Source organism: Nocardia sp. NPDC049220, assembly GCF_040647855.1.
Lineage (GTDB): Bacteria > Actinomycetota > Actinomycetes > Mycobacteriales > Mycobacteriaceae > Nocardia.
Genome location: NZ_JBEZDA010000007.1, coordinates 57,672 through 115,342 on the forward strand (window position 1 = coordinate 57,672; position 57,671 = coordinate 115,342).

49 protein-coding genes and 2 pseudogenes (2 of these 51 cut by a window edge) are annotated in these 57,671 nt (G+C 66.9%); 18 read left to right on the forward strand and 33 right to left on the reverse strand.

Features of this window, described 5'->3' with window-relative positions; translation table 11 throughout:
• Positions 1-2,487 carry the 5' portion of a type VII secretion protein EccCa gene (gene eccCa, locus AB0C34_RS18455; protein WP_357073945.1) on the reverse strand. Its footprint begins 1,548 nt before the window's first position, so the window shows 2,487 of its 4,035 coding nt (coding positions 1-2,487); the start codon lies at positions 2,485-2,487; the stop codon falls past the left edge of the window.
• Between the two features lie 172 nt (positions 2,488-2,659).
• Here eccCa (AB0C34_RS18455) and eccD (AB0C34_RS18460) point away from each other — a divergent pair, with 172 nt between their 5' ends.
• Together eccD (AB0C34_RS18460) and mycP (AB0C34_RS18465) are read left to right on the forward strand one after the other, a co-directional pair.
• The gene (gene eccD / locus AB0C34_RS18460) at positions 2,660-4,126 is read left to right on the forward strand and encodes a type VII secretion integral membrane protein EccD (protein WP_357073948.1); all 1,467 of its coding nucleotides are present in this window, start codon (positions 2,660-2,662) and stop codon (positions 4,124-4,126) included.
• Positions 4,123-5,532, forward strand: a complete 1,410-nt coding sequence (gene mycP / locus AB0C34_RS18465) for a type VII secretion-associated serine protease mycosin (RefSeq protein ID WP_357073951.1) — start codon at positions 4,123-4,125, stop codon at positions 5,530-5,532. The genes eccD (AB0C34_RS18460) and mycP (AB0C34_RS18465) overlap by 4 nt, the downstream gene beginning before the upstream one ends.
• 115 nt (positions 5,533-5,647) lie before the next feature.
• Here the strand turns inward: mycP (AB0C34_RS18465) and eccB (AB0C34_RS18470) are convergent, their stop codons facing one another.
• Complete coding sequence (gene eccB, locus AB0C34_RS18470) at positions 5,648-7,138, reverse strand: type VII secretion protein EccB (RefSeq protein ID WP_357073954.1); 1,491 nt, start codon at positions 7,136-7,138, stop codon at positions 5,648-5,650.
• A gap of 112 nt (positions 7,139-7,250) precedes the next feature.
• Here eccB (AB0C34_RS18470) and eccE (AB0C34_RS18475) point away from each other — a divergent pair, with 112 nt between their 5' ends.
• The gene (eccE, locus tag AB0C34_RS18475) at positions 7,251-8,894 is read left to right on the forward strand and encodes a type VII secretion protein EccE (RefSeq protein WP_357073957.1); all 1,644 of its coding nucleotides are present in this window, start codon (positions 7,251-7,253) and stop codon (positions 8,892-8,894) included.
• Positions 8,895-8,901: 7 nt separating this feature from the next.
• Here the strand turns inward: eccE (AB0C34_RS18475) and AB0C34_RS18480 are convergent, their stop codons facing one another.
• The gene (locus AB0C34_RS18480) at positions 8,902-9,462 is read right to left on the reverse strand and encodes an NAD(P)H-dependent oxidoreductase (protein WP_357073960.1); all 561 of its coding nucleotides are present in this window, start codon (positions 9,460-9,462) and stop codon (positions 8,902-8,904) included.
• A gap of 215 nt (positions 9,463-9,677) precedes the next feature.
• Here AB0C34_RS18480 and AB0C34_RS18485 point away from each other — a divergent pair, with 215 nt between their 5' ends.
• The gene (locus AB0C34_RS18485) at positions 9,678-10,442 is read left to right on the forward strand and encodes an SDR family NAD(P)-dependent oxidoreductase (RefSeq protein ID WP_357073962.1); all 765 of its coding nucleotides are present in this window, start codon (positions 9,678-9,680) and stop codon (positions 10,440-10,442) included.
• A gap of 92 nt (positions 10,443-10,534) precedes the next feature.
• On the opposite strand, the gene AB0C34_RS18490 is transcribed toward AB0C34_RS18485, so the two are convergent.
• Positions 10,535-11,344: an S-methyl-5'-thioadenosine phosphorylase gene (locus AB0C34_RS18490; protein WP_357073965.1), complete on the reverse strand. Its 810-nt coding sequence runs from the start codon at positions 11,342-11,344 to the stop codon at positions 10,535-10,537.
• A gap of 255 nt (positions 11,345-11,599) precedes the next feature.
• Between AB0C34_RS18490 and AB0C34_RS18495 the strand changes: the two genes are divergently transcribed.
• The gene (locus AB0C34_RS18495; RefSeq protein ID WP_357073968.1) at positions 11,600-11,908 is read left to right on the forward strand and encodes a metal-sensitive transcriptional regulator; all 309 of its coding nucleotides are present in this window, start codon (positions 11,600-11,602) and stop codon (positions 11,906-11,908) included.
• Positions 11,909-11,964: 56 nt separating this feature from the next.
• Here AB0C34_RS18495 and AB0C34_RS18500 read toward each other — a convergent pair whose 3' ends face one another.
• From AB0C34_RS18500 to AB0C34_RS18520, 5 genes are all read right to left on the reverse strand, one after another.
• Positions 11,965-12,921: a TAXI family TRAP transporter solute-binding subunit gene (locus tag AB0C34_RS18500; RefSeq protein WP_357073970.1), complete on the reverse strand. Its 957-nt coding sequence runs from the start codon at positions 12,919-12,921 to the stop codon at positions 11,965-11,967.
• On the reverse strand, positions 12,918-14,333 hold the full coding sequence (locus tag AB0C34_RS18505; RefSeq protein ID WP_357073973.1) for a HAMP domain-containing sensor histidine kinase: 1,416 nt from the start codon (positions 14,331-14,333) through the stop codon (positions 12,918-12,920). Before AB0C34_RS18505 ends, AB0C34_RS18500 begins: the two co-directional genes overlap by 4 nt.
• 34 nt (positions 14,334-14,367) lie before the next feature.
• Positions 14,368-15,027, reverse strand: coding sequence for a response regulator transcription factor (locus AB0C34_RS18510; protein WP_357074115.1), 660 nt, complete (start codon positions 15,025-15,027; stop codon positions 14,368-14,370).
• Positions 15,028-15,073: 46 nt separating this feature from the next.
• Positions 15,074-16,492 (reverse strand): MFS transporter, encoded by a 1,419-nt coding sequence (locus AB0C34_RS18515; RefSeq protein WP_357073976.1) that lies wholly within the window; start codon positions 16,490-16,492, stop codon positions 15,074-15,076.
• Positions 16,493-16,677: 185 nt separating this feature from the next.
• Positions 16,678-17,511 carry an LLM class F420-dependent oxidoreductase gene (locus AB0C34_RS18520; protein ID WP_357073979.1) on the reverse strand — a complete coding sequence of 278 codons (834 nt, stop codon included), beginning with the start codon at positions 17,509-17,511 and terminating at the stop codon, positions 16,678-16,680.
• Between the two features lie 182 nt (positions 17,512-17,693).
• Between AB0C34_RS18520 and AB0C34_RS18525 the strand changes: the two genes are divergently transcribed.
• Positions 17,694-18,134 (forward strand): Hsp20/alpha crystallin family protein, encoded by a 441-nt coding sequence (locus AB0C34_RS18525; protein ID WP_357073981.1) that lies wholly within the window; start codon positions 17,694-17,696, stop codon positions 18,132-18,134.
• A gap of 93 nt (positions 18,135-18,227) precedes the next feature.
• Here the strand turns inward: AB0C34_RS18525 and truA are convergent, their stop codons facing one another.
• From truA to infA, 8 genes are all read right to left on the reverse strand, one after another.
• Entirely contained in the window at positions 18,228-19,079 is an 852-nt protein-coding gene (gene truA, locus AB0C34_RS18530; RefSeq protein WP_357074118.1) for a tRNA pseudouridine(38-40) synthase TruA, read from the reverse strand.
• Positions 19,080-19,213: 134 nt separating this feature from the next.
• Positions 19,214-19,735 (reverse strand): 50S ribosomal protein L17, encoded by a 522-nt coding sequence (gene rplQ / locus AB0C34_RS18535; RefSeq protein WP_357073984.1) that lies wholly within the window; start codon positions 19,733-19,735, stop codon positions 19,214-19,216.
• Positions 19,736-19,872: 137 nt separating this feature from the next.
• Positions 19,873-20,931, reverse strand: a complete 1,059-nt coding sequence (locus AB0C34_RS18540) for a DNA-directed RNA polymerase subunit alpha (protein WP_357073987.1) — start codon at positions 20,929-20,931, stop codon at positions 19,873-19,875.
• Between the two features lie 161 nt (positions 20,932-21,092).
• Complete coding sequence (gene rpsD, locus AB0C34_RS18545; RefSeq protein WP_357073990.1) at positions 21,093-21,698, reverse strand: 30S ribosomal protein S4; 606 nt, start codon at positions 21,696-21,698, stop codon at positions 21,093-21,095.
• Positions 21,699-21,718: 20 nt separating this feature from the next.
• Entirely contained in the window at positions 21,719-22,132 is a 414-nt protein-coding gene (gene rpsK / locus AB0C34_RS18550) for a 30S ribosomal protein S11 (RefSeq protein WP_014981768.1), read from the reverse strand.
• A gap of 9 nt (positions 22,133-22,141) precedes the next feature.
• Positions 22,142-22,513, reverse strand: a complete 372-nt coding sequence (gene rpsM, locus AB0C34_RS18555) for a 30S ribosomal protein S13 (RefSeq protein WP_357073993.1) — start codon at positions 22,511-22,513, stop codon at positions 22,142-22,144.
• Positions 22,514-22,759: 246 nt separating this feature from the next.
• Positions 22,760-22,873 carry a 50S ribosomal protein L36 gene (rpmJ, locus tag AB0C34_RS18560; protein WP_011207363.1) on the reverse strand — a complete coding sequence of 38 codons (114 nt, stop codon included), beginning with the start codon at positions 22,871-22,873 and terminating at the stop codon, positions 22,760-22,762.
• Positions 22,874-23,025: 152 nt separating this feature from the next.
• Positions 23,026-23,247 (reverse strand): translation initiation factor IF-1, encoded by a 222-nt coding sequence (infA, locus tag AB0C34_RS18565; RefSeq protein ID WP_003418601.1) that lies wholly within the window; start codon positions 23,245-23,247, stop codon positions 23,026-23,028.
• A gap of 2,023 nt (positions 23,248-25,270) precedes the next feature.
• Between infA and AB0C34_RS18570 the strand changes: the two are divergent.
• Positions 25,271-26,194: pseudogene (locus AB0C34_RS18570) on the forward strand (MinD/ParA family protein); the annotation flags it as partial.
• A 119-nt stretch (positions 26,195-26,313) separates the two neighbouring features.
• Here AB0C34_RS18570 and AB0C34_RS18575 read toward each other — a convergent pair.
• On the reverse strand, positions 26,314-26,745 hold the full coding sequence (locus AB0C34_RS18575) for a DUF4254 domain-containing protein (protein ID WP_357073996.1): 432 nt from the start codon (positions 26,743-26,745) through the stop codon (positions 26,314-26,316).
• Between the two features lie 242 nt (positions 26,746-26,987).
• Here AB0C34_RS18575 and AB0C34_RS18580 point away from each other — a divergent pair, with 242 nt between their 5' ends.
• A complete protein-coding gene (locus AB0C34_RS18580) occupies positions 26,988-27,797 on the forward strand; it encodes a GntR family transcriptional regulator (protein ID WP_357073999.1) in 810 nt (269 codons plus the stop codon).
• 38 nt (positions 27,798-27,835) lie between these two features.
• Positions 27,836-28,231, forward strand: a pseudogene (locus tag AB0C34_RS18585) (GNAT family N-acetyltransferase); the annotation flags it as partial.
• Positions 28,232-28,331: 100 nt separating this feature from the next.
• Here AB0C34_RS18585 and eccCa (AB0C34_RS18590) read toward each other — a convergent pair.
• Genes eccCa (AB0C34_RS18590) through eccD (AB0C34_RS18600) form a run of 3 tightly spaced genes read right to left on the reverse strand, consistent with a single transcriptional unit; the run spans position 28,332 to position 35,314 of the window.
• The gene (gene eccCa, locus AB0C34_RS18590; RefSeq protein ID WP_357074002.1) at positions 28,332-32,408 is read right to left on the reverse strand and encodes a type VII secretion protein EccCa; all 4,077 of its coding nucleotides are present in this window, start codon (positions 32,406-32,408) and stop codon (positions 28,332-28,334) included.
• 3 nt (positions 32,409-32,411) lie between these two features.
• Positions 32,412-33,836 carry a type VII secretion-associated serine protease mycosin gene (gene mycP, locus AB0C34_RS18595; protein WP_357074005.1) on the reverse strand — a complete coding sequence of 475 codons (1,425 nt, stop codon included), beginning with the start codon at positions 33,834-33,836 and terminating at the stop codon, positions 32,412-32,414.
• A gap of 5 nt (positions 33,837-33,841) precedes the next feature.
• Complete coding sequence (eccD, locus tag AB0C34_RS18600) at positions 33,842-35,314, reverse strand: type VII secretion integral membrane protein EccD (RefSeq protein ID WP_357074008.1); 1,473 nt, start codon at positions 35,312-35,314, stop codon at positions 33,842-33,844.
• A 134-nt stretch (positions 35,315-35,448) separates the two neighbouring features.
• Between eccD (AB0C34_RS18600) and eccA the strand changes: the two genes are divergently transcribed.
• Positions 35,449-37,266 (forward strand): type VII secretion AAA-ATPase EccA, encoded by a 1,818-nt coding sequence (gene eccA / locus AB0C34_RS18605; RefSeq protein ID WP_357074011.1) that lies wholly within the window; start codon positions 35,449-35,451, stop codon positions 37,264-37,266.
• A 95-nt stretch (positions 37,267-37,361) separates the two neighbouring features.
• Here the strand turns inward: eccA and eccB (AB0C34_RS18610) are convergent, their stop codons facing one another.
• Positions 37,362-38,819: a type VII secretion protein EccB gene (eccB, locus tag AB0C34_RS18610; RefSeq protein ID WP_357074014.1), complete on the reverse strand. Its 1,458-nt coding sequence runs from the start codon at positions 38,817-38,819 to the stop codon at positions 37,362-37,364.
• A 260-nt stretch (positions 38,820-39,079) separates the two neighbouring features.
• On the opposite strand from eccB (AB0C34_RS18610), the gene eccE (AB0C34_RS18615) reads away from it, so the two are divergent.
• Positions 39,080-40,804 (forward strand): type VII secretion protein EccE, encoded by a 1,725-nt coding sequence (eccE, locus tag AB0C34_RS18615; RefSeq protein WP_357074017.1) that lies wholly within the window; start codon positions 39,080-39,082, stop codon positions 40,802-40,804.
• Between the two features lie 189 nt (positions 40,805-40,993).
• On the opposite strand, the gene AB0C34_RS18620 is transcribed toward eccE (AB0C34_RS18615), so the two are convergent.
• The 9 genes from AB0C34_RS18620 to AB0C34_RS18660 all read right to left on the reverse strand — a co-directional run bounded on the left by AB0C34_RS18620 (position 40,994) and on the right by AB0C34_RS18660 (position 46,359).
• Positions 40,994-41,290 carry a type VII secretion protein EsxR gene (locus AB0C34_RS18620; protein WP_357074020.1) on the reverse strand — a complete coding sequence of 99 codons (297 nt, stop codon included), beginning with the start codon at positions 41,288-41,290 and terminating at the stop codon, positions 40,994-40,996.
• 31 nt (positions 41,291-41,321) lie between these two features.
• Complete coding sequence (locus AB0C34_RS18625) at positions 41,322-41,696, reverse strand: WXG100 family type VII secretion target (RefSeq protein WP_357074023.1); 375 nt, start codon at positions 41,694-41,696, stop codon at positions 41,322-41,324.
• Positions 41,697-41,727: 31 nt separating this feature from the next.
• A complete protein-coding gene (locus AB0C34_RS18630; RefSeq protein ID WP_357074026.1) occupies positions 41,728-42,519 on the reverse strand; it encodes an ESX secretion-associated protein EspG in 792 nt (263 codons plus the stop codon).
• A gap of 25 nt (positions 42,520-42,544) precedes the next feature.
• The gene (locus AB0C34_RS18635; RefSeq protein ID WP_357074029.1) at positions 42,545-43,519 is read right to left on the reverse strand and encodes a PPE domain-containing protein; all 975 of its coding nucleotides are present in this window, start codon (positions 43,517-43,519) and stop codon (positions 42,545-42,547) included.
• A gap of 15 nt (positions 43,520-43,534) precedes the next feature.
• Positions 43,535-43,828, reverse strand: coding sequence for a PE domain-containing protein (locus AB0C34_RS18640; RefSeq protein ID WP_357074032.1), 294 nt, complete (start codon positions 43,826-43,828; stop codon positions 43,535-43,537).
• 12 nt (positions 43,829-43,840) lie between these two features.
• Entirely contained in the window at positions 43,841-45,106 is a 1,266-nt protein-coding gene (locus AB0C34_RS18645; protein WP_357074035.1) for a hypothetical protein, read from the reverse strand.
• Positions 45,103-45,420, reverse strand: a complete 318-nt coding sequence (locus tag AB0C34_RS18650; protein WP_357074038.1) for a type VII secretion target — start codon at positions 45,418-45,420, stop codon at positions 45,103-45,105. The genes AB0C34_RS18645 and AB0C34_RS18650 overlap by 4 nt, the downstream gene beginning before the upstream one ends.
• 115 nt (positions 45,421-45,535) lie before the next feature.
• Positions 45,536-45,844 carry a YbaB/EbfC family nucleoid-associated protein gene (locus AB0C34_RS18655; protein WP_357074041.1) on the reverse strand — a complete coding sequence of 103 codons (309 nt, stop codon included), beginning with the start codon at positions 45,842-45,844 and terminating at the stop codon, positions 45,536-45,538.
• Positions 45,841-46,359 (reverse strand): hypothetical protein, encoded by a 519-nt coding sequence (locus AB0C34_RS18660; RefSeq protein ID WP_357074044.1) that lies wholly within the window; start codon positions 46,357-46,359, stop codon positions 45,841-45,843. Before AB0C34_RS18660 ends, AB0C34_RS18655 begins: the two co-directional genes overlap by 4 nt.
• A gap of 188 nt (positions 46,360-46,547) precedes the next feature.
• Between AB0C34_RS18660 and AB0C34_RS18665 the strand changes: the two genes are divergently transcribed.
• The 6 genes from AB0C34_RS18665 to AB0C34_RS18690 all read left to right on the forward strand — a co-directional run bounded on the left by AB0C34_RS18665 (position 46,548) and on the right by AB0C34_RS18690 (position 54,568).
• Positions 46,548-48,596 carry a hypothetical protein gene (locus AB0C34_RS18665; RefSeq protein WP_357074048.1) on the forward strand — a complete coding sequence of 683 codons (2,049 nt, stop codon included), beginning with the start codon at positions 46,548-46,550 and terminating at the stop codon, positions 48,594-48,596.
• On the forward strand, positions 48,593-49,375 hold the full coding sequence (locus AB0C34_RS18670) for an ESX secretion-associated protein EspG (protein ID WP_357074051.1): 783 nt from the start codon (positions 48,593-48,595) through the stop codon (positions 49,373-49,375). The genes AB0C34_RS18665 and AB0C34_RS18670 overlap by 4 nt, the downstream gene beginning before the upstream one ends.
• A 590-nt stretch (positions 49,376-49,965) precedes the next feature.
• Positions 49,966-50,844, forward strand: a complete 879-nt coding sequence (locus AB0C34_RS18675) for a helix-turn-helix transcriptional regulator (RefSeq protein WP_357074054.1) — start codon at positions 49,966-49,968, stop codon at positions 50,842-50,844.
• Positions 50,841-51,050 carry a DUF397 domain-containing protein gene (locus AB0C34_RS18680; protein WP_357074057.1) on the forward strand — a complete coding sequence of 70 codons (210 nt, stop codon included), beginning with the start codon at positions 50,841-50,843 and terminating at the stop codon, positions 51,048-51,050. The genes AB0C34_RS18675 and AB0C34_RS18680 overlap by 4 nt, the downstream gene beginning before the upstream one ends.
• 918 nt (positions 51,051-51,968) lie before the next feature.
• Positions 51,969-53,783, forward strand: coding sequence for a hypothetical protein (locus AB0C34_RS18685; RefSeq protein WP_357074060.1), 1,815 nt, complete (start codon positions 51,969-51,971; stop codon positions 53,781-53,783).
• Positions 53,780-54,568 (forward strand): ESX secretion-associated protein EspG, encoded by a 789-nt coding sequence (locus AB0C34_RS18690; protein WP_357074063.1) that lies wholly within the window; start codon positions 53,780-53,782, stop codon positions 54,566-54,568. Before AB0C34_RS18685 ends, AB0C34_RS18690 begins: the two co-directional genes overlap by 4 nt.
• 475 nt (positions 54,569-55,043) lie before the next feature.
• Here the strand turns inward: AB0C34_RS18690 and AB0C34_RS18695 are convergent, their stop codons facing one another.
• Positions 55,044-55,613: a TIGR03086 family metal-binding protein gene (locus AB0C34_RS18695; RefSeq protein WP_357074066.1), complete on the reverse strand. Its 570-nt coding sequence runs from the start codon at positions 55,611-55,613 to the stop codon at positions 55,044-55,046.
• A 63-nt stretch (positions 55,614-55,676) separates the two neighbouring features.
• Here AB0C34_RS18695 and AB0C34_RS18700 point away from each other — a divergent pair, with 63 nt between their 5' ends.
• Positions 55,677-56,420, forward strand: coding sequence for a helix-turn-helix domain-containing protein (locus AB0C34_RS18700; RefSeq protein ID WP_357074069.1), 744 nt, complete (start codon positions 55,677-55,679; stop codon positions 56,418-56,420).
• Here AB0C34_RS18700 and AB0C34_RS18705 read toward each other — a convergent pair whose 3' ends face one another.
• A protein-coding gene (locus tag AB0C34_RS18705; RefSeq protein WP_357074072.1) for an alpha/beta hydrolase crosses the window boundary here: on the reverse strand, positions 56,421-57,671 show its 3' end. The gene runs 8,787 nt beyond the window's last position; 1,251 of the gene's 10,038 nt are visible here — the last part of the coding sequence; its start codon lies beyond the right edge, outside the window — the gene reads right to left on this strand; its stop codon occupies positions 56,421-56,423.

A 57,671-nucleotide genomic window follows, 5' to 3' on the forward strand; every position in this document is an offset into this window, starting at 1 on the left:
GTCGATCACCATCGGGTCACGACGCTGGTCGAAGGGGCGGTCCACGATGCCGATCGGGGCGCGCAGAGTGGCCGCTAGGGAGTAGTCACCGGTGAGGACCGACCGCGGGACGAGTTGATCGAGCGTGGGAGCCGCATCCAGCGGTGGCAGCCAGATCTCGTGCGCCGGGCGCCCATGACCACGGATCCGGGAGACCAACATTGCCACGTTGGACAGCTGCTCACCGTCCGCATCCTGCGGTGCGAGGTCCGTGCTCGGCTCGGGCGGCAGTGGAACACGGTCCGCTGGACGGTAGTCGATGTGCGTCGCGGTGAAGGGTCGCGCTTTGACATCGATCGCACCGGCCTGGGTGGCGACGGTGATGTCGCGCTGCGAGCCACCGCCGACATACGGACCGGACACATAGGACGCCTGGAAACGCTGAATCTCGCCCGAATTCGTCTTGAGGTAGCCGCCGCCGGGACTACTCGGGAGGTTGTACGCGTCGGGGACGCCGAGCACTTGACGAGATTCGTTGGCGGAGAACGTCTTCAGACCGATTCGGTAGGAGAGATGGGTCTCCAGACCCTTGAGTTTGCCCTCCTCCAGCCGCTGCGAGGCGAGCAACAGATGCACATGCAACGAGCGGCCGAGGCGACCGATCATGACGAACAGATCCGCGAAATGCGGATGCTGGGTGAGCAGTTCGGAGAACTCGTCGAGTACGACGAACAGGGCCGGCAGCGGATCGAGGTCGGCGCCCGCGGCTCGGGCCTTCTCGTAGTCGGACACGTTGGCGAAGTTGCCCGCCGCCCGCAGCACGCCCTGGCGGCGGTTCATCTCGCCTTCCAGCGCGTCCTTCATACGGTCGACGAGGTCGGCTTCTTCCTCCAGGTTGGTGATGACCGCGGCGACGTGCGGCACACTGTCGAGGCCGAGAAACGTCGCGCCACCCTTGAAGTCGACGAGCACCAGGTTCAGCTGTTCCGGCGAGTGGGTGGCGAGCAGGCTGAGCACGAGGGTGCGCAGGAACTCCGATTTACCGGAACCAGTGGCGCCGATGCACAATCCGTGCGGTCCGGTGCCGTTCTCGGCGGCCTCCTTGATGTCCAACTCGACCGGAAGACCGTCGGCGCCGACGCCGAACGGGACGCGCAATCGTTCCCGATCGTAGCGCGGGCGCCACGCATGCTCCGGGTTGAACGCGCCGATATCGCCGAGGCCCATCAACTGACTCCAGGTCGAGATCGCCTCGGATTCCTCGGTGTGCACGTCACTGCTGCGCTGGGTGGCCGCGCGGTACGGCGCGAGCCGACGTGCCACCTGCTGAGCCTGCTGTGGACTGATCCGGTCGATGAGCGCGAAACGTTCCTGGTTGCCGGTCGCGCCGCGGCCGAGGCACTCGCCGTCCTCCACGATCATCTTGATTCCGCGGGAAACCGCCAGGCGCGGCGCGTAGCCGCAGAGGTCGATGACCGTGACGCCCTCGTACCCCGATTCGCGCAGCTGGTCGTCTTCGGCCTCGAGCAAACCGCCGTCGACCACGATGACGACGTGCACCATGTTCGCGTTGGCAGGCTGATTTCGCGAGTATCGAACCCGGTTGCCGAGCAGCGGCTGTAGGCCCGTCATGGCTTCCCGAATGGAGCCGTAGACCATGCGTTCGGTGCCGATGCCGTCCTGCGCGTCGGGATGCTGAGTGTGCGGTAGCCATTTGGTCCACTCCCACTCCCGCGCGGTGTCCGGTCCGCAGACGATGGCGACGAGCACCTGGTCCGGCCCCTGGAACATGCACAGTTGCAGCAACATCGCACGCGTCATGTCGCGCGCCTCGACCCGGTCACCGTCCAGCGCGATGGTGGCGAAGCCCTTGACCGCGATCGCGGTCGGCAGATCGGGCACGGTCGAGTGGGCACGCACGAAACGGCGCAGCGAGACCGCGGCGATCGGTTCGAGCTCCTCGACGGGGCCGGTCTCCGGCGCGACCAACCTGGTCGCCAGCCGCTGGCCGCCGATACCGATGCGGGCGTGGCAGAAATCCTTGTCGCCCGCACGCCGCTCCCACATCCGGCTGGTGCCCGCGAGCATCCAGATCAACGTCGGCTCGGGATGGCTCCATCCGACCGAGGCGCGCTGCTGACGCGCGGTTTCGTCGACGTCCTTACGGACCTGGTCCAGATAGCGCAGATAGTCTTTGCGATCCTCGTTGGCCTCCGCGGCCTTCTGCCCCTTACCCCCGCCTTGGCCGGCGAACATGCCGACCATGGAGAACAACATCATGATCGGGAACATCATGCTCATCGGGTTCGACGCGATGCCGCCGCCCTGCGTGAAAAGCAGCGCCATCATGCCGACCATGCCGATCACCATCACGACCGGCATCAGTTTGAGCAGCAGATTTCCTGGCGTCACCCGGGGGATTTCGGGTGGCGGCTGCAGTGTGACCTCGCCGCCGGGCGACCGGGGCATCTCGCGGCGCGCACGGCGCTGAAAGCGGACAGTGCTCATCGACGAGATCCCCCTTATGGCAAGCCGTGATTCGGCCTCAGTGTAGAGGTGATCACCGACATGTCGTACAGTTCGACCAGCATTCTGCTGGCCGGACCGTGGGTTCGCAACCTCCTCCCTCGGCCGCTGGGGCTCGCGGAATAACGAGGTAGAAGACCGAGTTGGGGGAATCTTGACGCACGCGCGCCTTGACCACATCGACGATGAATCCTCACGCGGCATCGTCCGTGCACCCGATCTGGCCCGGGTGACGATTCTGGCCAAACACACCCAGGTCGACATGGCGATCCCGGTCGATGTGCCGGTCGCGCTGGTGATTCCGAGCGTGGTCGATATGGTCGCGCAGCACAGTCGGGCCAACGACTTCGACAACGACGGCGAGCGCTTCGAGCCCGCCGAATGGGTCCTCGCTCGCATCGGCCATCCACCGTTCTCCAACTCACTCAGCCTGGGCGAGCATGGCGTTCGCGACGGCGAACTGCTGATGTTGGAGAGCGCGTCGCACACGGCGCCGACGCCACTGTTCGACGACATCATGTACAACGTCGCGATCGCCGACATCAACCACTACCGCAGCTGGACACCGAAGCTCGCGCGGATCACCGGCTCGGTACTCGCGGCGGTCACCATGATCGTCGGCTGCCTTGGCCTGCTGTTGTCACCCGAGTCGCTGCCGATCGGGGTGGGCGGCTCGATCGCGCTCGCGGTCGCGATTCTGCTGGTGGTCGCCGCGATGGTGCTGAGCAGAATGTACGACGACACCGACACCGCGTTGGCGCTCGGGGGCTGCGCGCTGCCCGCCGCGTTCAGCGCGGGCATGCTCTACGTGCCCGATCATTACGGCTGGGCGCATATTCTGCTCGGGTCGGTCCTGGCGGGCGCGACCGCGGCCCTGGCGTGGCGTGTCACCGGTGTCGGCCTCGCGCTGTTCATCGGCGCGACCGCACTCGCGACCTATGCGGTCCCCGCGGCACTGATCGGTCTGCTCACCGACCAGCCGGAGCGGGCGATCGGCGCGGGCGCCGCGGCACTCGGGCTCGGCGGCCTCGCACTGGCGCCGCGGGTCTCCATGCTGCTCGCGAAACTGCCGCTGCCACCGGTCCCTTCGCCCGGCACGCCGATCGACCCGACCGAGGACGACCCGGACGACCACCGCGCGCTACCGACCATGGACGTGCTGCGGATGAAGTCCGAACGAGCCCGCAAGTACCTGGCCGGACTGGTCGCCGCGACGACGCTGGTCACCGCGATCGGTGCGCTGTCGGCCACCGAACCGACCGCCGCCGGCCCGCATTGGCCGGGCGTAGCGCTCGCCTCGGTCTGCGCGGTGGTGCTGATGTTCCGCAGCCGCACCTACGCGGGTGCGGAACAGGCCGTGGTGCTCATCGCGGGCGGGTCGGCCATAGCGCTGATCATGTTGGTGGGGGGCGGCTTCGTGCTCGCGCAGCCGCTCACGGTGTTCGGCGCGGCGATGGTCGGCCTGATCGCGGCGCTGATCCTCGGCATCGTCGTCCCGAACCAGTCGGCCACCCCACCAATGCGCCGCGGTGTCGAACTACTCGAGTACGGATTCGTCGCCGCCGTACTGCCACTGGCGTTCTGGGTCGCCGACCTCTACTCGCTCGTCCGCGGGCTGTGAACCAGATCCTGCGCACCAGCGCGGCCGTGGCCGTGCTGGTGCTGAGTATGTCGTTCGGGATGGGGGCGAGCCAAGGCGTCGCCTATGCCGATCGGCCACCGCCGGTCGACCCAGGAAGTCTGCCCGCGGGTGATCCAGCTCGGCCGCCCGACAAAACCGAGCACCCGGCCAACTCGCCGTGCTACGAAACCCAGCCGGGTGGCGACGGTCCTGCCGAGCCTGCTCCGCAGCGAGCACTCGACCTACACCGTGCCTGGGATTTCTCCCGCGGTGAAGGCCAACTCGTCGCGGTCATCGACACGGGCGTCGTCCGCCATCCTCGCCTGCCCGATCTGGAAGCGGGCGGTGACTTCGTGGCGGAGGGCGGCGACGGCACCAGCGAGGACTGTGATGCGCACGGCACCCTCGTCGCAGGCATCATCGCCGCGAAAGAGGTGGCGGGGCAAGGGTTTCACGGTGTCGCGCCGGAAGCGCGGATCCTCTCCATTCGCCAGACCAGCGCGCTGTACGAGGTCCCTGGTCGACAGGACAAGAGGCCGGAGGACCCGCCGAAGGGCTACGGCAGAGTCGAAGCGCTCGCATCCGCGATCCGACGGGCTGCTGACCGTGGCGCTTCGGTCATCAACATCTCTCTGGTCTTATGCGTACCCGCGGGCCAGAATTTGAACGATGGGATGCTCGGCGCCGCAGTGCGTTACGCCACTCTGGAGAGAGATGTCGTCGTAGTGGCCGCGGCAGGCAACAACACTGACAACTGCAAACCGAGCAACCCGGGAATCGACCCGCTGAATCCCATGGGCGACCCGTGGAACAACGTGACCACCAACGTCACTCCCGCCCGTTTCGACGATTACGTCCTCAGCGTCGGGTCGATCGACCAAAACGGGGCACCGTCGAAATTCACCGTTCCCGGACCATGGGTCGGCGTGGCCGCACCCGGCGAGGAGATCGTCTCGCTCGATCCGCGCCGAACCGGCACCATCAACGGCAAATCCGACAACCAGCAATCCGTGCCGCTCCAGGGTACGAGCTTCGCGGCACCCTATGTATCCGGGGTGGTCGCCCTGGTCCGCGCTCGATTCCCGGAACTCAGCGCCCTCCAGGTCGTCCAGCGCATGCAAGCCACCGCGCACTCCCCGGCCGAAGGCTGGAACCCGTATGTCGGCTACGGCGCCATCGATCCGATTGCCGCGTTGACCGCCGAAGTACCGGAAACTCTTGCCGCCAAGCGGCCGCTGGCCGCGGTGAGCATGCAATTGCCGGTTCCGGCGCCGGCGCCGCCGCCCGATCACCGTGCTCGTAATGTGGCATTGATCGGCAGCGGTAGCGTCATCGTGCTACTCATCCTGGGCATGCTCGCGTCATTCCCGATCCGACGCCGATTCGGCGTCCGCGAGGACGATTGACTGTATTTCAGCCACAGCACACGGCGGTCATCCGACGGGCGACCTCGGACCATCAGCGTTGCGCTGCGGCCGGGTACACACGACAGAACTCGCTGTCACGAACGGACACACTCACCTACTTCGCAGCGGCGATCGGCTGTTTGGCCGGCGACGGGTCAGCCGCGACGCCGTCGTGGGCGACCATCGCCTCCTCGCGACCCATGGTCGGTCCGCCCGCGAGCAAACCCACGATCGGCCACGGCGCGCGTTCCGGCGTGACCCCCGATTCTTTGCCCATACCGAGCACCTTGGCGGCTTCCTCGTTTTTGACGCCGAAACGCACACCCGTGTCGGCGATATAGAACATGCTGTCCTTGCGGCGGCTTTCCGGTTCGATGCCGGTGGTCTGGACGAAGGCGCCCGAGCCCGGTTTGAAATACACGGAGTCCACGTTGTCGCCCTTACCATCGGCCTGAGCGAGCGGAACCATTTTCGCGCTGGCGGGTATCGGCAGATCACTGCCGTCGACGACGGACACTTCCGCTCGCACCGCGACATCGGAATTGGTCTCGGCGCCCGGGATCGGCTTCCACGACAAGCAACTCACCGGTCGTGACTTGGGTTGGATGACCGTAGGAGCGATGTCGGGGTAGGTGGCGACGGGCAACGCTTTCGACTCCGGCGCGTTGGTCTTGTCGAACGACTCGATCGCGGTGCCATGATTCGGATTGCGCTGCGAACTGCGGATGACGTCGGCGGTGAATCGGCTGATGGGCTGTAGCCCGTCGTGTAGAAGGACGTAGTTCTGATCGGCTTTGCCATCGAGTTGGACCACCGTGCCGATACTCAGACCGTTGATCGAGTAGTTGATCGGCTGCCCGCCTGGATCGGTGATCGTCGGCGGCACAATGGCATTCACCTCGGGAATGGCGTTCAGCAGACCCTCGCTGATCGGGCGCGGCGTCATGCCCCGAATCTTCAGCGGGTCGGTGACCGCGGGGTCGTTCATGTCGACGCGGGCGCGCGTGCCGTGCCACACGAGGTAGGTCGCGTTCCTGCCTTGCACCAGCAGCGCCTGGTCCGCGCCCATCGTCGAGGCTCTGTCGCCCAATTCCAGGCCGCCGATCACCACGGAGGTGCTGCGATCATCGCTACCGTCGGTCTTCAACGAGTCGCATACCGTCCAGACGCGTCCCCTGCCCTCTTTGTCGAAGTGCAGCGAGCCGGGAGCGCCTGGAATACCGATCAATTGACCGCGCGGCTTCGTCCCCAGTTCCGATTCCTTCACGATGGCGGGCTCGGCCGCCTCCCCCGCGGCGAGACGTGCCGAGGCGAGGTTGAGTGCCGGGTGCACCACGTCGTCGAGCACCACGTAGACCGCACCGGAATCCTTCCCGATCAGGATCTTCTTGTCATCGATCTTGTCCTGCGGGCGCAGCAGCGCAAGCACGCCGCAGCCGGCGAGGGCGACACACGCCAGGACGAGACCAGCGGCATACGCGCGTGACTGGGAACGCATGGGGTCGTGCAGCATTCGCACATCCCGGCGCACCAAGGCGTGCTCCATTCGCCGGACCAGAAAGCGGTAGCCGCTGACCTGCCAGCGTGTAGTGGGCTTTGAAGGCATTATTCACTCCCCCGAACCGTGCTCACGTTCGCCGAACACAGTACAGTTCCCGAGGACTCTTGTTCACTCGGCCACTGCGCACCGGCCGACACCGGGTACTTGGGGGACGACGATGGCGGAATCGGCCGGAGCGGGGCCAAGTCCGCTCCTCGGGCGGATCTCGATGCGAAATCTGGTGCTGGCACAGATCATTGGGCTTATCGCCGGGTTGAGCGCGTTGTTCGTCGGTGTCCCGGCGGCGCCCGCGCTCGGCACGGCGGTGGTCGCGATGCTGATTCCGCTCGTGCCCGTCGCCAAACGCACACCACTGGACTGGCTCACGACCTGGTGGCGCTATGCCACTCAGCAGCAGTACGAGATCGGTGACACCGACAACTTCCGCGGCCCGGACGGACGGTCGCTCGGTCTGTTCCGGGACGGCGGCCGGGTGGTGACGGTGGTTGAGGTGCTCCCGCCACCCGGTGGACTGACCAGGATCGCCCGCAGCACGGTGCACGCCTCGCATCTGCTTCCACTGTCGGAACTGGCGAACTGCCTGAACCAGCACGACATCCTGCTCAGCGGCATCGACATCATCAGCCACGGGCATCGCAGCCGCTCCGGCACGCCCGCCGGCCAAATCTACGAATCTCTGCTCGGTCCGCTGCCCGCCACCGCGCACCGCACGGTATGGCTCGCGATCAGTTTCGACGCGGTGGCCTGTCCGGACGCCGCGGCGCGGCGCGGCGGCGGGGCCGAAGGCGCCGCGCGGGCGGTCACCATCGCGACCCAGCGCATCATGCGAACACTCGAGGACGCCGACTGCAATGCCCGCATACTGACCGAACCCGAGATCGAAAAGGCCGTCCTGCAGATCACCGATGGCTTCAGTGTGCGCACGCTCGCACATCGCTGGCGCTACGCCGAAATCGGCAACAGCGTGAACATCGGTAGTGCCGTCGACCCGAAACTGCTGCACTCCGACCTCCTCGCCCAACTGTGGGTGGCCCCATCCCGCGGCACCACGGTGGCGGTGCGGTTGCGCCCGGGCAGTTCCGCCGAGTCGGTGCGCATCGGCGCCGCTTGGCGACTCACCGCGCGTGAGCTTCCGGAGCGCAACAAGTTGGCGAACATGATCTCGATGAATGGCCGCCACCGCGCCGGTCTGCTCGCCCATCTGCCGATCTCCGTGCCCGGTCTGGACGAGACCATCCCGCTGGACGAGCGCCCGATCGACGTGATCGACGACATACACCTGCCCTCCTCCGGTTGCGGCCAGCTGATCGGCTCGGATGCCGAGGGGCACGGTGTCGCCGTGCGCATCGTCGGTGCGGGCATTTCGACGGTGTACGTCGCGGGCGAGTTGTATTTGGCGCAGCAGCTGGTGTTCCGTGCGCTCGCGGTCGGCGAGCGAATCCTGATCCGCACCGATCGGGCGGAGGCATGGGAGAACTTGGTCACCACGATCGGCAACCCGGAGCGGCTGACCCTCGCGGTCGAAACCTACCAGTCCGACGCCGAATTCACCGCGACGATGGTCGACGGGGTGCTCGCACCCGCACCGCACGCGGGCGTGACCACCATCTACGTGACGGGCGACCCGATGGGCTGGCCCGCGAACCGCCCCGACCTGGCCATCCTCCAACCCAGTGCGATCGGCAACCATGTCGTCCTGCGCACCGGAACCACCCAGGTCGACCTGACGCTGGTGTCCATCCCGCGCGAGGCCACCTACATCGGGCACCCGCGCGGCCAGCGCGCCATGGCGAGCCAGTAGCGCGGCGCTAGCCCGGGTACGGGTCAGCGGCGCGGGCGGCGCGCATCGCACGCGCCCACCAGGCCAGCTGCCGGATCAGGCGCGCCGCGGCGTCGATCGCCGCGCCATCGCTGGTATCCCCGGCGGCGTCGAACCGTTTCTTGGCCTGGTGGAAACTGACTGTTTCGCGGACCGAGACCATATGAATCTCGGCGACGACCTGACGCAGTTGCTCCACCGCCCGCAACCCCCCGGAGAGGCCGCCGTAGGAGACGAAGCCGATCGGCTTGGCCCGCCATTCGTGTTTGGCGGTGTCGAACGCGGTTTTCAGTGACGCCGGATAGCCGTGGTTGTACTCGGAAGTGACGGCGACGAAGGCGTCGGCGGCGGCCAGCCGCGCACGGTAGGACGCGGTCGCGTCGGTCTCGGTGAGGTCGACCGGCAGTGTGATGTGCGCGAGATCGATGACGTCCGTGTCGAATTCGGCGTTCGCGCGCACGGTCCGCAGAAACCAGTCCGCGACCACCGGCGCGAAACGGTCCGGACGCACGCTGGCCACGATGACCTCTAGCCGCAGCGGGGTGTCCACCGCGGAAGCCTAACCCCAGGTGGATCGCCCGCGGCGTACCTCGGACACAGGACGATGCCGCCCCGCCATAGGTATCGCTTTTCACCGGCGGGGTGAAATGCCTCACCCCTTCTGGCCGTTTGTTAGCGGAATAAAAGAAAGAGCCACTTGATTGATATGTCAAATACTCGAGGAGGTGGAGCGAACTCCACCACAGAAGGACATGGGGAACTGCCATGGGAATGCTGGACGGCAAGGTCGTACTGATCACGGGAAGTGGAAGCGGCCTCGGCCGCGCGGCGGCGCAAGTCTTCGCGCGGGAGGGCGCGCGGATCGTCGGAATCGACATCAGACCCGACACCAACGACGAGACGGTGGCGCTCGTCCGCGAGGCCGGCGGCGACATGGTGAGCCTCGCGCCGGTCGACCTCACCGACCCTGAGCAGGTCCAGCAGGCCGTCGACGAGGCGGCGGGCGCGTACGGCGGGCTCGACGTCATCCACAACAACGCCGCCGTCATCCGATTCGGCCCGATGCCCGACTATTCGGTCGAGGACTGGCGGGTGACCGTGACCGGCGAACTCGGCATTCCCTTCTTCGTGTCGAAGTCGGCGTGGCCGCACCTGGTCCAGCGCGGCGGCGGCGTCATCATCAACGTCGCGTCCGTCGCGGGCATGATCGGCGGCAACGTTCCGCCCATGGTCGGACACAGCGCGGCGAACGCCGGCATCATCGGCATGACGCGACAGCTCGCCCTCGAAGGAGCGCCGCACGGGATACGGGTGGTGGCGATCAGCCCGGGACCCACCCTCACGCCGCTCAGCGACCGCGACCTGGGTGACGATCAGGCGGCCCGCGACGCGATTACCGCCAAGACGCTGCTCAAGCGCTTCGCCCAACCCGAGGAGATCGTCGAACTCGCCGCCTTCCTCGCCTCCGACCGCGCGTCTTACATCACCGGCGCCAACTACCCCGTCGACGGGGGCGCGACGGCCTGGTGAGGCCGTGCGCGAGTCCGCCGACACCTTCGCGCGGTAAGCGGTGAGCGACCCCACTCATCGCTCGCCGCGACCACCAGCACTCCTATCGAGGTTCAGGGCAACTCGAACGGCAGCGACACTTCCGCGTGGACGCGGCACCGGTCACAGGCTTCGGTGCCGTCGACCGCGCCCACCGCACCGCGGATGAGCTCCTTGAACGGCGCGAGATTGCGCTTGAACTCGGCGAAGACGTCGACCGCGTGCACGCCCGCGCCCTCCTCCAGGCCCGCATCCAGATCCGTCACCAAAGCAACCGCGGCGTAGCACATCTCGAGTTCGCGAGCGAGCACGGCTTCGGGGTGGCCGGTCATGTTCACCAGATCCCAACCCTGTGCGGCGAACCAGCGGCTCTCGGCGCGTGTGGAGAAGCGCGGGCCCTCGACGACCACCATGGTGCCCGCGGACATCATCGGCAGCGCGTCGGACTCGGCCTTCACGACGGCGGCGCGCAACTCGTCGCAGTACGGGTCGGCGAACGAGACGTGGATGCCGCCGCCGTCGAAGTAGGTCTGCGGACGCCCGGATGTCCGGTCGACCAACTGGTCCGGCACGACGACGGTGCCGGGGCCCCAGTCCGCGCGCAGGCTGCCGACCGCGCACGGCGCGAAGATCCGCCGTACGCCGAGCGAGCGCAGCGCCCACAGGTTGGCCCGGTACGGCAGGGTGTGCGGCGCGTATTCGTGGTTCTTGCCGTGTCTGGGCAGGAAGGCCACCGGCCTACCCGCCACCTCCCCGATCGCGATGGACGCGCTCGGCGTTCCGTAGGGAGTCTCGACCTCGACAGTCGTCGCCTCGTTGTCGAAGAAGTCGTAGAAGCCGCTGCCACCGATGACGGCCAGCGCTGGGCGAGTGTGCGAACTCATGAGGCAATTGTCGCGCCCCGCGGCATCCGCCGCATCGCGGGGACCGCGAGGACGCTCGCAGGCGGCGTGGACCACGACGACCGGGCGCTGGCGTGCTACCCGGCGGAGCGTGTCGGCTACCCCCACCGGGCCGGTGGTCAACGCATGGATCGTTGATCAGACGTGTCCTGACCTGACAATTCTTCCCCGTAGATGTACCCTAGGGGGGTATTTGTCCGGTCCGCCCGCAGACCGGCAGGCAGCGAGGAGACATCGGTGACAGCCACCCCCCACGACCACGCGGCGCACGGCTACATCACCGCCAAGGACGACTACCTCAAACGACTACGCCGCATCGAGGGGCAGGCGCGCGGCCTGCAGCGGATGGTGGAGGAAGAGAAGTACTGCATCGACATTCTCACCCAGGTGTCCGCGATGACCAAGGCATTGCAGGCGGTCGCGATGGGTCTACTCGAGGACCACATCAGTCACTGTGTGGTGGACGCGGCGGTCGCGGGCGGCCCCGGGGCCGATGCGAAGATCAAGGAAGCCACCGAAGCCATCGCCCGCCTGGTCCGTTCCTGACCGACCGGCGCACGCGCGCCGTAGTACCTCCGCGGCCGGGACTCGCGCGCCACCGGTCAACCGTGCCAGCGGCGATAGACCTCGGCCGCGCCGGGATGCAGCGGGATCGAGCCGGTGCTGATCAAGGAGCGACCGTCGAGGAACTGGGTGCCCGCGGCCTCGATGGGAACCAGCGAGTCCGCCTGCCACACCAGCAGTTCCACGATCGACGCCGCCACCTCCGCGGGCATGGTGGTAGCGGCCAGTAAGAGGTTCGCGACACCGACGGTGTGGACCGCGACGCCACCGGGATAGGCATCGGCGGGGATCGTGACGCGGTCGTACACCGGCCCGAACCGCTCCCGCATCGGCACGGTCAGTTCGCCCATGTCCACCAACCGCATCCGGCTCGGCACCTCCAGCAGCGCGGTCGGCACACCACCCGCCCACAGCAACGCGTCCGCCTCTCCGTTCGCCAATGCGGCCACCGCCGCGCGCAACGGCCGATGCGAAATCGCCACATCGCCCGCGGGATCGAGCCCCGCGACACGCAGGATCCGTTCGCCGGTCAACGCCGCCCCCGACCCTTCCGCCCCCAGGCTCACCCGCGCCCCACGCAGGTCCGCGACCGCACCGATCGGACTTTCGGAGCGCACGACCAACTGCAGGTAGTTCTCATACACCCGCCCCAGCGCCGACACCCGATCGGTGCTGTCGAGCACCGAATCCGAGAGCGCGAGTGCGGCATCCACCTCGCCATGGGCCAGCAGCGTCAGGTTGGCCTGGGAACCCGCTGTGGTGACTCGTTCGATCCGTACGTCCCCGGCTTCGGCCGCGGCGAGGCCGAGCAATCCCGCGAACGCGTGATAAAAACCGCCGACCTCACCGGAAGCCAGGCGCACCGTGGTCCCGGCGCCGCGCGGACCACATCCCGCGATCCCCGCGGCGGCGGCGAGCGCGAGGAATCCGCGCCGACCGATACCGCGGCGTCCGGGCAGGTCGCCGCGGCGTCCGGGCAGGTCGCCTCGCGTCATCGGGCCACCGCCGCGGGCAGCCGGATCTGGACCGCGAGGCCGTGCGGACGCTGCGCTTCGATCGTGAGGGTGCCCCCGCACGCCTGCGCGAGCGCCGCGGCGATCGGCAGCCCGAGCCCGGAGCCCCCGGTCCGCGCCGACGAACCGCGAAAGAAGCGGGTGGTGAGCTTGTCGATCTCGTCGGAGCGCACACCCACGCCGTCGTCATGGACGGTCAGCACAACCCAGCCGGGCTCCGTCGCGACAGCCAGTTCGGTGCGCGCGCGAGGACCCGCGTAGCGCGTCGCATTGCTCAACGGAACATCGAGAATCTGCGCGAGCACCTCGGCGGAGACCGCGGCTTCGGCGCGCGCGGGCGACGGCGTCACGCGCAATTCCTGGTCGGCCGCCCCGAAGGCCGAACACCAGGCGTCGTACCGATCCGCGATCACTTGGACGGCGTCGCAGTGCGCGTCGGCGATTCGGGTGAGGTCGAAGGCGGCGGGCGTCTCGGCAACCGCGAGACTGAGCAGCCCGTCGAGCAGCGCGGTCAAGCGGTCGACCTCGGCGCCCGCACCGCGGAAGGTGCTCGCGGCGCTGCGCGGAATCGAGGGTTCCAACGAGTCCAGGCGAATCGTCAGGGCGGCCAGCGGATTGCGCATCGCGTGCGCGGTGTCGGCGACGAGCTGACGTTGCGCGTCCGCCGAATCCGCGACGGCGAAGGCCATGGCGTCGAAAGATTCGGCGAGCGCCCGCATTTCCGGCGGTCCGCCGTGCCTGCCCGCGAGGGATACCGGCGCGACGGTGTCCGCGCGCGGCTTGGGCAGCGTCGCGGTCAACTGCGCCACCGCGTGCGAGAGCGCCGCGAGCGGCCGCAGCACCCAGCGGCTGAGCGTCACCGCCAGCAGCATGAACAGCGTCATCGCGACCATCCCGCCGACCGCGATGACCACCCAGTCCCGCGCGATGTCGCCGCGTGCTCGGGCCGTCGACGCCGCGATCACCACGGCGCCGTTCACCTGTACTCCCGTGCCGACGGGGCGGGCGACGAGCATGGTCCGCGCACCCCACGGCGTCAGCTTGGCTACCGCGTGCGGACGCTGGTTGCGGCGCGCGGCCCCCACCGCCGCGACAATATCCGGATCGGTGCCGTCGGCCCCCGCGTTCACCGCCGTGGCTCCCCTGGCGTCGACCACGAGCACGTTCTCGCCGTACAGCTCGTGATACCGGTTCACCTCATCGGCCAGCGCCCGACTATCCCCTCCGGTGACGGCGGCGTCGGCGAGAGTGGCGAACCGATCGGCATCGCCGGAACGGGCCAGGACCAACTGCTGGGTGCGGCTGGTAGCGATGGTCAGCGACAGCGGAACCGCGAACGCCAGTACCGCGATCGCCGCGAAAACCGTCAGCGCTACCAGCAGGCGGCGGCGCATCGCGCACCTCCGGGCCACCCGACGCGCACCATGCTCACTGCCCCCACCGATATCCGTAACCGCGGATGGTGGTGATCAGCCCCGGCCGATCCAGCTTGGCCCGCAAACCGGTCATGTGCACGTCCAGTGAGCGTGAGACCGCGACGAAGGCGTCACCCCAGATCCGGTCCATCAGCTGCTGGCGGCTGACCGCGGCGCCCGGCCGTTCCACCAGCGCCTCGACCAGCTCGAATTCCTTCTGCGTCAGCGTCACCGGCGCGCCGGCCACCTCGACTACCCGGGCGCCCAGGTCTACCCGCACGTCACCGGTGACCACCACCGACCGCACCGTGTGCGCCGCGGCTGCCACGCGCCGGGTCACCGTCTCCAGCCGCGCCACCAACTCCGCGATTCGCGGCGGCTTCACCAGGTAGTCGTCGGCGCCACCGCGTAGGCCGCGCACGATCGAGCGTTCGTCGCTGCGCGCGGTAAGGATCAGCACCGGCACCGAACTCACCTCACGCAGCCTGCGCAACACCTGCAGGCCGTCACCATCAGGCAGTCCGAGGTCGAGGATCACCGCGTCGTAGTCGCGGTGGGCGATCAGCAGGTCCGCACCGCGACGCTTGCGTTCGGCGCGGTAACCACGGGCGATGAGCGCCTCCACCAGCGCGTCGCCCACGCCGTCGTCGTCCTCGACCACCGCAAGCCGCACGCGCCGATCCTCCCACAGCGGGCGGATCGGCACGTGTGCCGGTCGATCAGTCACGCACCGGCGCCAGCGGCTGTCCCGGCCCGGCCGCCGCGACGCCGGACGTGGTCACGGCGTCCGCGCTGGACTCGTCCCCATCGATCGTCGAGGCCGTCGAGGTCTCCCGCATGAAGTAGTAGGTGACCAGCGAGACCGCGATGCATCCCGCGACATACCAGAAGTACAGCGACTCGTGGCCGCCCTTCTTCAGCGCCAGCGCGATCGTCTCCGCCGTACCGCCGAAGATGGCGACGGTCAGGGCATAGGGGAGGCCGACCCCGAGCGCGCGAATCTTGGTCGGGAACAGTTCGGCCTTCACGATCGCGTTGATCGAGGTGTACCCGGTGATGATCACCAGAGCAACCATCATCAGGCCCCACGCGGCCACTGGATTGGTGGTGTTCGCGAGCACGGTCATGATCGGCACGGTCGATACGGTGCCCGCCACGCCGAAGAAGATCAGCAGCTTGCGTCGGCCGATCCGATCCGACAGCGCGCCGGCCACCGGTTGCAGCACTACGAAGACCAGCAGCGCGACGAAGTTGATCCACGCGACCGTCGACTTGGAGATACCCGAAGTGTTGATCATGAACTTCTGCATATATGTCGTGTACGTGTAGAAGGCGACGGTTCCACCCAGCGTCAGCCCGATCACCAGAAGACATTCGCGCGGGTACTGCAACAGGATCCGCAGCGAACCGCGCGACGTCCGAGTGACGGCGGGCTCCGCACCGGCCGTGCTGTTCGCCGACGACCGCTTCGATTCGGCCCGGAACTGCTCGGACTCGTCCATGCCACGCCGCAGCCACATCACGACCAGCGCACCGGCCGCGCCGATCACGAATGGAATCCGCCAACCCCAGTTGTTCATCTGGGCCGAGTCGAGGAACTGTTGCAGCACGATCTGCACACCGAGCGCGACGAGTTGGCCCGCGACCAAAGTCACGTACTGGAAGCTGGAGTAGAATCCGCGCCTACCCGCCGAAGCCACCTCGGACAGGTATGTCGCGCTGGTGGCGTACTCCCCGCCGACCGAAAGTCCCTGCAGCAACCGGGCGAAAAGCAGCAGGGCGGGCGCGGCCAAGCCAATGGTCTGATATCCGGGCGTCACCGCGATCAGCAACGAACCCACCGCCATCACGGTCACCGACAGGGTCAGTGCCGAGCGGCGGCCGAACCGGTCCGCGTACCTACCCAGCGCCCAGCCGCCGATCGGGCGCATCAGGAAGCCGACCGCGAACACCGCAGCGGTGGACAGCAACTGTGCCGTCGGATCGTCCTTGGGGAAAAACGTCTTCGCGAAGTACACGCTGAACGCGGCGTAGACATACCAGTCGTACCATTCGACCAGGTTGCCGATGGATCCGCGCAAAACATTCGCGACCACTCGGCGCTCGCCGGCAGGCTGTGTCGTAGTCGTCGTAGTCACCAGATCTCCTTCTTCGACGCCTCATCGCGTCGTCGCAGATCAGTGTGTCGGCAGTCACAGGTCACGCGGAATGGCTCCGCACGGTTCCTAACAGTCCCTTAGGACGATTGTGGACACCGCTCGGATATGCGGAAACGACTCCGGCCCCCGGCTGATGCCGAGGGCCGGACTGCGCATGGCACGGCTCAGGAACGCGCGGCGAGCAACGGCGCGAGAGTGCGCAGCGCCGGGAGGTAGTCGTCGCCGAGAACCTGCACTGCGACGTGGTCGGCGCCGGCGTCCACATGCTCGGTCAGCCGGGCAACGACCTGCTCCGGCGTGCCGTGCGCGACGACAGCGTCGAACAGTCGGTCACTGGGCGGGATGGCGAGGTCGGCGTCGGTGAAGCCGAACCTACGCAGGTTCGACACGTAGTTGGTCAGACCGAGGTACAGCTGGATGGCCGGGTCGGCGACGGTGCGCGCCGTGTTCGTGTCGTCGGTCAGCACGACCTTGTTCTCGGTAGCCAACAAGGCGTTCGAGCCCATAAGGGTGCGAGCCTTCGCGGTGTGCGCCGACGGCACGAAATACGGAAGCGCGCCCGCGGACCGGTCGGCGGCCAGCTTCAGTACGCGCGGGCCCAGCGCGGCCACCGCGCGACGCTCGGCGGGGACACCCGCGGCGTCGAGTTCGTCGAGGTACTCGACCAACGCGTCGTAGGGCTTGCGGTACTCGCCGGTGTGTTCAGGGTGCCCTGCGCCGATTCCGAGCAGGAACCGGCCGGGAAAGCCCGCCTCGATCCGATGGAACGACGCGGCGACTTCTTTCGCGGGCGCGACCCAGATGTTCACGATGCTGGTCGCGACGGTGATCGTCTCGGTCGCGGCCAGCAGCGACTCGACCCCGGGTAGATCCGCGGGCGGAGACCCGCCCAACCACAGCGTGCCATAGCCCAGCTGCTCGTACTCCCGCGCCTCTTCCGGGCTGAACCCGGTGTACCCGCGCCATACTCCGAATCGTCCAAGACTGTCGAATGCCATGTTCCGGGGCAACGCGGGCGTGCGGGCGGCTATTCCGTGTCCGCGAGTCCGGGTGTCGGCGGGGTTCCGGGTTTCCGGAGGGTGTCGGCACTTTCGGCCCGAGAGTAACGTGAGCCCTGCACAGCTATCGGCGCCCGCCGCCGTGGCAGGGCGTCACCGCTAGCTCAATGGAGGTGATTGTTGTGCTGAGGTTCGATCCGTTCCATGACATCGACACCGTCGCCCGCCAGCTCCTCGGCGAAGCCACCGGATCCGCTCGTGCACCACGATTCATGCCGATGGATTTGTTCAAAACGGGAGATCATTACGTCCTCAACGCCGACCTCCCCGGTGTCGATCCGCACTCGGTCGAGGTCAGCGTGGACAACGGCACGCTCACCCTGCGCGCGCAACGCACGGCCCCCAGCGAGGAAGGTGTCCAGTGGATCGCCTCGGAACGCTTCGCCGGCACCTACATGCGCCAGCTGTCCCTCGGTGAGAACGTCGACGTCGACAAGATCAGCGCGACCTACAACAACGGTGTGCTGTCGGTGACGATTCCCATCGCGGCACGCGCCAAGCCGCGCCGCATCGAAATCACCGGAGAATCCCAACCGAAGAAGATCAAGGCGCAGTCGAGCTGAGTCGCCGCGCTCCCCGAACCTGTGCACGCACCACACGTCATTCGCACAGGTCGGACAACCGAATATGGCTGCTAGATCTCGGCATCGGGCTGATCAGTCACCGCAGCAACCGTCCGACACCGGGATCGATCGCATCTCACGCGTCTGCGCATTGCGTTCGGCGAGTTGGTCATCAGCGGGGTAGTCCACGCCGATCAGACTGAGGCCGTACGCAGGGGCAACGGACACCGCACTGGACCGCTCGGTCTCGTGCAACAGGTCCGCTACCCACTCCGGGGTCCGGCGGCCCTCTCCCACCGCCAGCACCGCGCCGACCAAACTGCGGACCATCGACCAGCAGAACGCGTCAGCGCTGACGTGGGCGGTCAGCAGGTCGCCGTCGCGCTCCCAGTCGAAGCGCTGGAGTTCGCGCACCGTGGTCGCACCCTCCCTTCTCCGGCAGAACGCGGCGAAGTTGTGCAGTCCCAACAGCTTTCGCGACGCCGCACGCATCGCGTCCACATCGACGTCGGGTCGGCAGGCGACCACACTGCCCGCATGCAGCGGCTCGGCGCCGTAGCGGGCACTGGTCAACCGATAGGCATAGTGGCGTCGGATGGCGGAGAACCTGGCGTCGAACTCGGGCGGCGCGAGGCGTGCTCGCTTGATCCGCACATCCTTCGGCAAGAACCGCGCCATCCGCCGGATCAGTTGGTCGGCGTCCAGTTCAGCGGTCGTGTCGAAATGCGCGACCTGCCCCTCGGCGTGCACGCCCGCGTCGGTGCGCCCCGCGACAGTCAGCTGGATCGGCTCGCGGAACACCTTGCTCAGCGACTCCTCCAACACCCCCTGCACCGTCCGCAGCTCGGGCTGACGCGCCCAACCGAGAAAATCGGTGCCGTCGTAGCCGATGTCGAGCCGGACGCGCACCGATGTCGCCGGCACGCCGGCCTCGGCAGCCTCCATCGTCGCAGAGGGTGGCTCGGCCGACGTCGACCCCGCCGAATCCCGCACCGTCACACTGGTCTCCTAGGGAAACGAACAAGCCCGCCGACCCAGTGCGGGGCGGCGGGCTCGTTCGAGAACTACGACGCGAGGCGTCAGGCGTCCTTCTTGTACTCGGCGGCCCCGTCGGCATCCGGAGTCTCGGTGGTCTCGGCGACGGCCTCGTCGGCCTGCTCCTCGACTACCTCGGCGGCCGGAGCCTGCTCGACCTTCTTCGACGCGGCAACTCGACGAGCGCGATCGGCCTCGTTGGTCACGGTCTTCTCCCGGACCAGCTCGATGATCGCCATCGGCGCGTTGTCACCCTTGCGGGGCAGCGTCTTGGTGATGCGGGTGTAGCCACCCTCGCGTCCCTCGAACGACGGGCCGATCTCCGCGAAGAGTTCATGCACGACGTCCTTGTTACGGATCACCTTGAGCACCTCGCGACGGTCGGCCAGCGAGCCGCCCTTCGCCTTGGTGATCAGCTTCTCCGCGTAGGGGCGCACGGCCTTGGCCTTGGCCTCGGTGGTGGTGATCCGGCCGTGCTCGAAGAGCGCCGTGGCCAGATTGGCGTAGATCGCCTTCTGGTGCGACGCCGACCCGCCGAAGCGGGCACCCTTCTTGGGCTTGGGCATTGTTGGTTCTCCTTGTATTCGGGCCTTGTATTCGGGCGCCGCTCCCGGGCCCTGGCGTGGTCACGCTCCGCTACCGCCTGCGGGCTCGGCGCGCACGCCGCGGTGTGCGGCCGGTCCGGGGCGCCTACCCCGACGGCCTAGAGCTGTTCGGTTTCGGCGTAGTCCTGCTCGCCGCCATCGGTGTCACTGAACGTGCCGTTGTCGCTCCACGTCCCAGTGCTCGCGTCGTAACCCACCACACTGGACGGGTCGAACGACGCCGGGCTGTCCTTCAGCGAGAGGCCGAGCGCGTGCAGCTTGACCTTGACCTCGTCGATGGACTTCTGGCCGAAGTTACGGATGTCCAGCAGGTCCGACTCGGTGCGGGCGACCAGCTCGCCCACCGTGTGCACACCCTCGCGCTTGAGGCAGTTGTAGGACCGGACGGTGAGGTCCAGGTCCTCGATCGGCAGACCGAACGAGGCGATGTGGTCCGCCTCGGCCGGCGAGGGGCCGATCTCGATGCCTTCGGCTTCGACGTTCAGCTCGCGGGCCAGGCCGAAGAGCTCGACCAGGGTCTTGCCCGCCGAGGCGAGCGCGTCCCGCGCGCTGATGGAGTTCTTGGTCTCCACGTCGAGGATGAGCCGGTCGAAGTCGGTGCGCTGCTCGACACGGGTGGCCTCGACCTTGTAGGTCACCTTCAGCACCGGCGAGTAGATCGAGTCCACCGGGATCCGGCCGATTTCCGCGCCGGACGCCTTGTTCTGCACGGCGGGGACATAACCGCGACCGCGCTCGACGACGAGCTCGATCTCCAGCTTGCCCTTGTCGTTCAGGGTCGCGATGTGCATGTCCGGGTTGTGCACGACAACGCCGGTCGGCGGGACGATGTCACCGGCGGTGACGGTGCCCGGACCCTGCTTGCGCACGTACATCGTGACCGGCTCGTCCTCCTCCGAGGACACGACCAGGCCCTTGAGGTTCAGGATGATGTCGGTGACATCCTCCTTCACACCGGGAACGGTGGTGAACTCGTGCAGGACGCCGTCGATACGAATGCTCGTCACCGCGGCCCCCGGAATCGAGGACAGCAGCGTACGCCGCAGCGAGTTGCCGAGGGTGTAACCGAAACCTGGCTCGAGCGGTTCGATGGTGAACTTCGAACGGTTCTCCGCGACGACCTCTTCGGTCAGCGTCGGACGCTGTGAAATCAGCATTAGGATCATCCTCCTTTTTGGGCGCCCGCTATTTGACGCCTCGTCTCAGGGGTTGTGCGTGACCGCCCGAGCGACCGGCAGTCGCCGGCGCTGGACGATCACGCACCAGCAGTCCAATGTGTGCGCCGTCCTCGGCCTACCTCGGACCGGCACACACGCACTTACTTCGAGTAGTACTCGACGATCAGCTGTTCCTGCAGTGGCACATCGATCTGGGCACGCTCGGGCACCTGGTGTACCAGGATCCGCAGCCGGCCCGGGATCACCTGCAGCCAGCCGGGAACCGGACGGTCCCCGACGGTCTCGCGGGCCACCTGGAACGGCAGGGTAACCAGCGACTTCTCCTTGACATCGATGATGTCGTACTGGGTGACCTGGTAGCTGGGAACGTCGACCTTCTTGTTGTTCACCAGGAAGTGGCCGTGGCTGACCAGCTGACGAGCCTGCCTGCGGGTACGCGCCAGACCAGCGCGGTACACCACGTTGTCCAGGCGGGTCTCGAGCAGACGCAGCAGGTTGTCACCGGTCTTGCCCTTGAGGCGGTTGGCCTCTTCGTAGTACCGGCGGAACTGCTTCTCCATCACGCCGTAGGAGAAGCGAGCCTTCTGCTTCTCCTGCAGCTGCAGCAGGTACTCGCTCTCCTTGATCCGCGCGCGGCCGTGCTGGCCGGGCGGGTAGGGACGGCGCTCGAACGCCTGGTCGCCTCCGACGAGGTCGACACGCAGACGACGCGACTTGCGGGTGATAGGGCCTGTATAACGAGCCATTTTTCGCTATTCCTTTCCCGCTAGACGCGACGCCGCTTGGGCGGACGGCAGCCGTTGTGCGGCTGCGGGGTGACATCGGAGATCGTGCCCACCTCGAGGCCGGCGGCCTGCAGCGAGCGGATCGCCGTCTCGCGGCCCGAACCCGGGCCCTTGACGAACACATCCACCTTCTTGACGCCGTTCTCCTGCGCCTTGCGGGCAGCGTTCTCGGCGGCGAGCTGCGCGGCGAACGGGGTCGACTTGCGCGAACCCTTGAAACCGACGTGGCCGGACGACGCCCACGAGATGACGTTGCCGTTCGGGTCGGTGATCGACACGATCGTGTTGTTGAACGTGCTCTTGATGTGCGCGTGGCCGTGCGGAACGTTCTTCTTTTCCCGGCGACGCGACTTCTGGGTCTTCTTGGGGCCAGAGGCCCGTGACTTCGGAGGCATCGGTTATCCCTACTTCTTCTTGCCGGCGACGGTGCGCTTGGGGCCCTTGCGGGTGCGCGCGTTGGTCTTGGTGCGCTGGCCACGCACGGGCAGTCCACGACGGTGGCGCAGCCCCTGGTAGCAGCCGATCTCGATCTTGCGACGGATGTCGGCCTGCACCTCGCGGCGCAGGTCACCCTCGACCTTGAGGGACGAACCCTCGATGTAGTCACGCAGCTGCGTGACCTGCTCGTCGCTGAGGTCCTTCGAGCGCAGGTCCGGGCTGACGCCGGTGGCCGCGAGGATCTCCTTGGAGCGGGTACGGCCGATGCCGAAAATGTAGGTCAGCGCGATCTCCATGCGCTTTTCGCGCGGGAGATCAACGCCCATGAGACGTGCCATGTGGCAGTTTCCTTACTGTTGCGGAGGTCTGCTCCCAGTCCGTCCCCTCGTCTTCTTGGGGCACCGGCCTCCGAACCGGTGGTAGGCGCGCACGCCAGGGGCGAACCCTGTTTCCACAGCGTGCGGCTGGTGCTGGGAGTTCTTCTTTGCCAATCCGAACTGCGTTCGGTGCTTGGCTGGTGGTGCGTCGAGCGACGCCGTCGGCAAGCCTCCGGCGCTGTGCAGCGAGGTTTCCCCCGCTTCCGCTCAGCCCTGGCGCTGCTTGTGGCGCAGGTTGTCGCAGATCACCATGACCCGGCCGTGACGGCGGATCACCTTGCACTTCTCGCAGATCTTCTTGACGCTCGGCTGAACCTTCACGTCCGTCCAATCTGTTGTGGTTCACACGGGTGTGAACACAGGTTTTCCCCAGTCGGCGACTGGGGAAGTCTCTGTGGTGAGTCTTTCGACTCGGTCCCGGGCCATGCCGGGACTACGGCCGAAACGCACCGAGCGGACCGCGCCGAGCGCGATCACTTGTATCGGTAGACGATCCGGCCACGCGACAGGTCGTAGGGCGAGAGTTCGACGACCACACGGTCCTCGGGAAGGATACGAATGTAGTGCTGTCGCATCTTCCCGCTGATGTGCGCGAGAACTTTGTGCCCGTTCTCGAGCTCGATCCGGAACATCGCATTGGGCAGCGGCTCGACAACTCGACCCTCGACCTCGATGGCCCCGTCCTTCTTCGCCATGTCCTCCGCGATCCCGGTTACGCTCAACCTGGTTTGTTTGTCATGTTTCTGCTTGGATGAACCGATTGCTGGCAGGAACCGGTCGCACACAAACAGTCGGCGCGTAGGTGCACCGCCGCACCAGCTTACCGACCTGCCTCGGATCGGGCAAAAACGCCTCCCTATATACCCGCGCCGACAGGCGTTTCGCGACAGCCTTCCCACATCTGGCGGCGGTCTGGTCCTGCGCCACGGACGGCTCGCGTTGTCGCGTAAACTGACCGCTGTCCAGGTAATGGGTCGAGCAGATCAAGGGGGATGCGTGAGCCGCGATAACGACGGCCTCCCCATGCTGCCACCGTGGCTATCGGAGAGCGAAGTCACACAGGTCGGCTACGAAGCCCCGGTACAGAACCTTCCGCATGACGAGCTCATCGAGGAAATAGCCCCGCGCAGACGCGGGCGGTTCAAGGGCCGGGCGCCGGAGGCCGAGCGGACCGAAGCCCCGCGCCCGGAGAAGCGTCGCAAAGGCTGGCGCCGGGACAAACAGGACGCGCAGTCCGACCAGCAGCGTCCGAACGAGCGTGGCCGGGTCCGGCTGCCCGGACCGGAAGCGCTGCGGTGGGACCAACGACCGCACGACTCGTGGCCGACATCGGCTCCGGAGCAGACGCCGCCGCTTCCGGACGATTCCTGGCAGGACGCACCCCCGCGCGCCGACGGCCCGCAGCCCGGCCTACCGACCCGAAACCCCGCGCAACCCTCCCGCGGGTTCCAACCGCTGGGCAGCAGGTCCGCCGAGCAACCGACATCGAACGATCAGGCGACGCCACAGGCCCGCAGGCCGGATCTGCCACCGCCGCCCCTCCCCGACTCGCCGGCACAGGTGCGCGGCGACCGACCCGGCCAGGTGCCGAGCGGTATGGGGACCGGACCGGCGGAGGCGGTGGGTGCGCATTCCCCGACCGACGAGCGCCCTGGGCAGACTCCTCTGGAGCGGTCCGCACCGTCGACGGAGGAAATCCCCGCCGCGCCGGGGACCGAGCCGAAACGATCCTTCGCGTCGCCGGGGCCCGCTGCCACACCCACCACCAGCGATCCCGCCGTGGCGGATCCCCACAGTCCGCCGCCGTGGCTCGCCGCGCCGAGCCCCGTTCCCGGAGCACCGGCGGCGACAACAGACACGCCGCGCCGACTCCCGCCACTGCCCGATCCGCCCGCGCCGCACGAGCGCGGGCACAACGGTGCGCCGCCGCTCGACGAGCGACAGGTGCCGCCACCCGACGCCGACGGTCCGACCCGCCGGATCGTCCGCACCGACTCGGGGCCGATCCGCCCCGCACCCGAGCAGGCCACCGACCAGCCCGGTAGGCCGGGTTCCGACCTCGCCGCCGCCTCGGATGAACGCACAACAGCGGTAGAGCGAACCTGGACCTCCGGCACGGCGTCCAGCTCCGCCTCGACACGACCTGCCGCAGGCGGACGGCACCGGCAGCCCGCCGAGACGGGCGACTGGTCGGGTTCCCCGGCGGCAGGCGGTCGGGCGCCGAACCTCGACCAGCAGCAGGCCGATCCCACTCGTCCGCGTCCGGGCAACCCGCAGCCAGGAGCGCACGCTCCGGGCACTCCCGCCCGTGCACAGACTGGGCACCCACCGCAGTTCACGGGCGGTCAGGCGCCAGGCGGCGAACCGACTCCCCCGCGCGACCGCCCCGATCCGACCCGGATAGGCGCCGATCATCCGATCGCAAGGCCGACCGAATCCAACGGCCGCCCCGCCCAATTCGTCGATGGAGCACCGCCGGTCGGCGAGGCTGCCGGTCAATCGCGAAACGCCGCCGAGCAGGGCGCCCCCCGCGGGCGGGAGAACTCCGGCCCGGCGACGGCGCACACTCGAGCACCCGGCGAGCAGCGCCGGCCGCAGCCCCAGAGCTATCCGCCGCCCACTCCGGAGGCGCACGGCACACCGTGGGGCAATCGGCCGGGATTCGCACCGCCGCCCGCCCAGCAGCCGAACAACCCACCGGGCGCGCCTTACCAGCAGCCTTCGCTGGACAACGTCCCGATGCGGCGCGTCAAGCGGGCGCCGGGTAGCGGGTGGCGCAAGGCTGTGCACCATGTCTCCGGCGGTGCGATCAACCCCGGCATGTCCGCGGAGGAACTCAGACTGCAGGAGTTGGTCGCACGGATCCGGCAACCGGTGCGGGGCGACTATCGGATCGCGGTGCTCTCGCTCAAGGGTGGCGTCGGAAAGACCACCACGACCATGGGTATCGGCTCCACCTTCGCCTCCATCCGGGGTGACCGGGTGATCGCGGTCGACGCGAACCCGGACTTCGGCACGCTGTCGCAGCGGGTGTCGCTGCAAACCAGATCCACCGTGCGCGACTTGCTGCTCGACCCGTCGATCCAGCGATATTCGGATGTGCGCAGGCACACCTCGCAGTCCACCACCCGACTGGAAGTGCTTGCCAGCGAACGTGATCCGGCCGCCTCGGAGGCGTTCAGCGAGGAGGAGTATCGCGCGGTCGCCCGCATTCTGCAGCGGTTCTACAACATCATCCTGACCGACTGCGGCACCGGATTGATGCACTCGGCGATGTCGGGCGTGCTCGACCTGGCCCACTCGCTGGTGCTGATCTCCTCGCCCGCGATCGACGGGGCACGCAGTGCCGCGGCGACTTTGGACTGGCTGTCGCTGCACGGACACGATCACCTGGTGCGCAATGCGGTGGTGGTGATCAACTCGCCGCAGGACGGGTCGCCGAACGTCGGCATCCAGCAGTTGCGGGAGTACTTCCTGACCCGCTGCCGGGCCGTGCACATCATTCCGTTCGACGCGCATATGTCCGAGGGCGCCGAGATCGACCTGCACCGGCTGCACAAGCAGACCAAACGTGCGTACGTCGAGCTGGCCGCGACCGTCGCAGACGACTTCGCCACGGACCACCGCCGCTATCGCCCGTGACGCGCTCCGGACCGCGACCGGTGGAGCGTCCGACGTCGTGTGCTGTCCGAAGGAATCGATCGAGCATCGTTCCGACGACTCGGCGTCGCGCACCGCGGTGCTGACGCCGAGTCACCGGCTCACCACTCCGGAAGTCGCCTTCGACCCGCCATGACATCGCGCACCAGATCGTCGTAGGCGTCCGCAAGTTCGGCAAGACGATGCCAGGCACTGTGCAGCAACTCGTCGTGCGCATCCAGGGTCATCAACGCGTGATGCGCGCGCACCGAGGACTCCGCCAGGCGGTCGATCACCGCACCCACCGTCTCGGTGTGCAGAGTCGCGCCCAGCCGATGCTGCGGCACGCCGCGCACCACCCAGTCGTCGATCGCCATGACCAATTCGGCTCTGCGGCGCTCGATTTCGCGAACTACCGACAGCGCGGTATCCACCGACCCGCCGCGACCGACCAGCCGACGTTCGTGCAACACGGCTAGGTCACGGGCAAACCACAACAGCGGACCGCCGACGACACGATGCCCACGACACGCCCGAACGAGTAAGTCGGACATGGGAACTAGTCCGGGCGCCGAAGACTGTACAAAAGAACCGACACACCTCGGTGTGCCGGGGGGAGCCATTACAACTGTTGTATCCGAACCTGCCACGTTGCCTCGCCGTTCATCGCCGCACAACACCGGATCAGGACGTTCATTACAATAAACCTCTGAAGGCACCTGTCAAGCGTTACCCGGCCGTAGGGAGTTACGAAGAGAACACTCTTCGTTACCTGCCCGACCTACCGAGGAGCAAGATGCCGGACGGTCCGATGTATCACCGGATCGCAGACCTCCTCCGCGAGGAGATCCGCGCCGCCAGATGGAAGCCCGGCGACCGACTGCCGAGTCATGTCGAACTAGCTGATCAGATGCAGGTCTCGATTACCACCGCCCGCAACGCGATCCACGTCTTGGTGACCGAGAATCTGGTCTACACAGCTACTTCCCGCGGAACGATCGTCCGAAACCAAGAAGTGCTGGAATCGGTGGTCACCGATCCTATCCGGCCCGACCGGCCGAGGTCCGCGCACGACATCTTCGAAGAGATAGCCAAGGCGGCAGGACGCGAACCGGCCAAGGAGTTCAGCGCGAAGATGGAACCGGCCGGCCCGGAAGTGGCGCTGTGGCTCGGCCTCCCGCTGCACTCCTGGGTGCTGGCGCGCACCGTCGTTCAGTACCTGGACCACGAGCCGTGGTCGTGGGAAGTCAGCTTCTACCCGCGAGACCTGGCCGAGGCCACCGGAATCGATTCCCCGCACGACATCCCCGAGGGGACGACGCGCCGCCTGGCCGACCGCGGGCACGCGGAGACCGCATACCGCGACACGCTGGTGGCGCACCCGGCCAGCGCGGAAGAGGCCGTCGTCCTCGATGTCGCCACCGGCACCATCCTGCTGGACCACCTCCGGATCGGCGCCAACCACGAGCGGGTCACCCGAGCCACCCGGCACCGGTCGATCGCCACCGGCAACCGGCTCGCCTACGAACTCGGCGACGACGAGGGCACCGCCCTCATCCGGAACACGCTCGACTCGTCATCCGGACCGGGCGTCTCGCTGCCATGACCACCCTGCTGCGCCAGGCGACTTCGGGCGATCTCGGGATGATCTGTCGGCTGCGCATCCAACGCACAGCCTGGCTCACCGCACATGGCTCCGATCAATGGACGGTGGCCGGCCGCGGCCGTCCCATCGAGATCTTCGCCAGAGCCGTCGGCGACGCGCTCGACGCGGGCGAAACCTGGATCGCGGAGGTGGCGGGCGAACCTGCCGGAACGATCACCGTCAACGAGCGCGCCGACCCCGGACTGTGGTCCGCTCGAGAACTCGACAACGCGCTGATCGTCCATTTCATGATCGTCGACCTACGCTTCGCCGGTCGGCACATCGGCCACCGGTTGCTCGCCCACGCGGGAAGGCTGGCGTGGCAACAACAACGCAACTGGATCCGACTCAATGCCTGGACCACCAACACCGACTTGCACGATTACTACCGCAGAGCCGGTTTCCACCTCACTCGCATCGCAGGCCCGGTGACGGCCGGACCCTCCCAGGCGCTGTTCGAACGTCGCAGCGACAGCTGGGATTTCGACCGGCTCGCTACAGCGGTGGCAGGTGGGACACCTGGATCATCTCCGGCTCACCGCTGCGGGAAACCAGGGTGCCCCGGCCCGGCGGAAGTTTCGACGAGCGGATGTCACCCAGCAGTTTTCCTTCGTCCTTGGGCGCACTCATCAGCAACGCGTCAACCGAAAGCTCCTTGAGCCTGCCAAGCACCTTGTCGTACAACGCTCGCGACGCACCGCCCGAGCGGCGGGTCACGATCAAGTGCAGGCCGATGTCGCGAGCCTGCGGGAGAAACTCGAGCAGCGGCTCCAGCGGATTCACCCCGGTCGCGACCATATCGTAGTCGTCGACGACGACATAGATCTCCGGTCCGGTCCACCAACTGCGCTCCCGAAGCTGTTTCGGGGTGATGTCCGATCCAGGGATGCGCCTGCCGAGATATGCGGAGACCTCTTTGATCATTCCGATCGAGGTCTGCGACGAGGTCGAGTATCCGGCCAGCTGGTCGCCCTCGATGAGGCCGAGCATGGTGCGCCGGTAGTCGATGAGGATGACCCGTGCCTGCTCGGCATTCGAGTTCTCCACCACGCCCAGGACGATGTTGCGCAGCAAGGTGGTCTTGCCGCATTCCACATCCGCGAATGCCATGAGATGCGGCTGGGTACCGAAATCCAGGACCACTGGTTCGAGTTCGGCTTCCCCCAGCCCGACGACGACCCGCGTCGGGCCGAGTTCGATACCGCGCTCGCGCGCGGCGGCGAGCACGTCCTCGCGCGATATCTCCAGCGGCAGCATGCGCACCTCGGGGGCGCGACGGCCGCCGAAGAGCTCGTTCATCTGTTGCTTCGCGGCGCCGACGCCCTCGGCCAGCGTCTGCGGGTCGGAGTTCGAGTCCAGTCGCGGCAACGCGATGAGCATATGCAGTTTCTCTGGGGTCAGGCCACGCCCCGGACGGCCGACCGGGATGAGCACGGCGGTGCGTCGGTCCATCTCGGAGTCGGACGGGTCACCGAGCCGGAGTTCCAGCCTGGTCCCGATGAGATCCTTGACAGCGGGCCGGATCTCGGCCCAGCGCGACGCCCCGACCATGAGATGGATGCCATAGGACAAGCCCTGCGCCGCGATGGCGTTCAAAGCCGGCTCGAGCATCTCGAATTCGGCGCGGATCGTCGGCCATCCGTCGATCACCAGGAACACGTCGCCGTGCAGATCCTCCGACAGCGGGTGGACCGCACGCTCCTCGGCGGGCAGGCGACTCAACTCCGCCTTGCGCTTGCGGAACTCGTGGATCGACTCGATGCCCAGCTCGCGGAAACGTTCCTCGCGCTGGTGCAGCAGGGTGGTCAGCTCCGCGACGGTCCGCCGGACCCGGTCGACTTCCAGTCTGCCCGCGACCGATCCGACGTGCGGCAGATCCGCCAAGCCGGCGAGGGTACCGCCACCGAAGTCCAAACAATAGAACTGCACTTGTTCGGGGGTGTGGGTGGCAGCGGCCGCCATGATGACAGTGCGCAGGGTAGTCGACTTACCCGCCTGCGGGCCGCCGACCACGGCGAGATTGCCCTGTCCCCCGGACAGGTCGATGACCAGCACGTCACGGCGCTGCTCGTAGGGCTTGTCGATCACGCCGATCGGCAGCCACAGCTGACCGTGCCGGTTCGCCGGCGACCGCCAATCCGGATCGGGTAGCAGCATGTCCACCGAGGGCGACTCGTCCAATGGCGGCAACCACACCTCGTGCGCTGGCCGTCCGTGCCCGGTCAGGCGCTGAACGACCACCTGCAACAGGGTGGCGGGCACTGCTTCGGTGGGCCGGGTGGCCCCGCTCGGTGGCGGCGGCAGCTCGAGCTCACCTGGCGGCGGCGGAAGCTCCGGAAGTCCACGGGCCACCGCACTGTCGAGGAAGGCCGAGTCCTGTTCGGGCGCCTCGACCTCGCTGGCGGTGAACACCACCGCCGACTGGCCGCCCACCGGACGCCCGTCGACCTGTTGCGTGCCACGCGGCGAAACATACGGACCGGACACGTAGCTGGCGTTGAACCGCAGCGGATCGGCCGCGTCGCTCTTGAGGTAGGCGGAACCCGGCACGCTCGGCAGGTGGTAGGCGTCGGTGATGCCGAGCACCGCACGCGATTCGTTCGCCGAGAAGGTACGCAGCCCGATCCGGTAGGACAGATGGCTGTCCAAACCGCGCAGCTTGTTCTCTTCCAGCCGCTGCGAGGCCAGCAGCAGATGCACCCGCAGCGAGCGCCCCAGCCGACCGATCATCACGAACAGGTCGGCGAAATCCGGTTTCTGCGAAAGGAGTTCGGAGAACTCGTCGACGACGATGAACAGCGCGGGAAGCGGGTCGATCTGGGCGCCCGCGGCGCGGGCCTGCTCGTACTCGGTGACGTTCGCGAAGTTGCCCGCGGAGCGCAGCAACTCCTGACGTCGATTCATCTCGCCGGCAAGGGCGTCCTTCATGCGGTCGACCATCGAGAGTTCTTCCTCGAGGTTGGTGATGACCGCGGCCACGTGCGGCAGCGAGTCGAGACCGAGGAAGGTCGCACCACCCTTGAAGTCGACCAGCACCAGGTTCAGCAGATCCGGTGAATGCGAGGTCACCATCGACAACACCAGGGTGCGCAGAAACTCCGACTTACCCGAACCCGTTGCGCCGATGCACAACCCGTGTGGTCCCATGCCGTTCTCGGCGGACTCCTTGATGTCGATCTCTACCGGGGTACCGTCCGGAGTGACACCGATCGGCACCCGCAGCCGCTCACGGAGACTGCGTGGACGCCACACCAGAGCCGGGTCGATCTGCGCGGCGTCCGGAATCTTCAGTAGCGACATCAGGCCCGGATCGGCGCGTGTTTCGTCACCGAGGCTGACGATCTGGGCGGCCGTCGCGACACGGTAGCGGGCCAGGTCTCGGGCGAGCGATTCCGCTTCGGCGCCCGTCACCTCGTCTGCGGTCGCGAACTTCTCGATGCCCGCGGCCGATTTCGCCGCGACCATGCCGTCGCTGATGACCAGCTGTAGCCCACGGCGCACGGCCAGCCCGTTCTGCGGTGCGGTGAGGTCGAGGACTGTGACGGAATCCAGGCCCGCGTCGCTGACGATCCGGTCGGTGCCGCTCACGTAGCCGTCATCGATGATGACGAGCAGGTGGACCCGCCCCGCAGTCGGTTGAGCGTTGCGCATGAAACGGCCGCGCTCGAGCAACTCGGCTGCCATGGCTGTCTCCAACTCGGCTAGCGAGCGGTACATCATCCTGGCCGAGCCCATCCCGTCTCGCTCGACCGGATGCTGTAGGTGCGGCAGCCATTTGGCGAACGACCACGCCGCGCCGTCCGGGTCGGCGCAGATGATGGCGACGGCGGTGTGGTCCGGTCCGTGGAACGCCACGAACTCCATGAGCATCGCCCGCACCAGGGTGCGGGCCTCGGCGGGATCACCTTCGATATTGATGGCCGGAAACGCGCGTAGCGAGATGGCGGTCGGCAGGCCGTGCACCACCGAGTGGGTCCGGACGAATCGGCGCAGCGCCACGGTCGACACCGGCTCCAAGTCCTCCAGCGGACCGGTCTCCGGCCGCGCCAGTTTGGTGGCCAGGCGGTGGCTGCCGACGCCGACGCGCACATGCCCGAAATCCGGGTCGTTCGGTCGCCGCTCCCACATACGCCGAGTGCCGACGATCGATTGCAGGTCAGCCGGGTCGGGGTGGCTCCAGGTCAGGGCATCGAGCTGGGAATGGCCGGTCTTGCGCACATCCTTGCGCACCTGATCCAAGTAGCGGAAGTAGTCCTTGCGCTCCTCGTTGAGTTCGGCAGCCTTCTTCGGACCACCGCCGCCACGCATTCCCGCCATCATGCCGACCATCGACATCAGCATCATCATCGGAAACATCATCATGAACGGGTTGGCCAGGAGATTGCGCCCCATCATGGCCATCATCGCGATCATTCCGACCACGGCCACCACCATGACAAGTGGCATCAGCTTCGTCAGCAACCCGGCCGGTACCGCCCGCGGGATCTCCGGTGGCGCCGTCAGCGCCACTTCACCGCCGGGTGGCCGCGGCGGCGCGATCCGCGGTCTGCGCACAAATCCTTCGGTTGCCATGTCCTACTGTCCTTCTTCCGTACGTTCCGCAGTGTCGATGGCATCGACACGGGTCCGGCGGAACGGAATCGACAATGCGTATCCGATGCCGAGCAGCGCGAGCAAGACGATCGTGCCGATGGTGGCCACTCGCCGGGGCATGGGATCGACGTAGCGCGGCGGCGGCGGCCCGGCGATGGGGCGCGCCGCGTCTGTTCCCGCGCTCACCGGTTGTGCGGGCAGTTGCGCCGTCAACGCCGCCAGCGGGTCGATGAGCCCGTGCCCGAGCTGATCGTCGCGTCCGGCGCCGGGCGCCTGTGCGGTGCGGATGATCCGATCGATCACCTGCCCCGCCGACAACTCCGGAAACCGCGCGCGCACCAGCGCCGCGAGCCCGGAGACATACGCGCTGGCAAAGCTGGTCCCGTTGATGGATTCGGCGCCTTCGTCGCTCTGCACGGCGTTGACCAACCCCACCCCGCCGGGTTTGCTGTCGAGCGAGACGATGTCGCGCCCCGGCGCCGCGACGCCGACCCATGGACCGAATATCGAGAACGGCGACGGCTTGCCGTCGGCTTCCACCGAGGCCACCGACAGCACGTAGGGGGAAAACCATGCCGGGCTCACCGCGGTGTTGACCGCCCCCCAGCCCGAACCGTCGTTCTGAGCGCCGCAAGCACCGCCTTGCTGGATATTTCCAGCGGCGGCCACCACAACGACATTGCGTTCGTAGGCGTATTTCACCGCGGCGCCGAGTGCCCCGTCGACGGGAACGACTCCGGCAGGCGTGCAGGCCACTTCCGAGATGTTGATCACGGTGGCGCCACGATCGACCGCGCGCACGACAGCGGCGGCCAGAGTGAGCACGGTTCCGTACCCCGTGCTCGAGATGGCGCCGGGCACCTCGCGGCGGTTCCGGTCCTTCGGCTCATAGGCCAAGCTCAACTGCCGAATCGCGAGGATCTGCGCGTCCGGTGCGACGCCGACGAACGCGTCATCCGGACTCGGCCGCGCGGCGATGATGCCGGCCACGAGAGTGCCGTGGCCGTCACAGTCGACCATTCCGTTCGAGTCGGAGACGAAGTCTCCGCCGGGCTCCAGGGCTGGTAGGCGCGGATGCGGGTTCACGCCGGTGTCGAGAACCGCGACTTTCTGGCCTCCGCCTCGACTGAACTGCCAGGCGGCGGGCAGGTCGAGAATCCGCTGCGCCAACGGCGCGTCCCGCGGCGGGGCGCCCATGAGCAGAGGTTCGGCGCACACGGATCGCTGCTCGGTAGCGTCAGGCGGTCCGTTGACGGCCAGCGCCGCGCCCAGCGCACCGTCATCGATGGCCGGCGGCGCGATCGCGGACGCCGGAGCGGGCAGTCCGACGAAGCTCAAACCGAGAACCGCCGCGACACCGGCCAGCCGCAGCGGTATTCGTGACTTGTGCTGCCTCGCAATAGCCATCGGTGTCACAGGTTTCTGGCGGCGGAGTACACGTCCATGATCCAGAGCACCAGCGGAATAATGCTGACGATCAGCAGGTATTCGAAGATCTCGCCCATCCGGCGGGTCACCGGCGACATCTCGGTATTCGGCCCGATGACACCGAACACCACCGCGATCGCCGCGACCGCGAGCAGTATCCCGGCGATCGGCACCAGCCATGAGGGATCGCCGAGGGCTACACCGACCATGGTCGCGATCAAGGTCGCGACGCCACCCACGATCAGCGTGCTCGCCTGGGTCAGGTCGGCGAAGGAACGACCCCGCAGACACAGGATGAGCGCGATGACCACGGCCAGCGCGATACCTTGCCACCGCGCCGCGCCGAACGGGTCCGCGCCGATCACCGCCCCGGCTACGGCCGCAACGGTGGACCCGATGAGCACGCCGGACTGGTACTGGTTGGCGGCGCTCGCCCGCAGTTCCAGTCCCACCGCCGACGGAAGGGCGGTGGCGCCGATGGCGCCGATGTCCTCGATAGTGGGCCGTGGTTCGTGGTCGGCCGGGTCGATCGCCGCGCCCGCGGTCGGCACCGGCGGCACCGGCAGCCGCGCCGCCGCGACCGCGATCCGCGGAGCCATGGTGACCACGATGAGAGCGGCCACCATCCCACCGGCAGCGGTCTTCGGCAGGTCCGTCTCCCAGACCATGTGCACGAACGCGGCGACACCGCCGAACAGCGCCATGGTGATGGCCGCGGCGAACATCGTCGCGCCGACGCCGGTGACGCTGTAGCCGACCGCGGCGGCGACCAGGGCCGCGACACAGGCCAGCAGTAGGTGTGGACCGCCGATATCGTTCGGCACGAACAAAGCCGCGCCGGCGAAGAACAAGAGCACCGCGGACAACGACAACATCACGGCAACCAACCGCGCCTGATACATCCGTATCGCGATCACGGCCGCGGCCATCGCGGCCGCGCCGGTGCCGACCGGCAGGAACCCGGTCGCGATACCCGCGCCGTGACTCCTGGCCGCGACCAGCAGCGCGATCGCCGCGAGCACCGCAACGAGGCTCGCGATCAAGCCCACCCACCGGGCCGATGCCGGCGACCAACTTCGGAACATCTCCGTGGTCAACTTCGACACCGCGTCGATCACATCGTCGAACAGCGCGGGCGACTCCTTGGCCGTCACCGACCGCAGAACCAGCAACTCACCGTCGAATACCTCTGCCTCGGTCAGCGTCTGATTGGGCGGGATCGGGTCACGGCCGACCCGGGCCAACGTCCAATGCTGCGTCCGCAGCGGAGCACCCTCCTCCGGGTCGGTGAAGTCCGGGGTGCGGGATTCGATCAATTCGACGACATCGCTGATGAAGGCGGCGATCGGAATCACCGCGGGCAAACCTAGATCGATCTGGGTGTTTCCGCCGATAACCGACACACGGCACAGTTCCGGGTCAACGGCACCCAAGCCGCTGGTCGACGACTCGGTCACGGGTTGGATGACTCCCTACACTCAACGCTGTCCCTAGATGGCAACGAACACAATCTATCGAACAAACCCTCATATGGCAGCCGGTATGCTGAGCGAAGAATCGCTCACACCGTAGGCTTTGGGGGCTCACCCGCATGACTGGCAATCGCCAAGCACAACGCGCCTTCGATGCCGGCGTCTTGTCACTAGGCCTGGTTATCGACGGGCAGGAATCCGCCCGCGACCTCGACTACGCCAAGCTGGCGTTCCAACGGGCTACCGAATGGGATCCCGGTATGTGCGATGCATGGCTCGGACGTGCCGCCGCTGGTGAAGTCACCCGCGAGGTGCTGTTCAACATCTACAAGACCAGCGCGGCAACGCTTTTCCGGGAACAGCGCCGGTTGGGGCTGCGACCGCGCGAGCTTGCGGGGCGCTTCGTGGTCGGCCAGTTCATCGATTACCCGCTGGCCAGCTACACCGAAATCTGGCTGGCGCAGGCCGCGCAATTGATCGCCGAGGGAGACTACGACGAGGCCGAGAAGGTCATCGACGAACTGGCTGTGCACCGGAAGTCCCAACTGTCGCAGCCCGATCGCGAGACCGACGACCGCATCTGCGGGTACGTGCGCGGGGTCCTGCACTATCAGACCCAGCGCTGGCCCGATGTCATGACGGTGCTCGCGGGCTCCGCGGAGTGGGACGACCCCTATCTGGCCGCTGGCGCACACGTGATGGTCGGCACGGCCTGCGCGCAATTGGGGCTGTTCGGTGAGGCGATCCGGCGGATGGAGCGGGCCGAAGAAGGCCCCATCCCCGCGGCCGCGACCACCGCCCGGTTCTGCCGCGGCCTGTGTCTGCGCGAGACCGGGCATGAGGACGACGCCCAGGCATTGTTCGAGAAGGTGTTCTCCGAGGCACCGGATTTCGCGGCGAACACCGCGGCGATGCGAGACCGCAAGTACCGCATCACGGTGTCCACCAGGGAACAGATCGAGGCGCGCACCAACCGCTGGGATCCCGCGTCCGCTCCGTCGACCGAGCAGATGGGCCGCGAGGAGCGCGACGACAAAGCCAAGGTGATCCTCGCGGCCGCGCGCGCGGAGCTGGATGCGCAGATCGGCCTCGCGGCGGTCAAGACGCAGGTCGCCAAGCTGCAGGCGACCGCGCAGTTGGCCAAGATCCGCGCCGAGAAGGGTATGGCCAGCGTGCCGCGCGGACAGCACCTGGCGTTCACCGGCCCTCCTGGCACCGGCAAGACCACCGTCGCCCGGGTGGTCGCCAAGATCTACTGTGGGCTGGGTCTTTTGAAGACCGACAATCTGGTCGAGGCCAAGCGCGCGGATTTCGTCGGCCAGCACTTGGGCAGCACCGCGATCAAGACCTCCAAGCTGATCGACAGCGCGATGGACGGCGTGCTGTTCATCGACGAGGCCTACACCCTGATCCAGACCGGTCTGTCCGGCGGCGACGCGTTCGGCCGTGAGGCGGTGGACACCTTACTTGCCCGCATGGAGAACGACCGAGACCGCCTGGTCGTGATTATCGCGGGATACGACGGCGAGATCGACCGGCTGCTCGCGGCCAACGACGGCCTCGCTTCCCGGTTCGCCAAACGGGTGAAGTTCGATTCCTACACCCCGGACGAGTTGGGCCAGATCGGGCAGTTCATCGCCCACAAAAGAGATTCGAAGATCTCCGACGAAGGTCAAGCGCTGCTCGTGCGGGCGTGCGCGGATTTGTACGACAAAACGAGTACCGATCAGGCCGGACAGCCACGCCGCGGGATCGATCTCGCCGGCAACGGCCGCTTCATCCGCAATGTCATCGAAGCGGCCGAGGAGGAACGAGAGTTCCGGCTGGCCAACGACGACAATCTGGACCTGACCACTGTGGACGAGAACGTTCTGATGCGCATCGAGGCCGACGACATGCGCAACGCCCTCGACGGCGTCCTCTCCACGTTGCGCTAGCTGTCCCGCCTCTCCGCGTTTTTGGCCGGGCTGGGTGCCGCCGACGCCACTGTGCGCCACGCGAGTCCGGCCGAAACGCGGAGCGGCGGGACAGCTCAGTTCGTTGTCGCGCCGGTCGGCAAGGTGTCGTGGCTGACGAGGGCGTTCTTGGCGGACAGGGTCGGGCCGGGGACGATCTGGCCGATGATCGGCCACGGGGCCAGACGTGGTTTCGATGCCAGGCCGAGCACGGCCGCGGTCTCCGGGTCGGGCACCCCGTAGCGGATTCCATTGTCGGCCACATAGAACAGGGTCCCTCGACGGGCGCTCTCCGGATCCATGCCGGTTGCCTGGACGTACTCGCCCGAGTTCGGCGGCAGGTACGCGGCGTCTACCCGATCGCCGGTGCCGTCCGAGGTCGTCAGGGCAACCGGGGTCGCCGAGTCCGCCAGCGGGAGCTTGCGGCCGGCCAGGATCGTCACCGTCGCGGCCGGATCATCAGAGCCTCTGGACCAGGACGTGCACCCGATCTGATATCCCTCGGCGGGTAGGATCTTCGGCGTTTCCTGCGGGAAGTGGTCGACCGGGAGAGTGGTCAGCACCGGTACCCCGACCAGCCGGTCCGGCGGCACCGTGGTGATGTCGCTCATGCCTTGCGAATTCGCGTTGCGAATCACCTGGGCGGCGAAAGGCGTCACCCGCTGCACCCCGTTGGGCAACACGACGTACAGTTCCTCAGCACCGACACCGCGCGCTCTGATCACGCCACCGACGGGTATGTCCGACAGCCGTCCAGGGCCGGGTTCGCCCAGCCGATCGATCTGCGGCGGCTTCAACGCCGGTACCTGAGTGGTCGAGTTCAACAGCCCGGCGCTGACCGGTCTCGGCTGCTGGTTGCGCAACGTCAGCGACCGGTCCAGCACCGAGTCCGCCGGGTCGACCTCCGCGCGCTTGCCGTCGAACATCAGGTAGACCTTGTTCTCGCGCGCCACCAGCAACGCCTCATTCGATCGCAGTGGCCGGGCCATACTCTCGGATTCCGGCTCGACTGCCCCAGCGATCACCGTCGTGTTCACTCCTGGCGAGCGGGCCGCGCTGCCCGCGGCGGACAGCACCACCGAGTCGCACAGCGTCCAGATCGAGCGGTCACCCGTCGCACCGGGCAGGGCGGCGGGAGCGCCGGGAATTCCCAGCAGCGGGCCACGCGGCAGCGACGTCAGTTTGGACGCTTTCACCGAGGTCGGCGACTCGTTGCTGCCCGTAATGAGCCGCGCCGAGGCCAGGTTCAACACCGGATGCAAGGTATCGTTGACCACCGCGTACAGCGCACCACTTTCCTGGGCCATCACGATCTTCGCGTCGTCGACCGATCCCGCCGGCTTCAAAAATGACAGGATCGCAGCGCCCGCGACCACCAGGATGCCCAGTACGGCGCCGATGACCAGCGACCGAACCTGCGACCGCATCGGGTCGTGCAACATTCGCACATCACGGCGGATCAGCGCATGCTCGTACCGGCGCAGCAAGAACCGGTATCCGTTGACTTGCGCACGCGTGGTCAACTGTGCTGGCACGACGCCTCCGAACTGACGCGGGTTGGAGCAGGTCGGATCCTATCCTGCCCAGCTCTTCACTTCCCAACACAAGCATTGATACGTCCGAACACGAGAATTGATCTCGTACCGACATGGGTAACTCGTCGGGTACCGGCTGACCCACCCACCAACTCACCCCCGGTCGCCGACGCCACTCTCGTCGCACCCGAGTCCGGCCAGAAGACACGGAGAGGCGGGACAGGTAGCGAAGGTGGGGAACTTCGGTCCATTATGAGTCCATGGCGTCAACAACGGCCGACCCAGCCGTAGCGGTTCCGGCACCACCGCTGCACTCACCGCAGAACTGGTTGTTCCGAATGCTACCGCTGCGCTTGGTGATTCCGGTCGTGCTCGTCGCGATCGCCATCGCCCTTGTCGCCGTGTCGTTCGACGCACCCACACCCTATGCCGTGGCCGGCGGCGCACTCGTCGCCGTGATCGGACTCACCAGACTGCGCGGCAACTCGCTCGCCGGATTCCTGGACGAGGCGATCACGTTCCGGTGGCACGCCTTCCGCAGCCGTTCCACCGTTGTCAATCACGCGCCGTTCGACGTTCCACTGCTGGAGGGCGGCACGTACGGCATGCGGTGGGATGGCGCACATCTGATCACCATGCTGCGCATCGACGCACCGCCGCGCTTCGTGACGCTGCTCAACCCCAGTGGCCTGAGCACGGGGGACAAGGTTCCGCTCCCGGAGCTCGCGCGCTGCCTGAGCCAGTTCGACATCGGTCTCGCGTCCATCGATGTGATCAGCACCGGGGCGCGAACCTCGGACGCCGGTCCGGTCGCGCGGCTCTATGACCAAATCCTCGGTCCGCTGCCCGCGGTCGCTCAGCGAACAGTCTGGATCGTGCTGCGGTTGAACCCGCTCGCCAACGTCGGCGCCGTGGACCGCCGCGGCGGAGGCTCCACCGGCACGCTGCGATCCGGGATAGTCGCGACTCGGCGCGTGGCGAATCGACTGGCAGCGCGCGGGCTCACCGCCTCGGTGTTGTCCGCGGGGGAGATCACCGCGACGATCCATCAGCTCACCCGCGGCGCTTCGCTCGATCAGCTCAGGGAGACATCCCAGTGCCTCGAGCACGACGGGGTCTATTCCACGTCCTACGAGATGACGCTCGACGCGCTCGGCCCGCGCGGGTTCGCCGATATCTGGGCGACCCCGAGCCTGGCGACGACGATGACCGTGCGGTTACAACGCGCGACGCGCGAGGGCGCACCAGCCCAGAGTGCCGGATCGGCGCCGATCTCGGTGACCGCGACGGTCCGATTCGACACTCGCCACGAGCCTGCACAGGTGAGTGCCCCCGGCCTCATACCTATGCCAGGCAAACAGTATCGGGCGCTGCTGCACAGCCTTCCGATCAGCGCCCAAAGACCGGAACTGCCGATCGACAGCTCTCTCGGCACGCCGGATTCACTGGCCGGCCTGTCCATGCCCATCGCCGGCTGCGGCCAACTGATCGGGGCGGACTCCTCCGGGCAGGGTGTGGCACTGCCGTTGGTTGGTCAGCATGTGCGTCGGATCGAGATCATCGGCGCGCTGCTCATCGCCAAGCAGGTCATCCTGCGCGCCATCGCGTTGGGCGCCACCGTCGTGGTGCACACCAACCGCCATGAGGCCTGGCGGGAGATGGTGGCCTATGTCGACTCGACGCAGTTGCTGTCGCTGGCGGCCTGGTCGGCCGGTTCCCAGCAGGCGAACTCGCATCGGGCCGCATCCGTCATCGTCTATGACGGAATACCGCCGTCGACACACCACTCCGACGCTACGGTCATACTCCTGCGGTCACGTTCGGTCGGTGGCGACCATTTCAACCCCGACATCACCCTGACCGAAGACCCTCGGACCGCGAACCGGGTCACCGTACGGACTGCCGCGGGAACGACAACCGTCGACATGGTTGCGACGCCTTTCGAAATGACGTACCTCGGCGTACCGCGGCCGATTCCGGTGTGACGCGACCTGGGTCGCCGTGTGCACTGATGCCGAGATCACTGCCGTTCGCGCAAACACCATTCCCGAACAGTTTCCAGGTGGCAGTCCGGCTGCCGATGGGTAGAACCGGCCTGGGGCGACGACGAATTGCCCGCGTACTCCACGAAAAGGAGCACACGGGCAATTCTCCGTCCGCAATGCGGCACTGAGTCAGAGGATATCGGCGAAACCGTTGCCAATGATGCCGTCGGCTCCGACTATACGGTGGAACGCCTCCTCGACTTTTACCGCCAGAACATCGAGCTTCTCCAGGGTGTCGGAGAGTTCGCCACTCAACTTCTTGTGCGTGATATCGAAGTTCGAGATGGCCTCATCACCCTTCAAATTCGCACGGAACGCCGTGGCAGCGCCTTCGAGTTCGTCGATCTGCTGCTTCATGGTGGTGCCGTAGCGGTCCAAGTCGCTGATCATCTCATCGATCTTGGCTTTGCTGTAAAGGATCGTCATTGTCTTGTCTCCTTCGAATCGATCGAGTCGCCTACGCCAAGCCGGCCTGGTCGGTGTTCACGATGGTCTTCTTACCCTCGTCCACCGCGGTGGAAAAGGCATCGAGCTTCACGTTCAGACGGGCCACCTCGTCGTGCCAATCAGCGGCTTTGGTCACGAACTCGCTGTGGGCATCACCCTGCCAGCCGGCCGCCACCGCTTGAACGGAGTCATCGATCTGGTTGATCGAGGTCTTGAGGGTCGAGATCGCTTCTGTCATACGGTTTTTGACGCCGTCGATACCGGTCGCCTCGACACCGTATTCGCCGGTGCCCGCGCCGCCGTCGCCACCCAGATTTGTCAATGCCATTGCTTTGACCTTTCGAAATCGTTTGTATTCACTGTGAATGCACCGTCGCCACGGCACAGTTGATCGCTCGTCCTATCTGATGCGTCGACTAGGGCATCCACCTTCCTCCGGGCAGGGATTCGACCAGGGCGGAAATCGCCTGCGCGATCCGGTGGTCGGAGCCCGGGGTGAAGGTGGACCAGACCCGGAGGTCGGCAGCGGCGCCGGGGCTCGCCACGATACGACCCCGTGCGGTGTCGTACACGGCCACCGCCCCGGACGATCGGGAACTCGCGCCGTCCTCGTGGACATAGGCGACGATTTCGGCATGTGCGTGGCAGCTCGACATCGCCAGGCCGAATTCGATCGCGTCTCGCGCGTCGACCACGCCGAGCGCGTACAGCGCCTGGGTGAAGTCACTCGACGAGGTCGCGCCGTCGAGACGTTCGCGCAGTTCGCCCGCGGGAGCGCTGAAGCTGGCGATCTCAGCGGGCCGGCACGCGCCGAGCGCGCCGAGCACCGGGCGCGCGAGCGCGGCGCCGTCATCATCGGCCCAGGTGGTGCGGATATCGAAGACATCGCCGGTCCGGACGACGACGGCGTGCTCGCTGCCCCGACGCGCCAAACAGACTCGCACCGGGCCGTTTTCGGTGTAGACGCGAGCCACGAGTTCGCGGTCGGGCTGGGAAAGGGTCGACAAGGCGGCGGCGAGTTCGGGGGCGAGTTCGTCGTAGCGGTCGACGAGACCGGACGCGCGCAAGCCGGTGAGGGCCACCCGCTGTGCTTCCTCCCATGCCTCGGCCGAATCCTGTTGGGGGCCGACTCCGAGTACCAGCGGCAGCGTCTGCACACCGAGCAGGCCGGACGCGACGAGCAGGCTGTCGTTGGTCATCGTCGGCATGCCGGTCTCCTGCCACACGGCGCGGTCATGACGCCGCCTCGGTCGGCGCCGATTCCGGCCGTGCCTGCTCGGGCGCGGCGCCGAGCACCGGCGGAGCCGCGTCCAAGCCCGCTTCGATCTGCAGCCCCTCCCCCGGCCGCGTGGCGGCCACTGCGGCGCGTACGACCCGTTCGGTGTCGCCCGCGGCCGTGCCGGGATTCATCGCGCCTGGCACCATCCGGCTCGCCGCGTTGTCGGTGACGACCGGAGTCGACTCCACCGGAACGACTTCCGGCGCGGCGACCGATTGCGACACCGTCTGTGCGCGGTAGGCCGTTTTCGCCCGCGGCATCGATAGCCCGGCCAGATTCGGCATACCACCGATGCGGGGTACCCCGCGAGCGGCTGCGGCCGCCGCCGTAGTCTCGGCTGCCCCGGCCTCGGCCTCCAGCGCGGAAGCGGTCGCGATGACCGGCGGATGCCGCTGCTGCCATGGCATGGCCAGCGGGGTGGCGGCCGCCTCGTAGCTCTGCATGACGCGCGCGGCGTTGGCCTTGGCCATATCCTGCTCGGAATCGACTTGGGCGGCGGCGGCGACCAGCGGTGCGCCGAGGGCGGCGCCGGCCTGCTCGATTCCGTGCTTCGCCGCTTCCAGTGCCGCGATCTCGGCGACATGCGGCATCGCCAGACGCGCCACCTCGTGGGCGACGGCCTGCGCGCCCGCCTTGGCGGCGTTCTGGCTTGCCGCCGCAGCGGCGTCGATCAGCCACTCACGCAGCTTGGCGATGCGCTCGTGCACGGCTTCGCTCTCGCCGTTGCGCCACGATTCCCGGATATTCAGCAGGATCTGTTCGTAATCCGCAACAGCCGCACCGAAACTCGCAGCCAGTTTCGCCCATGCCATGCTCGCGTCGGCCATCGGCGCGGCGCCGGGTCCGGTAGTCAGGTCCTGTGCCAATTTCTCGGTTGGTCTGGCCTGCCAGACCACACCGGTGAAGCCGATTACCGGTGGTTCGACCATACCCGCCGCCCCGGGTCAGCTTCTTCCGAAGTCGGCGGCACTATCGTCCTCCATCTGCAACAGCACATCGGTGTGGGAACGCAACGCGGCCGCCAGTTTTCGGATCTCCAGCACGCCCGCGGTCGCGGACTCGCCGTAAGAGGACGCGACATCGCGCATCGTCTCCGCCGTACGGCCGGATACTTCGTCCAGGCCGGCCGATTCGACGGCCAGCGCGGGCAGACTCCCGCGCAGGTCAGCGTCCAGACGCGCCGCGAGAGCGTCCAGGTCGGCGGCGGACTTGCGGGCCCGGATCGGATCGAATTCCATGACGTCCTCCTGTCAGAGGGTGAGCGACTTGTCCGGCGACTCGGAGTCCAGCGGTTCGGCTGCGCCGACCACCGGCACCGAGGCACCTTCGATATTGCCGACGACCTCATTGCCATGCTGCGCGGTGACCAGCTCGCCGCGCAGACCTTCGGCCGACTGCTCGCCGGCGCGGGCCATGCCCGCCGCTCCCGCGCCGCCTCCCATCGGCATCATGCTCGGTCCGGAACTCACGCCACGCATCGCCGAAGTGGACGTGGTCGACGTAGCTTCGGCCGCTGGCATACTCGCTCCCGCGACGCCGAGCGGTCCGGCCGCGCGCACGCCCGACCACGAGGCCAGTTGGCGCGGGGGGGTTCCCGCCGCGCCGCCGCCTACCCCGATCGGCCCGGCGCCGATGCCCGGCATGCCGCCACCGTTCTCACCGAGCTTCAATCGCTCCCGGTCCTTTTCGACGTCCGAGATCGACTTCGGCACATTCAACGATGTCTGCGCGGCTTGCAGCGCCTGCCCGCCCGTGGTCACCAACTGAGTCAGCGGGCCCAGCAACTGCATAACCTGCGACACCGCCTGCATCGGGTCCACGTTCTTCGGCGCGTTGGTGACCGGCACCTTCTGCCCGGTCTGCGTCATCACCGCGCTGTGCACGGTGAGTTCGCCACGGGTCTTGGCGACCACGGCTGTTGCCTCGGCGAGCGTTTCGGTGGTCAGCGCGACCAGGAACAGCTGGCCACCCGGTGTCCCGAGGAACGGCGCCGACGCGGCGAGCGAGGTCATGAACTTCGCGACGATCGCCGCCATCAAGGCCGCGCCCTGGAACACCGTTCCCGCGGCCGCCGTGACACCCGCGGAGGTCGCCGTGCTCTGGCCCGCGACCGCCGTACCGTCGGCCGCCACCTGCCCGGCCTTCTCCGCCGCGGCTGACGCGGCCATGCCTTGCCACAGTTGCATCGCCATCTGTAGCGCGGAACTGCCGAGCACCACCGCGGTCTGCACAACGGAGGAGACCTGCGACAACACCTGCGCTGGATCGAGTTGCGGCGCGGCGGGTAACTGCCCGCTGCCGAAACTGCTCGACAGATCGGTCAGCGGTTTGGCCAGCAGGGACAGGTCGATCACCGGAAGCGGCGGAAACTCGGGCAGCGGCGGCAGTCCCGAGATGTCCGGCAGCGGCGGCAATCCCATGTCCTTCAGGACATCGTTGACGGGTCGGTCCAGCATGGGGCCCACGGCGCTCTGGCGCAGCAGGTCGAGAACAGCGGGGTCGAGCGGCGCGTTCATATCGACGTGCTGATCGTTCCGAAATCGCCGGCCGAAGTGTCATCGGTAAGGTCGTAGGTCGCGGCGCCCCCGTGCGAGGCCACCGCGGTCATGCCATGCACATGCGCGACCTCTGCCACCGACATCATATTGTTGGCCTGCGCCACCGCGAAGGCGGCGAGGAAATCCTGTCCGATCAGGCCGAACACCGGGATCGCCGCGGCTATCGTGGCAGCCTGATTCGCCGCGCCCGCTGTGGCGACTTCGACGGCCGTGGCCGCCGAAGCGTCTCCATACCCGCGGAGGGCATCGGTAACTACAAGAACCTTGTCCATCAGGAACCTCCGCTGCCGGTAGACGATTGATCCGGTAGGCCCAATGTACTGGATCGACCTTCCGATCACTCAGTACTGGGAATAGGGCGGAATTCACGCTGACGTTGCGGATATCTCATTTATGGTCCTCGGCCGCTTCTTCGTTGAAGTCGGTTACCAGGGCGCCACGTTCGGCAAATGCGCGGCGGGCCGCCGAAGCCGCTGTGCTCACCAGGGTCTGCTCGAACTCCGCGGGCGACAGTTCGGCGATCTTGCCGGACAGTTCGAGATCTACCAGCGCGCCATTACCGTCGACCACGGTTGTCACCGCACCGTCGGTCGAGGTCTCGCGCACCCGGACCGCGGTCATCCGGTCGGCCAGGTCCCGCAATCGCTCGAGCTGGCGGTGCGCTCGGGCCTCGAGCGCGTCCATCGCCTCGTTCATACCGACCTCAGCCAGCTCTGCGGCTCGACCTCGTACTCGACCTCGTCCATCAGCTCTTTGCGCGCAACGTCTTCCGGCTTGGGTAAACCGGTCAAGGCAAGGACATCGCTGGTGAGCCCGGCCTCCGCCAACTCGGCCCGACGAGCCAGTCCGGCACGATTCGCCGATTGCTTGCACAGCCGGAGGATCTCGCGCGCCAACTCCCCTGGCTCGCGCCGTAACTCCGCACGCTCGACCGTGATACCGACCGGCAGTCCCTGTTCGGTGGTCTCAACCGAGATCGAGCCACTCTTGGACGCTGCTCTCCACATGGCATCCCTCATCCGCTCGTCGTATTCGGAAATTCTACGGGCGCCGACCGCCGAGCGATCCGCGACGACAGCCGCTGCGTACTCGTAATCCAGGTCATCGCTATGGCGTTCGGTAGCCGGGACGACATCGAGAAGTCGGCTGGCGCCGATCCGGGCAGCCGCGACTTCGACATACTCATGATCCGCACGGGCCACCTCCTCCATATATAGAGGTGTACACCCATGACATCTTCTCCTCCTGGCGTCAACCACCACTGACGGGAAGGGGATGGACCCATGCGATGCGCACGTCCGTGTCACTATGGACCGGATTGTCGGTGATAGTCAGGAGCGCGACCCATGGGTGACACCACGGCCTTGCCGCTGTCGGGGGCACGGACTCGGAGGCACGGATGACCTATCCCGGCCACCCGCCGGCCCCCAGCGTCGGCCCGGTCGCGACGACCAAAGACAAGAACCCCTGGACAGGACTCACGGCCAAGACGAAAACCGGAGACCTCGAGAAGGACATCAGGTTCGACTACCTCGCGGCTCAAAAAGCCGCAAACGAATGCGCCGACGCGATCGGCGGTATTCTCCGCGTCCAGGAGAAGATCGGCGGCATGTCCCCGCTGCAACGGCTGAGCCAGCTGGACTCCGGAGGCCTGCTGGCGATCCAGTTCAACAATACCCTAACCGGGCTGAACGGCGTGCTGGATACCCACAAGACGGTGTTGAACCAGATGATGGACCTGTTCATATCCGCGGGAAAGAAATTCATCGATACCGACCTCGATTCTGCCGCAGGATTCGACGACAAAACAAGAAAGAGTATTGCGGCGAATTTAGACAGCATTAGACCACCCAAAACGGGGGGTAAATTCCTCACCAAAGCGCCGGATATCGACAAAGTGGCGAAGGTGAAGTATTTGGACGATGACGCCGACCCAACCCCCTTTGGCAGCCGAGACTTTATCAACAAAAACATGACGGCTGACGAAAAAAGAATGGCCGAAGCTGCCGACGCGTCGGCCGATGTGGCCAAGACGGGCACACTGGGAGACCATACCCTGGATTTCGCGGACTCCACCCAGACACAACCGGCAGCACTGAAGCAGACGCGACTGGAAACCGGCCCCAACCCCGAGAACCCGTACAGCCAGGGGTGGAAAGACCTTCACCTGCTCGGCAAATCGACCGGAAATGCGATCAGCCAGGTACTGGAGGCCAAAAGAGACTGGGAGTGGATGGCCAAGGAGCTGAACGAAGCGGTAGGCACCTTCGCCAGGAATATAGCGAACACGTCCGATCAATCCTGGAAAGGGAAGAGCAAGGGCGAGGCAATAGGCGCGGTGCGGAAATATCATCTGCAATCCAGCGACATGACCGGGCGCATGCGCACCGTCAGCTCCATTCTCGACGATACCGCGAACTGGTTGAACACAACCAGTAAAAGCATGCCCGAGACAGAAAAACCTCCAGGGGAAGTGACCATAACTCCGACGGACTCACTGATCGACTCGAGTTCATACACAAGCGGCGGCGCGATCGCCGCCGCGAGGAATAAACGAGATCTCGGGATATACCGACAGAACATGGAGAACTCCTATGTTCAAGGAGTCCAGGCGTCTTCGTTGTTCATTCCGACGCTGAACGAGTTGCCGGTGCCCGCCGCGAAGAAACCCGGCGCCAAACCAGACGCTGAGAACCCCGACCGCACCGGAAGCGGCAGCCAATACACCGGAGGCGGCCCGGGGGGCGGCCCCGGAGGCGGCCCCGGCTACGCACCGATCGGCTACACCTCGACCAGAGCGCCACAGAGCATCGGCGACGACCTCGTCCCCTCGGCGGCCGGCGGCCCGGACATCGCGCCGAGCGGGGCAAGAACCATCGACCGCACCATCACGACTCCGGATAGCGTGCCCGACAGCGCCGGTCAGGCGGCGAACGGTCTCAGCCAGGCGGCCGACATGGCGCAGCAAGGCGTGCAGCAGGGCATGAACGCCGCGGCGCAGGCAGCTCAGGCGGCGCAGGCAGCGCAGCAAGCGGCGGCCATGGGCTCCGGACTGGACAGCCTCAACAACGCGGCCAGGGCTGCCGGTCTCCCCGGCCTCGGCACACCGGGTGGGGCGGGTGGGCTCGGCGCCGGAAAGATCGGCGGCATAGGCGGCGCGGGTGCCGCTGCGGCCGCACTACAGAAGGAAGCCGAAGCGGCGCGGTTGTTCCCGCGCGCGAACCTCGCCGGGCCGGCGGGGTCGGCGCTCGGACGTCTCGGAATCCCCGGATCCGGAATCGCCGCGGCCGGAGCGCCTGGATCACCCGGCCCAGCCGGAGCCGGAGCGGGTCAGGGACAGGGTCAGGGCAAGGACCACAAACGCGCCAACTACCTCGACTCGAAGACGCACCTGGAAGAGGCGTTGGGTGAGGCGCCGACGGTAGTCAGGGCTGTTGTGGAGAAATGACCCGGACCTGGACCTTCACCGATGTCGAGTTCGTCGTCGCGTGGGAGACCGCGCAAGCTGATGTCTTACCGCCCCCGTTCGTATTCACCAGTCGGACCAAGTATTACAACGACTATCTGCGTGAGAAACGGGAAATCCGCGACCAGCTGCGTGACAAACTCAACGGTGGTTTCGGCGAGGTGGTGGACGTCGTCGCGCAGCCGGACATCCGGATCGAGCTACACGGCTGGGGCAGCGACGAGGAGGACGCCGCCAGTCAGATCCGGCTACTCGCGGTCCGCCGCGAGGGCTACGGGTATCTGCTGAAACAGCTTCCGGGCGAGACGGCCTGGCACAGCGGCGGCTACACGGTCACCGAGTGCGCGCCGCTGGCGCTCGCCGAGGCCCTGACGGCGGAGCTGCCCGAGGTGGCCGCGGGCGAACTCGATGACATCGTGCTCGCCAAGCAGACCAACAGCGCCGACCTGGACTTCTCCTACGGTCGGTCGTTCGTGCACGACTCCTTCGACGACACCGTCGAACAACAGGCAGACCACTTCCTGCGCGCCCCGACCACCGGCCAGGGCATCATCGAGATCGCCCAGGGGATGTCCCTATTCGGCCCGCGCGGGGTGACTCGCAAGCAGCTGTTCTGGCGGGACCTGGACGGCGACGGGCGCTACGCGATCACCGCCGAAACCCCGCAGGTCGCGGTGGCGGCCGACACCAAACGGCTCACCATGCTGGTGAACTCCGGCATCGCGGAAGTGGTCAAAGCCATCAAAGACGAACGGCGATAGGCAACTTTTCTCGTCGTCGACGACTACGACACTTCCGGGGCCATCCCGAGCCGGTCCGCGGATCAGGCACCAGGTCGGACACGGAATCATCGACGCTGTGGTGTGGATGCGGCGACCTCGCACCGCGAGCGTAGGTGGTGTCTCGCCGCGGGATATTCGGCACGTGTAGTTGGATCATGCGGCGCGACACCAACATCTGGGTGTGGCGAGCCGCGCGGCCGGCTCGATTGTCTGGGTGTGCGTCGTTGCCCCCGTGTGTTGATGTCGCGCGGTGTCGAAGCGACCGCGTGATCACATTCGCGCGTCGCCGCAGCCAGGCTCGACCGGGCTACAGCGGACACCGGGGCGCGGCTTCCGAACGGCTCGGCGGCTGGGTTCGTGGCCGATAGTCGGGCTGCGCAGGTTCTGCGCCCACGCGGTCGATCCACGCGGTCGCGAAAAATCGGCACACCACTGGACAACTTCAATCATCAAGGGCAACATGAATTTTCGTCATAAATTGATTCACCTGTCCGTAGTGACTGCCACCATTTCGCAGGATGTTTTTCATGGTGGCCGGGTGGATTTCTCATAGTGGGGAATGAGGAGAAATGTCAGACGAAGACTCGACCACCCTGCCCAGGCGGCAGCTGGGGAAGTACTTGCGTGAGGCGCGCCAGGCGGCAAACATGTCGCTCGACGAGGTCTCGACGCTCATGCAGTGGTCTTTGAGCAAACTGCAACGCGTCGAGAAGGGCCAATCACCGCAGGTCCGCACCGTCGATGTCGAGGCACTGTGCCGGTTTCTCGACGTTGACGACGAGACCACCACCGCGCTCCAGGGGCTGGCCTTGCAGGCATCGGTAAAGAGCTGGTGGCATTCGTACGATGACCTGATACCGGGTAACTTCAACGTGTATGTCGGGCTGGAATCAAGCGCGCAGCATTTGGTCCACTACAGACCGGACATCATTCCGGGATTACTTCAAACCCCGGACTATGCTCGCGTTCTCGATCGGGCCTATTTCCCCAACGATCCGCCCGAGGACTTGTATCGACGCGCACAACTCCGCGCCAAACGACAAGCTCGGATCAATCGTAAGACGCGCCCGGTTCAGGCAGAGTTCGTACTGAACGAAGCGTCGTTGCGCTATGTCGTGGGTAGTCCCGCCGTCATGGCCGCTCAACTTCATCACCTGGCGAACACGCCAACGAACGTGAGCGTTCGGATTCAGCCGTTCTCTGCGGGTTTCCCGCTCGGGATCGCGCCCGGACCGTTCGTGATCCTGGACTTCGGAGTCGATGCCAAAGACCGCGAGATAGCGCCTACCGTGGTCTACATCGAGTCGTATGCGGGCGACATGTACTTGGAGCGCACGAAGGACGTGGACAGGTATCGTCAGGCGGACAACGTCATTCAGCAAACCACGCTTGACGTTGCATCCAGCAAGAGTCTGCTAAGACAAATGGCAAGGGAGTATCAAGCGTGACTGTCGATCTGTCGGAAGCCAATTGGTTCAAGTCCAGCCGAAGCGGCGGCGGCAAGGAATGCGTGGAAGTCGCGTTCGTCGACGGCGGCGTGGTCGGAATGCGTGACAGCAAAAACCCGACCGGTCCGGCGCTGGTGTTCACGCCGAGTGAATGGGACGCGTTCACCACAGGTGTGCGGGCCGGGGAGTTCGAGCGCTCTGCCTGACAGGTACTCGCGCACGTAGCCGTCGCGGGCGGCCCCGCTCCCCACTGCGCGGCCGGGGAGCGGGGGCGTCGCATTGTGCGGCCAACCGAATCCCGCTACCGCGCGACAGTCGAACCCAGCAAGCCGCCGACTCGATCGACAGGACCTGCTCGATGGCGGCAGGTCGATGGACGGTACAGACCTCTCGCCGGTCGCCGGTCCAGCAGACGCCAAGCGCCGCGCCGCCACGATCAATACAGAGTCAGCCGCCGCGATCCGCGTCGTCGCGGACGAACGCAGGTAGTCGCGAAACCGGGCGTCTGCTCGAGCCCAACGTGTCATGATGTGCTGAACGGGGTAGTCGGAGGGATATGCCGAGGATTCAGATGCTGTGCACGCTGGCGGCAGGCAGCGCGCTAGCAGCTGGTTGCGAATCCGATGACGGCGCACCGGCGCTCGTGCCGAGTCGGCGCACCGAGACATCAACGGTGCGGCCCACCGAGAACACCGACGCGCTTGCCGGATACCCGAACGAGATCGGATGCGGTGCTGCGCGGGTACGGTGTGCGCCGGACAGCGGGAGCCCCCTCGACGCCAGCAGGTGGCAGACGTGCGACTGGACGGCCGAGCACGACAAGCCATTCGAGACGGCGGCGGTCTATGTCGCGACGGTGCGGCATCAGAAATTTCTGGCGTATCCACAGTGCGACCGCTGTGTTCCGACTACCGGTGATCATCCGGCATCGTGTCATCGGAAAGCTCGGGACAACAGATCCGAATGCGCCCTCTTCTCGGGAATCGCGACCAGCAGTGCGGCAGTGCGCATTACCGCTCGCAGCGCGGGGCGAACGACCCGGTCGAATCCATGCGAGCACGGACAAGGACGAGCGGACGAGATCTTCCCGACGCCGCCGGGATAGTCAGTCAGGAGCACGACTTATGGGTGGGAAGAACAATTCATGGCAGGCCTTGACCGAGCAAGCGGGCCACGGCCGGTTAAGACTCGAACCCGGCACCGTCGAGCTGCTTGCGAAGCAGGTCGGTGACACCATCGCCCGCGTGCGTGCGGTCCGGGCGAAGATCAGCATGGTCGACGCACTGGCACGCTTCTCCGGCGCGGACTCCGGCGAAGCTCTCGCGGCGAAGAATTCCGACCGGGCCGTCGAACTACGCACCATTCTGGATTTGAATCTCACAATCCTGCACGACATGGCGGACGCGTTCTTCGCGGCAGGCAAGGCATACGCCGGTGCCGAAGATATATCGGGGGCGAGCCTCCGCAAGATCCGCCCCTTCGCGATGCCCACGGAGCCGGGATCGTTCCACAACAACCCACCCGCGGCCGGTTCGAGTAGACCGCCCACTTATCCCGCGCCGACCGACGCCACGCAGATACAGACATCCGGCCTGCCCAGAACGCATTTGCCGCCGGGGCTCGCTGCGCTCACCGGCAAGAATCGGGCGACGGTCCGTGCCGAGACGCCGGAGTACTACCCATACAGCTGGTTCTACAACCTCGGCAAGGACATCAATCCGCAGTTGGTAGCCGACGCGGCCGCCATTTGGACTTGGATGAGCGGAGAGTTGAAGGACGAGTACGACAAACTCGGAAACAATTTTGTCGCGGCGGAGGCGAAATGGGAGGGCGCCGGCAAGAACATGGCCATCACCGCATCACGGGCCTACAGCACCGGAACGCTCAACCTGACCCGGGCGATGTCCTCGATCGGGGCGAACCTCTACTACACCTCAGGATGGCTGGCGCAGACCAAGCCGCTGATGCCCACCAGTGCGGAACCCCCGCCAGCTCCCTACGCCGGGACGATGCTGGCCTCGCCCGCGGAGGATCCGCGGATCCCGCATATCACCGCGCTGCACGAGTGGTATGTCCCTGGTGTCGGCGACTCCGACTTGGCGGTACCGGTGCTGCCGATACCGGTGTCACCCATCAACACTGGGCCGCCAGGGCCGCCGGGACCAGGCTTGCGCACCGGCCCCGGCCCGGTAACGCGACCGGCTTCCGCCACCGACGACGCGCGGCAGCGATGGAACGCTCGGCAAGAGGACTGGCAAGAACAACAGACGCGACAAATCGCCGAGCAGCGGGCGCAGGCCGCACAGGAACAGGCGCGACGAGCCGCACAGGAACGGGCGCAGGCCGCACAGGAACAGGCGCGGCGCGCCGCACAGGAACGGGCGCGGGCCGCACAGGAACGACAGCAGGCCGCACAGCAACGGGAGCAAGCCGCACAGCAACAGGAGCAACAAGCCGCACAGCAACAGGAGCAGGCCGCACAACAGGCGCAACAGGCCGCACAACAGGCGGGACAGCAGGCCGCCGGCGCCGCCCAACAAGCCGCCCAGCAAGCGGCGCACGAGGCGGCTCAGCGCACAGCGCAACAGGCGGCTCAGCGCACGGCATCGTCGCTTGCTTCCGGTCTCGGCGCCGGTCCGGGAAAGGCCGCCGGGCCAGGCCCCGGAGCCAAGAGTCCGTCGGCACCGAACCCGTTGGACAAGGCGTCCAAGCTTTTTCCGCGGGCGAGCGTCGCCGGCACGCCGGGCGCCATCGGCCGGGCCGGCGCGGCGCCGATGGCCGCCGCGCCGGGCTCGCCCGGCGCGGCGGGTACGGCGGGGCGCGGCGCCGGTCAGGAGGATAAGGATTACAAGAAGTCCGCGTTCCTCGAGTCGACCGACTACCTGGACGAAGCCATGGGCGATCCCCAGCTGGTCGCGAAACCCGTTTTGGACCAATGAGTGGTTTTTGGCGGCTCACCGACATCGAGTTCGTGGTCCTCTGGGAGGAACTGAAAGAAGGCGGCATGCCGTCGCCCTTCGTGTTCACCGCCGCGACCCCGTATTACGACGACTACCTCCGCGAGAAATACGAAGTGCGCGAGCGCCTGCCGACCACGCTGGCCGCCGAGATGGGCGACGTGCTGCAAGCGGTGGCACGCCCGGACATCCGGGTGCTGGCGCACGGCCGCGACGCCCGCGACCCGGACGATCCCTCGGGAATCGTCCGGTTGCTCGGTGTTCGCCGTGGTGGTCAAGGCTACCTGCTGACCCAGCTGCCGGGCAAAACGGTCTGGCACAGTGGGGGATTCACGGTCGCCGAGTGCGATGTGTTGTCGTTGGCCGACACGCTGGTGGCAGCGCTACCCGAGGTCGCGGCGGGACGGCTCGGTGAGATCAGCCTCGCGCCGCAGGACGGGCAGCACCAGCAGATGGACTACTCCTTCCGGCGGTTGGTCGCGCACGAGTTGTCCGAGGACGCCGCCGAGTACCGCTCCGCGAAATTCCTGCGGTCGACGCCGGCCCGCGCCGGCATGATCGAAATCTGCCAGGGCAGTTCGCGATTCGGTCCGCGCGGCGTGGTGCGTCGCGGGTTCGGCTGGCGAGACCTGGTCGATGATGGTCGATACGCGATCACCGGCGACAACCCGCTGGTCGCGAGAGGTGTCGACACCAAGGGGTTGATCGCCTTGATCAACGCCGAGATCGCCGAGGTAGTGCGGGCGATCAAAGACGAGCAGGTGTGAACGCGGCGGGAATGCGATCCGTACGCCCCAGTCGTCGGGGCTCCCGGATGCCGGCGCGATCACGAATCCACGGGAGTCCGCGTACCGCAGCACGTTTCCAGCCAGCTCCGCGACCAGCAGCGTCGCCTCGAGCCGGCCGTGGCCATGGCACGGTGGCGTTTCCCCGTGCTCGCGCGCTCCGGCCGCGTGCTGGTGCCTCAGGGACGGTCGAGTCGACACCGACATCCCACGTGATCAATCCGGCAGTAACGGTTCCAGCACCATCCAGTGCGGGTCGGTCGAGTCCGCCCGCCCGGTGACCGCTACGCCGGTCACGAGGTCTCCGGTGTTCTCGATCTTCTCGGTCGCTGATCGATCTACCGGAGACCTCGTCTATTCGATCAACGAGGACGCCCGTGCGGGGCATCCTGGGGCGAACCACCGCACCACGCTTCGACAGCTCGCGCCAGATATGACCGACATCACCGGTCGGAGCCTACGTCCAGGCGGGATCACGGCCGGTCAGGCCGAGGATGCGATCCAAGGTGGGTGCGTCGGCCGGCACCGCGACCTCCGGTCCGTATATGCCCATCTCCCGCCCCTGCTCCACGCCGGCGAACACCGTGTCGTACAGATGGGCCAGCAGGTCGGCGGGCAGTTCCAGCCGCTGCCCGGTCGCGACCGCCAGGTCCCAGCAGTGCACGGTCAGCTCGCCGACGATCATTTCGCCAATGACGGACGCGGGCAGCGTTTGCGGCGTGCCCATGCTCGTCTCGCCCTCCCAGGCGCTCGGCGGCGCCCACGACGACGCGATGTCGTCCAGCAGGGCGAGCAGGCGGCCGCGCCAGTCGCCGGCCGCTAGGTCCACCTCGGACTCGGCGGCCGCCGGCTGCGGAACGGACTCCTTGCGTCCGGCGCCGGCGAGCGACGGGCCCCAGAATAGGAGGTGGTTGACCAGTGCCCGCACGTCGTACTCCGTACACGGAGTCTTGTTGCCGAGTTGGTCGTCGGTGATGGTGCGGGTGACCACGGCCATGGCCTGGGCCGCGTTGGACAGATATGACATGGCGAAGACGCTAGGCGGCGCGGACCCGAGGGTATTGAACAAAGGCGACATACACTCTGCCGTGTGGTGCGGGACGTTCGTGAACTGCGGGGTGCGTGGACCAGGTATCAGCGCCACGCGTTCCACTGCCCGGCGCCGGCGCTCGCGCCATGGGTGGAGCGGTATTGGGAGGCTCACTGGGACTACGCCGAGCCCTACTGGCAGAAGATCGTGCCGTACCCGAACGTGCACCTGTCGTTGCGCGGCGGCCGCGCGGACGTCAACGGCGTGTGCAGCGGCTACCAGCTCCAGGGCCTCGAGGGCCGCGACCACGTCTTCGGCGTCGCGTTCCGGCCGGGGGGCTTCCGCCCTTTCCTCGGTGCCCCCGTCTCGACGATCACCGACCGCGTCGTCCCGGCGACCGAGGTGTTCGGCCCGGACCTGCCCACGACGCTCGACGTGCCGACCGTGGATGCGTTCCTGCTGAAACACCTGCCGGACGACGACCCCCGGGTGCGCCAGGCGGTGGCCGCGGTCGAGCTGATCGCCAAGGACCAGGCCGTGACCAGGGTCGAACGCCTCGCTGGCGAGCTGGGGCTGAACATGCGGGGGCTGCAACGGCTGTTCGCGGAGTACGTCGGCATCGGGCCCAAGTGGGTGATCCGCCGCTACCGCCTGCACGAGGTGACCGCACGCATGGCCACCGGCGGCGCGATCGACTGGGCCGCGCTGGCGGCGGACCTCGGCTACGCCGACCAGGGCCACTTCATCCGCGACTTCAAGAGCATGTTCGGGGAGCCACCGACCTGGTACGCGCAGCGGTATTAGTCAGTCGTCGAAGTTCGGCCGAGCCACTCGTTCTGTGTCCGCCGGCATGAGCACGCCGGTACGGAGGTTCGACCTGGTTATATCGAGCCATGCCGCTCCGGTGATCCTGCCCTCGACTTGGATCTCGTTCAGTCGTGCCAGCGCACCGTCGATCGCCGGTCCCTCCAGCCCGAGCGCGACCAGCATCGCCTCCAGCCTGGCCGGATCCAAGGCGCGAATCTTCGCCAGGACCGAGCTTTCGATCCCGTCGGTCATGGCATAGGCGACGAACTGGGAGGTGAACTGATTCCGGATCTCGGGATCGGAACGGGGTGCGGTCCGGTCCGGATGCGGAGCGAACGATTCACGGTCGACGGGGAAACTGAAGCCGTTGTCGATCGGTACCAGACGACCGCGGCCCGGTTCGGACTCGCGGCTGAACCAACTCCGCGCGGACCGATCGTGCGATCCGGCGATGTAGTCCAAAGCCGCCAACATGCCGCGATCCGCGGGCGAATACTCCGCGATCGGTCGGGCCGGGTCGAGCGCCACCAGTTCCCGCAAGGAACCATTGCCGTCCGGACCGCCCCACGGCGTCGTCACCGGCACCAATCCGAACTCGAGCAGGTCATCCAGACGCGAGAAAGCGACATCACGAACAGCGAGACCCGACGGCGGAACACTGATTTCTTCGGACCACTGGCCCAGCTCGGGACGGTAGACCCAAAGACTGTCATCGTCCACGAACCTGACCCGGATCAGCGCATCACGCGGATCCGCATCACTGAGGCGACCCTCCGTCACGGCAAGTGCCCTGTCGCGGTCGTAGACCGCACCTTCCCGCGCACTCATCGACTCGCCCGGGGCGATCGACGCCTGCGGATCGATGACGTAATTCAGGCTCCCGAGACCGGGAAACGCTTCGCCGGTGATCTTGCCGTCGCGCTGGATCTCCTCCAGCCTGCGCACTGCGTCTTCGACGGCCCCCGGTTCGACACCCAGCGTCCGCAGCAGGGCACGAAACCTGCCGGACTCGACTGTCCGCACCTTCGCCAACACGGTGGCATCGAGCCGTTCATTGAACGCAGCCACGACGAAGGGCGATCGGATACGCCCGACCAGGGCGCCGCGTTCGTCTTCGTCAGCGAACGTGAAGGAGTTCGGGCCCTCGGGGAGAGTGCTGGTGTTGTCGAACAGCAACACTCGCGGTGTGCCGGTTTCGCCGACGGTCGGCGGCGTTCCCCAATTGCTTGGATTTCGATCGACATTCCC

Bases quoted from the DNA above. Each gene is read 5' to 3' on its own strand.
- eccB (WP_357073954.1), bottom strand. From the start codon at position 7,138: ATGCCTTCAAAGCCCACTACACGCTGGCAGGTCAGCGGCTACCGCTTT.
- eccE (WP_357073957.1), top strand. From the start codon at position 7,251: ATGGCGGAATCGGCCGGAGCGGGGCCAAGTCCGCTCCTCGGGCGGATC.
- AB0C34_RS18485 (WP_357073962.1), top strand. From the start codon at position 9,678: ATGGGAATGCTGGACGGCAAGGTCGTACTGATCACGGGAAGTGGAAGC.
- AB0C34_RS18490 (WP_357073965.1), bottom strand. From the start codon at position 11,344: ATGAGTTCGCACACTCGCCCAGCGCTGGCCGTCATCGGTGGCAGCGGC.
- AB0C34_RS18500 (WP_357073970.1), bottom strand. From the start codon at position 12,921: ATGACGCGAGGCGACCTGCCCGGACGCCGCGGCGACCTGCCCGGACGC.
- AB0C34_RS18505 (WP_357073973.1), bottom strand. From the start codon at position 14,333: ATGCGCCGCCGCCTGCTGGTAGCGCTGACGGTTTTCGCGGCGATCGCG.
- AB0C34_RS18520 (WP_357073979.1), bottom strand. From the start codon at position 17,511: ATGGCATTCGACAGTCTTGGACGATTCGGAGTATGGCGCGGGTACACC.
- truA (WP_357074118.1), bottom strand. From the start codon at position 19,079: ATGGAGGCTGCCGAGGCCGGCGTGCCGGCGACATCGGTGCGCGTCCGG.
- rplQ (WP_357073984.1), bottom strand. From the start codon at position 19,735: ATGCCCAAGCCCAAGAAGGGTGCCCGCTTCGGCGGGTCGGCGTCGCAC.
- AB0C34_RS18540 (WP_357073987.1), bottom strand. From the start codon at position 20,931: ATGCTGATTTCACAGCGTCCGACGCTGACCGAAGAGGTCGTCGCGGAG.
- rpsD (WP_357073990.1), bottom strand. From the start codon at position 21,698: ATGGCTCGTTATACAGGCCCTATCACCCGCAAGTCGCGTCGTCTGCGT.
- rpsK (WP_014981768.1), bottom strand. From the start codon at position 22,132: ATGCCTCCGAAGTCACGGGCCTCTGGCCCCAAGAAGACCCAGAAGTCG.
- rpsM (WP_357073993.1), bottom strand. From the start codon at position 22,513: ATGGCACGTCTCATGGGCGTTGATCTCCCGCGCGAAAAGCGCATGGAG.
- infA (WP_003418601.1), bottom strand. From the start codon at position 23,247: ATGGCGAAGAAGGACGGGGCCATCGAGGTCGAGGGTCGAGTTGTCGAG.
- AB0C34_RS18575 (WP_357073996.1), bottom strand. From the start codon at position 26,745: ATGTCCGACTTACTCGTTCGGGCGTGTCGTGGGCATCGTGTCGTCGGC.
- AB0C34_RS18580 (WP_357073999.1), top strand. From the start codon at position 26,988: ATGCCGGACGGTCCGATGTATCACCGGATCGCAGACCTCCTCCGCGAG.
- eccCa (WP_357074002.1), bottom strand. From the start codon at position 32,408: ATGGCAACCGAAGGATTTGTGCGCAGACCGCGGATCGCGCCGCCGCGG.
- mycP (WP_357074005.1), bottom strand. From the start codon at position 33,836: ATGGCTATTGCGAGGCAGCACAAGTCACGAATACCGCTGCGGCTGGCC.
- eccA (WP_357074011.1), top strand. From the start codon at position 35,449: ATGACTGGCAATCGCCAAGCACAACGCGCCTTCGATGCCGGCGTCTTG.
- eccE (WP_357074017.1), top strand. From the start codon at position 39,080: ATGGCGTCAACAACGGCCGACCCAGCCGTAGCGGTTCCGGCACCACCG.
- AB0C34_RS18620 (WP_357074020.1), bottom strand. From the start codon at position 41,290: ATGACGATCCTTTACAGCAAAGCCAAGATCGATGAGATGATCAGCGAC.
- AB0C34_RS18630 (WP_357074026.1), bottom strand. From the start codon at position 42,519: ATGCCGACGATGACCAACGACAGCCTGCTCGTCGCGTCCGGCCTGCTC.
- AB0C34_RS18635 (WP_357074029.1), bottom strand. From the start codon at position 43,519: ATGGTCGAACCACCGGTAATCGGCTTCACCGGTGTGGTCTGGCAGGCC.
- AB0C34_RS18640 (WP_357074032.1), bottom strand. From the start codon at position 43,828: ATGGAATTCGATCCGATCCGGGCCCGCAAGTCCGCCGCCGACCTGGAC.
- AB0C34_RS18645 (WP_357074035.1), bottom strand. From the start codon at position 45,106: ATGAACGCGCCGCTCGACCCCGCTGTTCTCGACCTGCTGCGCCAGAGC.
- AB0C34_RS18650 (WP_357074038.1), bottom strand. From the start codon at position 45,420: ATGGACAAGGTTCTTGTAGTTACCGATGCCCTCCGCGGGTATGGAGAC.
- AB0C34_RS18655 (WP_357074041.1), bottom strand. From the start codon at position 45,844: ATGAACGAGGCGATGGACGCGCTCGAGGCCCGAGCGCACCGCCAGCTC.
- AB0C34_RS18660 (WP_357074044.1), bottom strand. From the start codon at position 46,359: ATGGAGGAGGTGGCCCGTGCGGATCATGAGTATGTCGAAGTCGCGGCT.
- AB0C34_RS18665 (WP_357074048.1), top strand. From the start codon at position 46,548: ATGACCTATCCCGGCCACCCGCCGGCCCCCAGCGTCGGCCCGGTCGCG.
- AB0C34_RS18670 (WP_357074051.1), top strand. From the start codon at position 48,593: ATGACCCGGACCTGGACCTTCACCGATGTCGAGTTCGTCGTCGCGTGG.
- AB0C34_RS18675 (WP_357074054.1), top strand. From the start codon at position 49,966: ATGTCAGACGAAGACTCGACCACCCTGCCCAGGCGGCAGCTGGGGAAG.
- AB0C34_RS18685 (WP_357074060.1), top strand. From the start codon at position 51,969: ATGGGTGGGAAGAACAATTCATGGCAGGCCTTGACCGAGCAAGCGGGC.
- AB0C34_RS18690 (WP_357074063.1), top strand. From the start codon at position 53,780: ATGAGTGGTTTTTGGCGGCTCACCGACATCGAGTTCGTGGTCCTCTGG.
- AB0C34_RS18695 (WP_357074066.1), bottom strand. From the start codon at position 55,613: ATGTCATATCTGTCCAACGCGGCCCAGGCCATGGCCGTGGTCACCCGC.